The following is a 40,788-nucleotide window of genomic DNA, read 5'->3' as shown; positions in this document are numbered from 1 at the left end:
CGACTGGGTAGAATCCCAGCCGGCTAACAGCCATGCCAGAAAACAACACGTCCAAACAACCCCGGTTGAAAAATCAACCCCGGCTAATCCACCCGCGAGGTTGACAAACTATATAGGAACACCCCCCCGCGCAGATAATAATTATATTCGCAGTTAAACTGCGGTATTGGTAGCTGCCATTCCACTTTGAGTGATATCGACCTCACCGCCCCCTTACGGGGGCTCTAGCAGCCTTGCCCAGGCACATTGGTGGCAACTATCTCACTGCGAAACGCTTACCAAGAGCGCCATGCAACCACCAGCACAACCATTAACACTGTCAATATCGCCAGGTAGACGTGAATCTTCATGGGCAACCACTGGGGCGCGGCAAGAAGGTACCTCAGGACAATCCCGAAGCCATATATTTTCTCGGTCTTTAACAAACTCCAGATAGAAAGCTAACATCCCTAGGTTTCTTGGCGGGGCTCTCTAAGAACGATCACCAGTAGTTTTCGCGGCACGAAGGAGCGCCGCATAAGCGCCGTCGCGGGCCAGCAGCTCAGCGTGGGTGCCGCGCTCGGCCACGCGGCCGGCGTCGAGGACGATGATCTGGTCGGCATCGCGGATAGTGGACAGGCGGTGCGCGATGACCAGGCGGGTGGCGTCCGCACCAAGCACTGCCTCCTGGATGGCGCGCTCCGTCTCGTTGTCGAGGGCGGAGGTGGCCTCATCCAAGATGAGCACCCGTGGTTGGCGCAGCAACGTGCGGGCAAGCGAAAGGCGCTGCTGCTCACCGCCGGAGAAGCGGTAGCCGCGCGAGCCCACCACTGTGTCCAGACCTTCCGGCAGCGCGGCGATGACCTCGTCCACGCGCGCGGCGTTAAGCGCCGCCCACATCTGTTCCTCACTCGCATTCGGCTGCGCGAAGAGGAGGTTCTCCCGCACGGTGCCATGGATGAGGTAGGTCTCCTGGGAAACCACGCCGATGACCTCCGCGCGCTGCGCCGGCGGAATGTCACGCAGGTCTACCCCGCCCAGGTGCACGGTGCCTTCGGTTGGGTCGGCCAAGCGCGCCAGAAGGGCGGCCACCGTAGACTTACCGGAACCGGTATGCCCCACCAAGGCGGTGGTGGTGTGGGCTGGGATGTGCAGGGAGACGTCGGAAAGCGCGTCGGTGTCGGTGCCGGGGTAGCGGTAGGAGACGTGGTGGAGGGTGAGGGAGGCGTCGGCAAGCTGGGCGGGCTGGGTGGCCTCAGTGAGTTCGGGCTCCAGGTCTAGGTACTCGAAGATGCGGCTGAACAGCGCCATGGATGCCACCCACTGCGCGCCCACGTTGAGCAGGCCGGTAATCGGGCGGAAAATCTGGGTCTGCAGGGTGGAAAAGGCGATGAGCGTGCCAATCGTAATCCCCGGGCGCAGGCCGGCAACGAGATAAATCAGGGCCGGCATAACGCCAAAGATGATTTGGGTCAGCGCCATGCGCCAGCGCCCGGCTAATTGGGACTCGAGCTCCAAGCGGATGAGGGAGCGCGAGGTCTTCTCAAACCCGTCATAGACCCGCTCCTGCGCGCCCAGCGTGGCCGCCAGGCGCATGCCGGAGACCGACAGGTTCTCCGAAATGGTCTGCTGCAACGTCGCCTGCGCGCGGCTGTTTTTCTCCATGAGGCTGCGGCGCAGCACGGCGGCGCGGCGGGTCAGCCACACTGCAGGCGGCAGCACCAGCAAGGACAGCAGCGACAGCGTGGGTGAGAGCGCCACCATCGCCACCAGCGTGGCCACCGTCATGGTGAGGTTGCTGGCCACGGACGTCGCGGTGGTGGTCACCATGCCACGCATCGCCGCGATGTCATTGGTCAGGCGCGACTGAATCTCACCGCCGCGGTTGTTGGTAAAGAACTGCAGGGACTGGCGCTGCAGGTTGGCAAAGACCTGCGTGCGCAGCTCGTGCATGATGGTGTGCCCCACCCGCGCGGATAAAAAGGACTGGATTACGCCGATAGCCTGAGAGACCACGGTGACGGCGAGCATGCCGCCGACGAGCCACAGCAACAGCGTGGTGTCGTGTTCGGGAATGGCCTCGTCCACGGTGCGGCGTACCAGGAAAGGCTGCACCACCGTCAGCCCGGAGGTGGGGATGATGAGCGCTACCACCAGCAGCAGCGTGCCGCGGTGCGCGGCAAAAAGGCCGGCGACGCGGCGGAAGGCAACCGGGTGCTGGGCCAGCTGATCGACGTCCGCTGGGTCCTTCACCGCAGTGTGCATCGGCCGCGTCATGGCTTAACCGCAGGTAACGATGGGCTGCGGGTCATAGACCGTGGTGGTGGTCTCCCGGGAGATTTCCTTGCCGGAGAGGTCCTTGATCACGCGGGTATCCGAGGTGGTGAAGCCCGGCGTGCCAGACGACGGCGAGCAGTCCTCGCTCACCGACTTGCGCTGCGGCTCGGTCTTGGCCCAGCGGCCGTTGTTGATGGACTCGACCTCGACTGTCTTCACGCCCTTGAAGCGCACGGTGATCTCGCTGCCGAAGTCAGTCTCGATGCGCACCGGGTGGTTCGAGGTGTTCTTGAACTGCAAGTCAATCGCGCCTTCATAAACGGTGGCCTCACGGCCGGCCGGGTAGCGCGAAATGTAGTAGGAGTGCGGGGTATGCGCGACGTCCTCCATGCCGGCGAAGTACGCGGCGTTGTAGAGCGTGGTGGCGAACTGGGAGATGCCGCCGCCCACGGCGGTACCGGCGTGGCCGTCGATAATGATGCCGGATTCCACGTAGCCCTGCGCCGTGCCGCGCGGACCGGTGTAGCCGTTGAGGGAGAAGGTCTCGCCCGGGTTGACCACGGCACCGTTGACCTGCTGGGCCACCAGCCGGATATTCGTGCCGGAGGCCCCGGAAAAGCCGCCGGTGGAGAACTCGGACACGGTCTCATCGAAGGTGGCCTTCTCCGCCATCTCCGTGGTGAAGTCCGCGGGGTCCGGATTGTAGTCGGCGTCCCACTCGCGGTCATCCTCGCTGGTGACGCGGTCCTCGAATCCCTCGAAGGTCTTCTCCCAGTCGATGATGGAGCCATCCACCGAGGGCGTGATCTGCCTGTCATTGCCGCTGAAGGAAATCTTGGCGTTAGTACCAGGCACCTCGGAGCCTTGCATGCGCTCTTGAAAAAGCTCGCGCGCGCGGTCTTTATCCACCTTGAGGCGCAGCTCGCCGTCTTCGGCGGCGATGGAGACAAATTGGGAAATCTCCGGCTTGCGCAGGGTCCCGGCAGTGTTGTTCTCGCCCTTCAGAGTGAGCGGGTTATCCAGCGCGCGGGCGGCATCCCCGGTGCGCATGGCCTCAATCGCTTCATCATTAATCTGTGGCTCCACCACCATCGGCTCAACCTCAACGCCCTCGGGGTCGAGCCAGTGCTTGACGACGCCCTCGTGCAACTCCCCTTCTTCCACCGCCTGGCCGAGCTTGGGCTTGGTCTCTTTGAGGGAGCCGTCGATAAGCTCTAGGTTTCCATCCTCCGGTTCGACCTTCAGCTCGTTGCCGACGCGCTCGAGCTCCCCGGAAAGCTGGCCCTCATCGACGTCCACGGCGACAGGGATCTCCTGGGTGGGCTTGATGAAGCTGTACAGGCGCGAGAAGGGGTTCAGGGAGGCATCAGGAATGCCATCGACGGCCTTCTGGTAGTTCAGGCTCAGGCCGGAGTCTTGGGGGATAAGCTGCGAGCTTTTCTCCCCGGCGCGAATGTCCACGGGCTGGGCCGCGACATCCCCGAGTTCCTGCTCCAGCTTCTCCACCGCGGCGGTGCGCTCCATGCGGGAGATGTCCACGCCGCCGACCGACGTCGCGCGCGGAACCTTGTGCTGGTTGGCCATCACGTCCCATGCATAGGCGATGCCGGCGATGAGTAGGAGGCCGACGAGCACGCCAAGGGTCACCTGGAGTCCCTTGCGTCGCTGCTGCCTGTGTCCGATTGCCTTTTTCACGTGTACGAGATTAACGTCTGCCAGCTAGTTTTTACTAGTCGCGCTCCTGCTGGGCCACGACTTCGGCGGCCGCGTCGATGACCGCGTTGATGTCCTCGTCGGTGGACCACAGCGGCATATCGGCCCCGGCGGCGAGGGCTGCGGCCACGGCCTCCGGCACGCTGAAGTTCTCCGAGATGGAGGCCATTCCTCCCAGGTCATCGGTGTAAATCGTGCCCTCAAAGCCTAGCTCCTCGCGGGCTAGCTGGTAGGCCCGCGGGTTGAGGGAGGCCGGCTCCTCGCCCAGCCCAGGAACCACGAGGTGGCCCATCATGAGCGCTGCTTCCGGAGCTTGCGGGATTGCCGTGTGGAATGGCACGAACTCGCGGTCATACAGGTCTTCCAGGGGCGGGGTAACGGCCTCACCCAGGTGCGTGTCCCCGGAGGCGCGCCCGTGGCCGGGGAAGTGCTTGAACACGGCCTTCACGCCGGCAGCCTGCAGCCCGCGGGCAAAGGCCGCGCCATACTCGCCGGCGGCCTCCGGGTCGGTGGAGAAGGCGCGGTCGCCGACGACCTCCAGGTCTCCCCCATCCACGTCAAGCACCGGCGCGAAGTCCACCGTCACGCCGTGGGCGCGCAAGCTGTGCCCGATTTCCGTGGCTAGGGCCTCGACCTCTTCTGGGCTATGGCCCTCCGCCATGGCCTGCGGGGAGGGGTAGTCGCCCAAGATTTCGGAAAAGCGCTGCACGCGCCCGCCCTCGAAGTCGATGGAGACCTCGAAGTCGCGGCCCATTTCCTCGCGCAAAGCGTTCACTCCCCGCGGGCCATCGCTGAGCAGCTCGGGGTCGGCCCAGCTCGGGATGAAGAGCCCACCTACACCGGCTTCCAGCTTCGCCCGGGCATCCTCGTAGTTCAGTGCCGGCGGCATGAGCTTGGCGGCGGCGCGGGCGCGAACATCCTCGGGCGCGGCTTCCTGTGGTGTCGAGTCCCCCGACGCGGCGCTAGTGGGCGCGGCGCTGGTTTCGCTGGGCGGGGCGTCGGAAAGCACAGGCTCCTCACTACACGCGCTCAGCGCACAGGCAGCACTCAACAGGAAGGCGGGCATTGCTTTTCTCATGCCCACCAGTGTGCCCGAAGCACCCGCGCGGGCAACACCCGGTTGTTAGGATGGCCACATGAATAACGGAGAGACCATGCTCATTGCCTATGACGGCTCCGATCGCGCCGACCGCGCCCTCGAATACGCCGCGCGGCTTCTACGCCCCACCGACGTCGAAATCCTCACCGCCTGGGAGCCCTCTGCGCGCCAAGCCGCCCGCGCGGTCAGCCGGACTGGGCTGCACCAGTCCACGGTCTCGCCGGACAGCGTAGAAGATGATCCGGCCTATGAGGAGGCCTTGGCTATCTGCCGCCAGGGAATCGCCAAGGCGGAGACCTTGGGTTTGCGGGGCCATGCCCACCTGGTGGAATCCGTGACGACGATTCAGAGCGCGATTGTTGACGCCGCCCACGAACTCGACATCGACGTCATCGTCACCGGAACCCGCGCGCTCACGGGCTTCCGCTCCTTGTGGACGAATTCCACGGCGGAGTACATCGTGCGCAACGCCGGTCTCCCAGTCTTCATCGTGCCGCCGGAGAACGACGATGAGGACGACGCGGAAGAAAGCGACTCCTAAAGGCAGCTTTTAGCTGCTAGAATCTGGCGCCATGGCATTCGACAGCGATTCACTCAACAAGCGCACCCTGGGCCCGGCCCTGGGCAGCGCGGTCGTTGGCGTAGCGCTGGGGGTCGTGACCATCCTGGGCATCGCGCAGTTCTCGCAGGCAGATGCCGTTCCAAACGATAATTCCGTCAAGGCCTCCGACGCCGTGATGGGCGGGCCGGAGTACGGCTCCCGCGAGTAAGCGTGCGCGCACGCATCGGGGGGCTTTTCTTTTTAGCCCTCGTGGTACTTCTGCAGCCGTGGGGGCTGACCGCTGCTGATACCAAGCACGATCTGGTGGCCAACCCGGCACGTTTCTTAGGCGCCGCCCTGCATGCTTATACCGATGCTTTCACGCTGGGCCAGCTGCAAAACCAGGCCTATGGCTACCTCTTCCCCCAGGGCTTGTTTTTCCTGCTGGCGGACCCACTTCCGGATTGGATAGCGCAACGTGCCTGGTGGTTCCTGGTCCTGGCGGTGGGCTTTCTGGGCTTCTTCCGCTTGGTCCGCACAGAGCTTCCCGCCGCGCCGGGCTATGCCGCGCTGATGGGCAGCCTCCTCTATGCGCTCTCCCCGCGCACGCTGACCACGCTGGGTGCGATTTCCTCAGAGACCTGGCCGGTCATGCTGGCACCCTGGGTGCTGCTTCCTTTCCTGCGGCCGGGCCGCCTGTGTTGGCGGGATGCCGCGCCCTCGGTGGTGGCGGTGGCCTGCATGGGGGCGGTCAACGCCACGGCCACGCTGGCGGCTTGCCTACCGGCGGGTGTGATTCTGCTGTGGCGGCGCGCGGGCAAGACTGGCCTGGTGTGGTTGGCCGGATGCGCTGCGGTGTCCGCGTGGTGGATTACCCCGCTGCTCATCCTGGGCCGCTATGCCCCGCCTTTTACGGAATTCATCGAGTCCGCCGGCGTGACCACGCGCTGGCTCAACCTGGCGGAAATTCTGCGCGGCACCACCAGCTGGGCGCCCTTTGTGGATACCGAGCGCGTTGCCGGCAACGAGCTGGCCACCGAGCCGGTCTTCGTGCTTGTCACCGTGGCCGTGGCCGCCCTGGGTCTTATGGGCCTGGCCCGGCTGCCGCGCGAGTGGGCCTTCATGCTGTTGGTGGGGGTGGCCGTGCTCGGCACGCATGCCACCTGGTACCTCGACGCGCTCGATGGCCCTCTGGCCGCGCTGCGCAACGTGCACAAGTTCGACCCGCTGGTGCGCATCCCGCTGGTTCTCGGCGTGGCCGCGATTGCCGCCCGGGTGAGGTTGCCGCGGACGTTGGCACTGGGGCGTCGTGAAGCAGCGGGCCTTCTGGTGTGCCTCGTGGTGATGGGCGCGACCGCCCCGGCGTGGGCGGGCAGGCTACTGCCGAAGGGGGCCTACGAGGAGGTGCCCAGCTATTGGCAGGAGGCCGCTTCTTTCATGAACAGCCTGGATACGCGCGTGCTCATCTACCCACCGGCGTCCTTTGCCCGCCAGGACTGGGGGTGGACGCGCGATGAGCCGGCGCAGCCGCTTCTCGACGTCCCCTGGGCCGTCCGCGACGCCGTTCCCCTCATCCCGCCCGAGGCAATCCGTGGTCTGGACGGTGCGATGGCGCAGATCGAACGCGACCCTGCCACCGCGCCCTTAGTGTTGCAACGCCTAGGCATCGGGGCCGTCGCGGTGCGCCACGACCTCATGTCTGGTTCTTCGGACCACATCCCGGGCGAGGTCCACACCTTCGGGGAGGTCGACGTCGTCGTCTTCGACCGCGACCTCTCCATGAACTTGGCGCCTGCGGATCCGCCGCGCGTGGCGGGCGGTGGGGAGTCGCTCGCGCTCCTCTCCGGCCCTCACGAGCTCGTCTCCTCCGACGCGGACATCGTCACCGATACGCCTGCGCTGCGCGACCGCAACTACGGCACGCTTTCCGGCCCGGTCTCCGCGCCGCTGGCCCCTGATGACCCTTCCACCGTGCGCAATCGACTGCGCGATTACCCTTCCGCCGGCCCGCTGACCCAGGTGGTGGAGCACGATGGTCGCGTCACCGCGTCCTCCTCTGCCGCGGATGCTTCTGCCTTCGGCGGGGCGAACCCGGCGCGTTCTCTTACAGCGGCCGTCGACGACGAGAACTCCACCGCGTGGTGGCCCGCGCCCGGCGATTCCGGTTGGCTGGAGCTGCACTCCGATTCCACGTGGACCTCGCCCACGCTGCGGCTGATGACCACCGGCACGACTGAGGTCACCATCCACAACGGCGACTCCAAGGTGACGGTCACCATGGAGGCCTACCGCGCCCGCGATATCCGCGTGCCCGGCGCGAAAGCCTCCACCATCCGCATCGAGCCGCAGCGCCGCACCGGAATTGCGGAAGCCTCCATCGTGGATCAGCCCACCCCGCGGCGCATCGTCACCGTGCCCGATACCTCGCCCGATGCCGAGCAGTTCCTCTTCCAGCAGGACAACGAGCACATCCTCATCCGCTCCTTTACTACCCCGCGCGACATGACGGTGCGGGTCTCCGGTGAGAAGACAGTGCTTATCGACGGCTCCCCCCACGCCCCCAACTCCACCCTCAACCTGCCCGCCGGTCAGCACCTCCTGCGCACCACCGGCGACTGGGCGGCGCTGACCGATACCGCATCCTCCTTGCCCGATCCCCTCCCCGCCTCCTCGCGTGCAGCTTCCGAGGACAAAACCGGTTCCTCCGCGGACCCGGCCGCCGCCGCTGCCGACCCATCCGACACCGGCTATACCCCGCTCGCTTCCGGCGGCAACCACGACTTTGCTCGGCTCACCTCTGGTGAGCCCATCGAGCCCGCCGACCACGACCGCCTTCTCATCACCGGCCGTGCCTTCAACGAGGGCCTGCGCGGCGAGCTGCGCTCCCCCAGCACAGCCGCGGTCTCGACGTCAGGTTCAGCAAAAGACTCAGCACAAGATTCAGCACCGGCCTCCAGCGCGGAACCACTGCCCCTCGAACCGCGCTCCATCGATGCCGACACGCAAGCCTTCCTCATTCCCGCCGGTGCCGATGGCACCTTCCACATGTCCTTTGCTGCCGACCGCGCTTATCGCGTGGGCTTGGGCCTCGGCGGCGCGCTCGCCGCGCTGACCACCGCGCTGTGCCTGCTCGTCATGACCCGCGGCCCCCGCCCTCACTCCGCTTCCCCCGCCACCTCCGCTGCTTCCCGAACGCTCTCCCCCGCTTGTGTTGCCCACTCGTCCACCTCGGCGCGTGTCCTTCTGGCCCTACTCATCGCGGCAACGATGGCGCTCGTCGCGGGTCTGCCCGGTGTGGCCGCCGCTGCCGCGGCGTGGGCTATTACCCGCTGGACCACGCTGCGCCCCGACTACTTGGCGGGCGCGCTCACCTTAGCCGCGGGCGCGATGCTCGCCCGCGCGCCCTGGCCCGCGGAGGGCTACGCCGGCGATTCCCTGCTCGTGCAACTGCTGTGCGCCGCGGCTATTACCTGCGCCTGCCTCCCACCCCGCCGCGCCTCTTAGGTACCCAGTCTCACCGCATATGGTTCCCCTCAAAAGGCATTAGTCAGAAGGTGTCTTTGGGGTCAAGGAAACCATCTGCGGCGATGTAAAAGGTTTGTTTGGGGGCAAGGAAACCGTTTGACTAATGCCTTCTGGAAAATGCCATGTGTGAAGTGGCGTCTACGACCCCACCGAACCGGCGGAATCAGTCGAGCCAGCGGCGCTGGCGAGGGATCCGGAGCCCACGGTAGCGGAATGGGATCCGGAACTGGCAGAGCTCGCAGAAGCGGAGCCGGCAGGGCTATCTGCCTGGCGCGGTAACGAACGCGGAAGGGCGATCCGGCCGCGAGTAAAGGCGAAGGAGCGGATGAGGTCGCGGCCGGGGACCTCGACAAGCACATAGGTCGCAGCAGACAGCACACAGCTGAACACCACCGTAAAGACCGAAACCACCACGAAATCCCCGGCAGCGCCCGAGAAGGCAGACACACCCAACAGCGGGAAGGCAATGGCCAGCACGGCCACATGCCACATGAACACCCCATAAGACCAGCGGCCCAGCGCCCGCATCCACTCGGAGGCCAGCCAGCTTTCGCGAGGCGCCAGCGCTACCGGCACCACGATGCAGGCCCCGCACACAGCGCCCACCGCGATGCGGCGCGCAAACTCGCCAGGCTCAGGATGCACCAACCCCTGCGGGCCAAACCACTCGCGACTCGCCAGCCACACGCAGCCCGCGGCCACCGCCCAGCAGACCGGACGCACAATCCGCCCGGCGCGCAGGCGTACCTGCGCGGCCTCCGCCTCCGCGGCCAACATTCCCACCGCGAACCACGAGAAATACGCCGGCGGCCAAATCTGAGTATTGACATCCCCGGATTCATAACCGGCTACGAATGGCAGGAAGCCCCAGAACAAACTCAGTACGCCAGCAACCGCAAGAAGCACAACCCTTAAACGCGCAGAAAACCTATCCAACAACCACGCCAACAGTGGCAACACCGCGTAGAAAGCGAACTCCACGCACAACGACCACAATTGCGTTAACCCGGGAACCAGGCCGTCAGCAATATAGAGCTGTGTACCGGTCAGGTTGGTGATGACTTGCGGGAGGGTTAAGGGGGAAGCGTCGGGAAGCAAGGCGAGCACGACCACCACACACACCAGATACAGCGGCGCCAAGCGCGCCACGCGGGAGAGCACGTACTGCCCCGCCGTGTGCGCGTGCCGCCGGCGCCACAGCAAGAAACCGCTGAGGACGAAGAAGACCGCCACCCCATAATCCAGGCGCTCAGCCCAGACCCAGCCGGTGGCCGTCTGGAAGGACACGTGCGTGATCACGACCGCCAACGCTGCCAGCGCACGCACGCCTTCGAGCTCAGGGAGAAAGCGCATGACCCACTACGATACTATTTCTGCAGTGAATCCCTCGACCGATCGGAGCTGACGTGTTCCTTCGCTCCCGCCTAGCGCAGGTGACGATTGCCGCCGCGGTGTTCCTCCTACTCGGGTCCATCCTTCCGCCGCTGTATAACAACCAGTCCCGCCCGCTGCCTAGGGACCTCGACATCACGGTCCACGCGGAACAGGACGGGGTCGAGTTCACCCGCCACACCACGACCGCCTCTGCGGAGAAGGATTCGGTGGCTCGCGCACAATCCACCACCACGCTCACCTTGGATGGCGACACCGTCGCGCACATCACCGAGGAATCCCTGCTCAACCGCGAATCCACCTACCCGGTGGCGGGCCCGAACACGACGCAGAATATCGAGCTTCCCGCCCTTGACCTGCAGGTGGAAGACCAGGTCGAACGCGACGGCATCAGCTATTTCTTCCCCGCCGGGGCGGAACAGCGCTCCTACCCTTTCTTCGACCCGCTCACCCAGGACGCGGAGCCCATCGATTTTCTGCGCGATGAGAAGCTCGACGGCATCCCCACTTACGTCTTCCGCCAGGATGTCGCGCCGGTTTCGCTCGCGGAGGTCTTCGACCTCGATGCTCGCCGCTCCGGTCCAGCGGGCGATTTCTACTCGCCCGAATCCCTGGAACGCTACAACCTCAAGCCGAAATCGCACGTCATCCTCGAGCCCTTCTACGCGGTGAGCCGCACCGTGTGGGTCGAGCCCACGACCGGCACCATCGTCAACGAGGAGGAACACCCGCGCATCTTCTGGGCCACGGATGCAAGCCAGGCCCAGGCCATGGTCGACGCCGATGACACACAAGAACGCGCGCTTCTCGACGTCCCCCTCTCCTGGTCCGATTCCACCCGCACCGAACGCCTCGACTCGGTTCGCGGGGTCATCGACACGGTCAAGGTCTTGAGCCTCATCGGCTGGCTGGGCAAGGCCATCGGCGTGGCATTGTTGGCGGTGGCGGCCGCGATGTTCATGCGCCGTCATGCCGCCCAGAGCGCGTAGGCGCCCGTGACTACGTCCCTTGCGACGCGCGCCGCCCTCGGTGCGTGGGGTATAGCGCTCGTGCTCGCGGTGTGTTGGCCTTTCTTACTACCCGGCGAGTTCCTGTGGCGCGACATGGTGCTGCTTGATACCCCAGCTCTGAGCGCCTCTGCCTTCGGTGCCGGTGACTTGCCCGCGCGCAACGCACCACAAGACGGGGTGCTGGCCCTGTTCGGCGGAGCGTGGCTGGCCCGGGTTTTTATCCTTGCTGCTGCGAGTGCCTCGGCGTGGGTGGCGGGTCGATGGGCGTGCCAGCACACACAGTTCAGCCCATGGGCAGCAGCCGCGGCGATGGCGTGCGCGGTGGCCAATCCTTTCGTCATCGAGCGCCTCCTGCAGGGCCAGTGGTCGCTGGCGGTCGCGGCCTGGTTGGCGCCCGTGATCGCGTGGGGTTGCCTCCATGCGCGCCCGCGCGTGGCGTGGCTGGCGCTGTGGGCCGCGTCCTTGACGCCCACCGGCGGGCTCTTCGGGGGCCTCATCGCGGTTGCCTGTGCGCGCGAAAAGCGGTGGCTCTTCGCTGGCGGCTCAGTCTTGTTGTGGTTGCCGTGGCTGGTTCCAAGCCTCGTGGGCGGTATTCTCACCGCCCCTGCCGCTCCCGGCGACCCCGCCGCCCAGGCCGCGGCCTTCGCCCCGCGTGCGGAGGCCTACGTGGGGGCGGTTGGCTCACTGCTCGGTTTCGGCGGCATCTGGAACGCCGCGGCCGTGCCGGCCTCCCGCGAGCACGGCTTCGCCCTAGCAGGCCTTGCCGTGGCCACCCTCGCCGTCCTGGGGGCTGCCCGCCTGCCGCGCCGCGAACTGCGCCCCCTCGCGATCCTGGCGGTTCTCGGCATGGGCCTGGCCATCCTCGGCGCACTCGCCCCCGGTCTCATCGCCTTCGCCGTGGAGCACATCCCCGGCGCGGGCCTGGTGCGTGATTCCTCCAAGCTCACCTTTCTCGCCCTGCCGCTGGCCGTCGCGGGAATCGGAGCCCTGCACCAGCTTCCCGCAGCGCTCGCCCTGTGCGCCTGCTTGCTCCAGGCACCCGATGCACCGCGGGAACTCGCCGTGTTACGCCCACGCGAAACGGGCATCGACCGCAAGCTCATCGAAGACCTCGACGGCCGCCTCACCTTCTTCGCCGACCGCCCCGCCATGATTACGCTCGACGGCGGCATCGCCCTCGACCCCTACTCCAAAGCCGCCAACAAACTCGACTCCGGCGAGCTCACCGTCGACGGTGTGACAGTGGATGAGCCATCGCCGCGTTACCTCGCAGCCGCCGAGGCCTGGACCAACCGCGACCTCGACCGGCTGGAAGAGCTCGGTGTGGGCGCGGTCGTCGAGGACGGCCGCATCGCCGCCACCACTAACGCGCAACCGGCACCCGCCCCGTGGGGGCTTAGCGCCGCCTGGTGCGCACTTCCGCTTCTAGCAGCTCTTCGAAGCGCGCACCGGTTTTCCCCCACGAAAAAGTAGCCGCCAACTCACGTGCAGCCTCGCCCAAACGGCGGCGGAGGGAGGGGTCGACGACAAGCATGCGCACCGCCTGCGCGAACTCCTCCTCGCGCTGCACCAGCAGGCCGGTCTCGCCGTCGATGACGCTGTCTTGCAGGCCAAACGCATAACCTACCGTGGGCACCCCATGTTGGGCCGCCTCCATGACTGCCAAACCCCAGCCTTCTTTTCGAGACGGCATGAGGTGAACATCAGCGCGAGCGAGCAGCGCATGCTTATAATCCTCCGTCACCTGACCACGGAAGCGCACGCGCTCCTCCACCCCGTGGGTGCGCGCATACTCGCGCAGGTGGGATTCCCACCAGCCGGAACCGATGACGTCGAGAAGCGCGCCCGGAATCCGCGCCACGGTGTCCATCGCGTGCTCAATCTGCTTATGCGGCACCAGGCGTGACAGCGTCACCAGGTGGATGTCAGCCTCGCGCTCCAAGGTGGGCACGTGAGACGGCAGGGGGTCCACGCCGTTCTCAATGATGTGCGCGCCGTGAATCCCCAACTTCTCCAAGTCGCGCTTCGAGGCCTCCGAGACCGTCACCCACGTGTTGCGGCGATACAGCGCGGGCACCACGCGAGATTCCAGGAACCACCCCAGCCGCGCCAGCACGGGCCCGGCCACCGGCCACTGCTCGCGGTGGCAGTGATGCGTCAGGATCACCACGGGCGCGCGGGTGGCCAGGCGCGCGAAGAAGGGAATGCCGTTGTGGGTATCCACCACGACGTCAGCGCCGCGCGCACCAAACAGCATCCACAACAACGCACGCGGATACACGCTGAACTTGGCCCCGGCGCGCGAATAAAGCACGCCGTTGCGGCGCTCGCGCTTGGCGGCGTTCATGTGGCGCGCGCTGCGGAAGACCACCTCGTGGCCCTGAGCAGCGAGGTATTCCCCGACGCGCTCGAGGTAGCGCTCGGAGCCGCCACCTTGCGGGTGGGTGGAATCGCGCCAGCACAAAAGAAGGATTTTCATGACGATGCTTTAGCCTAGTGGGTTATGAAACGCACTCGTGCCTTGGCCACACTGCGCCGCTCCTGGCGGCTGCTGCGCTCCTTCCGCTTTGAGCAGTCAGCGCCCGCGGTCTTTTACGGCGGCTTGGCTGAGGACACCGCTGCGCTTATCGACGCCCTTACCCGCGACCACTCCCTCTCCCTCACCGGCGCGCGCGTACTCGATGTCGGGGGCGGGCCCGGTTATTTCGCTTCCGCCTTTGCCCAGCGCGGGGCCAGCTATGTGGGGCTGGAGCCCGACGTGGGCGAGATGGCCGCCGCTGGCATCGAAGTGGCCCAAGCCGTACGCGGCGATGGCACGCGCCTGCCCTTTGCGGATAGCACCTTCGACATCACGTATTCCTCCAACGTGGCCGAGCACATCTCCAACCCGTGGGACATGGGCGAGGAGATGCTGCGCGTAACCAAGCCCGGCGGGCTGGTCATCCTCAGCTACACGGTGTGGCTGGGGCCTTTCGGCGGGCACGAGACCGGTTTGTGGGAGCACTACGTGGGCGGCGCTTTTGCCCGCGACCGCTATACCCGCCGCCACGGCCACCCGCCGAAGAACGTCTTCGGCACCTCGCTCTTCGCACTCTCCGCACGCGAAGGCCTGGACTGGGCGCGCGGCGTGACGTCGCAAGGCTCGCAGCTCCTCGCGGCCTTTCCTCGCTACCACCCTGCCTGGGCCTGGTGGGTGACCAAGGTGCCGGTGCTGCGGGAGTTTGTGACCTCCAACCTGGTCATCGTCCTGCGCGCCTGATGGCTGAGTCAGCCTTAGTCGAGGCGCCTGCGCAGAGAAGCCAGCCAGAGCGCCACGCCCACGGCCGCGAAGTACACCAGCGCCCCGTCACGGCCCCAAGGCGGGAATAGCGCCACGTCCTGGCCGGTAGCGAAGACGCCGTTGAGGAAGGGCAGCCAGCCGGTGAGGCGCGCGCCGCCGGGGATGAGCCACAGCGCGTTTTCTACCAAGAGCGCCCAGACCGTCAGCGCCGCGATGCTCAACGCCGGGGAGCGCAGCAGCCGGCCCAGCGCCACACCGTAGCCCACCGCCAGCCACGCGTACACCGGGCCGAGAGCCACCATGCGCAGGCCCGCGAAGAAGTTCACCTGCCCATAGAGCACCGGGAAGAACGTGGGCAGGAGCAGCAGGCACAGGCTGACGCTGAGCAGTGTCGCGGCCGCCGCGAGCGCGCCCAGGAAGCACCAGCGGGCCAGCTGATCCAGCCCTGACCACGGCGCCGCCGCACGCAAGACCCGCGATCCGGCGGTGGCCTGCGCCCACGCCCCCAATGCCGCAAACACGATGCTGCCCAGGTAGATGGGCCAATACGCCGCATTAGTAGTGTCCACGGACTGCGCCTGAAGGATGCCTCCCGCGGACTGGACGTGCTCCGCCACCGCTGCCACCCCGAAGGTCACCGCCAGCGGCAGCGCAAACCCCAGCGGCACGGCGACCCGCACCAGCGGGCCGCGCGCCCCGCCCAGGCGCACGGACTCGGCGCGCAGGCTTATCCGCCAGCGTTGCCACGCCTTCATGCCCGTGCCCCTAGCTCCGGGATCAGCGCCGCCACGGCGGATTCGAGGTCGGGGGCGCCGGTGGAGGCGATGACGTCCTCAAGGGAGCCGTGGGCAAGAGCCGTGCCCTGGCTGAGGATGGTTACCGAGGCGTCGGCAACCTCGGTCGTGGCCTCCACCTCGCGCAGGTGATGCGAGGCCACGATCACGCAGCGACCCTCCTCCGCCCACGCGGCAAGCAACTCACGCAGCCACCACACGCCCTGGATATCTAGGCCGTTGAGCGGCTCATCCAGCACAATGTTGCGCGGGTTTCCCGCCAAGACGCTGGCGATCCCCAGGCGCTGGCGCATGCCCAACGAGTAACCTCCGATGGGGCGCCGCGAGGCCTCCTCGAGCCCGACGGCCCGCACCAGCGCCTCCGCCTTTTCCACCGGCGCGCCTGCGAGGGCGCACATCCACTGCAGGTGGCGCAGGCCGGTGTGCTGCGGTGAGAAATCTTCTGCGCTCAAGTAGCTGCCCACGTGGCGCAACGGATAGTCGGTACCGCGCAGCTCCCGCCCGTCCACCAGGACCCTGCCGCCGCGCGGGCGCAAGCTTCCGGAAAGGCAGCCGAGGAGCGTCGACTTTCCGGTGCCGTTAAGCCCCACGACGTAATTGATGCGGCCATCAGCGAAGGTGCAAGAAAGGTCGCGCACAGGCGCGGCTGTGCGGCGCGAGCCATACCAGTGGCTCAGGTTGTCAACGTCAATCACGCCGCCGCCTTAAAACGCGCCCGCGATGGGCAGGCCCACCGCATCGATGCCGTTGCGCAGCGAGTTCGTGGCCAGCTTCCAGCGCCCGTCGAGGTAGCGGAACTCCACCCGCAACGAGATCGTGGGACGCCCGGCCGAGCTCGCGTTGAGCGTGGCACTCGCGGTGTTCCCCTCCACCGTCAGTGGCCCGCTAATCCGCTTCCAGCCCAGCGGCGGACGGAATATCCCCAGGTTGTAAATGGTTCTCGGCACCACCGTCCCCGGCAGCCCAGCCTCGAGGTTGTGTGCCTTGTCCGCATCGGATCCCGGCGTGGCCACGAGCGCGTGCAGGACGCCGTTAAGGTCATCGAGCGTCGGCTCCGGGTTAGTAGCCGCAAAGCTCGCGCTGAAATCCCCACTGGGGTACCAGCCGGTGTTGGGGTCCTCCACCGTCTCATCCACCGCCTGCTCTGGCGCTGGGTCTGCCGCTTGATTCTCCTGCGGTGCCGGTTCCAACGCCACAGCGGGGGCGTCCTGCGCAACGCTTGGCGACGCCGCGGACGCCGCCGTTGTTGGCGCCGTTGTTGGCGCCGTTGTTGGCGCCGTTGTTGGCGCCGTTGTTGGTGCCGTTGTTGGTGCCGTTGTTGCCGCAGCCGCCGGCGCTGCGGAGTCGCTGCTCGCGGGCACGCTCGGTTCGGCTGGCTGCGTCATCGCGGCACCCTGGGCTGCCGCCTGTTCCCACTTGCCTTGGCTGAGCTGCACGCCGAAACCCAAGACCAGCGCAGCGGCGACGCAACTGCTCACCACAGATACGCCAACCGTGGGCCAGCTGATCCCACGTGGGCGGGCCTCCATCACGCCGTCCGGCACGCCGCCGGCAACGTCACCGCTCTCACCGAAACTCATTGAGCAGCCGCGGCCGGCTTGGTCAGCACCACGCCGATGGCCTGCAGGTTGTCGCTGTACTTGTTGAACACCGAACGCATCGCGAAAACGCGGCGGCGGGCGTCGGGCATGCGCAAGACGTTAAAGGCGATACGCGCCACGCCCAGCACACCCTCGTCTTGCAAGTTGCGCTTGGCGCGCAGCAGCGCCATATCTGCATAGTGGCGCTCAGTCACCTCGAAGCCAGCCTCCCGTGCCACGCCGTCCCATTCCTTTGTGGTCAGCGGGCGGGCGTTGACGCGGATGGACGTGGCCAGCGCGCGGCGGATCTCGAGCTTCTGGGCGTCGTCAAGCGTGTCCGGCTCCAGGCACAGCTCATGGATGACATACCTGCCGCCCGGGCGCAGGATACGGAACGCCTCCGCCATGATCGCGGCCTTCCCCTTCTCGCCGTGCATGGTGAGCATGGCTTCGCCAAAGACGACATCCGTGCTGTTATCCGGCAAACCCGTGGCCTTGGCGTCATTGACCACCACGGTAGCCGAGGAAGCGCCGGCGAGGCTGGCCTTCGTGCGCGCCACGGCATCAGGATCCTCGTCCACGCCGGTGTAGCTGCGCGGGCCTTCCGCCACGATCTGGCGGGCAGTGAGCCCGAGTCCAGGGGCCAGCTCCACCACGTCCTTGTCTTTCAGCTCGGCGGCGTCGATTAGCGTGGTGGTCATCTCCAGCCCGCCGGGGCGCAACACCTTCTTTCCCAGGCGGGCGAGGAGCCAGTGTCCACCAACCTCGGAGTCGGGACGATCGTGCATGGGCAAAGAAGAAGTTGTCATACACCCAGAATATGCGAGACTTTCTCCATTTAAAAGGTTACCCTAACCTTATTGTGGCCAACCTAACATGCCAGAACGCGGCGACGCCCCACCACCGCTGGGTGGAGGGGCGTCGGAAAGCAGCGGCGCGGAAAGCGGCGTTAGGAGGCAGCCTCAACGCGCTCCTTGAGCGCCTTGAACTGGTCCCACACCTCAGACGGCACGCGGGAGCCCAAGAAGTGCAGGTATTCCTTGTTGTCTTCCATGTCGCCAGCCCAATCGGCCGGGTTCACGGCAAGGGCCTCGCGGACGTCCTCGATGTCGAAGTCTAGGCCGGTGAGGTCGATATCCTCCGGGCGGGCGGTGTGGCCCACGACGGTCTCGACGGCGTCGACGTTGCCCTCGATGCGGTCCACAATCCACTTGAGAACGCGGGAGTTCTCGCCGAAGCCCGGCCACAGGAAGCGGCGGTCCTCGCCGCGGCGGAACCAGTTCACCAGGAAGATGGCCGGCATACGGTCGCCGCCCTTTTCGCCCATGTCAATCCAGTGCTGCAGGTAGTCACCGGCGTTGTAGCCCATGAACGGCAGCATGGCCATCGGGTCATGGCGCAGAGCACCGACCTTGCCCTCAGCGGCAGCGGTCTGGCCAGAGGAGAGCAGGGCGCCGATCATGGTGCCGTGGTTCCAGTCGAAGGCCTGGGTCACCAGCGGGACGGTGTCCGCGCGGCGGCCGCCGAAGAGGATGGCATCAATCTTGACGCCCTTCCAGTCATCAAACTCCGGAGCGGCAGACGGGCACTGGGTAATCGGCACGCAGTAGCGGGAGTTCGGGTGTGCAGCCTTGGTGGTCGACGCCGGAGTCCAGTCATTGCCATGCCAGTCGATGAGGTGCTCCGGGGCCTCGCCCATTTCCTCCCACCAGACATCGCCGTCGTCGGTCAGCGCGACGTTGGTGAACAGGGTGTTGCCCGGCTCCATCGTCTTCATGGCAATCGGGTTGGAGTCGTAGTTGGTGCCCGGCGCAACGCCGAAGAAGCCGTTCTCCGGGTTGACGGCGTACAGGCCGTCCTCGCGCAGCTTCAGCCAGGCGATGTCATCGCCCACAACCTCAGCCTTCCAGCCCGGGATGGTCGGGGTGATCATGGCCAGGTTGGTCTTGCCGCAAGCAGACGGGAAGGCGGCCGCAATGTGGTACTTCTTGCCCTCCGGGTTGGTGAGCTTCAGGATGAGCATGTGCTCCGCCATCCAGCCCTCTTCCTTCGCCATAACGGAAGCGATACGCAGCGCGTAGCACTTCTTGGCCAGGATGGCGTTTCCGCCGTAGCCGGAGCCGTAGGACCAAATCTCCTTGGTTGCCGGGAACTGCGTGATGTATTTCTTCTCGTTGCACGGCCACGCGACGTCCTCCTGGCCCGGCTCCAGCGGAGCACCGACGGAGTGCAGAGCGTGGACAAAATCGCCGTTCTCACCAATCTTGTCCAGAGCCTGCTGGCCCATGCGGGTCATGATGCGCATAGACAGGACAACATAAGCCGAGTCAGTCAGCTGAACGCCGAGCTTGGGGTCCGGGTCGCTGATGGGGCCCATGCAGAAAGGCACCACGTACATGGTGCGGCCCTTCATGGAACCGCGGAAGGCCTCGGTCATCTCTTCCTTCATGGCTGCCGGCGGGGCCCAGTTATTGGTCGGGCCTGCGTCCTCCTCAGTCTCAGTGCAGATGAAGGTGCGGGACTCCACGCGCGCGACATCCGACGGGTTCGAGCGCGCCAGGTAGGAGTTCGGGCGCTTCTCCTCGTTGAGCTTAATCAGGGTGCCCTTCTCCACGAGCTCAGCGGCGAGGCGGTCCGCCTCCTCCTGGGAGCCGTCTACGAAGACAACCTCTTCCGGCTGGAAGAGCTCGACACTCTCACTGATCCACGAAATGAGCTTCTCATTCTTCGTGGGCAAGTCACCTACAAGGCCTGGAATAGTTGCGGTCATTTCATATTCTCCTGTGTTCGGTGGGCCAGGGCACTTCTTAGCGTCGGTGGGGATCTTCTCCACCATCGACGTCTCGCCTTCCAGAGTACGGACGCTGGTGATACCAAGATGTGTAATAAGGGCCACCCTGGTTATATCCACCCAGCTCACGCCGACTATCCCAAGGGTATAGGACTGTGAAATACAGCACGGCAGGGAGAAACCCACCCCTGCACGGGGGTGAAAAATCCTCTCTCGACACGTACCGTACGGCCGTACTCCTACCCCCGACTCGCCCGATCGGGCATCACCCGGGCGTCCCGCACGGCGCGGCACGTTGCCCTTCACCCCTGCTTAAGGGAACAATGTCAACTGATGAATAGTGCAGACTCCTCCCAGAATCCCGCCGCGCAGATGCCTCATGGCCGCGGCCTCCAGACGGATTTCAACGCCGAGTTCAACAATGATTTGGACTACCCACGCCTCGGCAACGTGACCTTCCGTCGCGGCACCCTCACCGACAACCAGAACGCCCTCTTCGAGGAGCACTGGCCTCAGTTGGGACGCCTGCTTGCCGACGAACCCCTCGACATCCCCGCCTGGTTCAACCGCGAGGGGGCTAAGACCATCGTGGAAATCGGCTCCGGCACCGGAACCTCCACTGCTGCGATGGCCCCGTTGGAAACGGACACCAACATTGTTGCCGTCGAGCTCTACAAGCCGGGCCTAGCCAAGCTGCTAGGCTCCATCGTCCGCAACGATATTGAGAACATCCGCATGGTCCGCGGCGATGGCATCGAAGTTCTCATGCGTATGTTCGCGCCCGAGTCCCTCGACGGCATCCGCATCTTCTTCCCGGATCCGTGGCCCAAGGCCCGCCACCACAAGCGGCGCATCATCCAATCCGGCACGCTCAACCTCTTTGCCTCCCGCCTAAAACCCGGCGGTGTGCTCCACGTGGCCACCGACCACGCCGGCTACGCCGAGTGGATTAACGAGCTCGTCGAGGTCGAGCCCTCCCTCGACTACAAGGGCTGGCCCTGGCCGGAGTGCCCCATTCTCACCGACCGCCAGGTCATCACCAAGTTTGAGGGCAAAGGCCTGGATAAGGAACACGTCATCACCGAGTACCTCTGGGAGAAGAAGTAATGGCCGGCACCTACCTTCTGGTGTGGGATGCGCCCAACATGGATATGGGGCTCGGCGCCATCCTCGGCGGGCGCCCCACCGCCGCCTACCGCCCACGCTTCGACGCCATCGGCCGCTGGCTGGTGGAGCTGGCCTTCGACAACGACGCCACTCCCGAGGCCGCCGTCTTCACCAACGTCACGCCCGGCGGCGCCGACGTCATCCGCCCGTGGGTCGAGGCCATCCGCAACGTCGGCTTCGCCGTCTTTGCCAAGCCGAAGCTGCACGAGGACGATGACGTCGACCCCGACATGGTCGAATACATCAAAGCCAACCGCGAGGATCTCTCCGGTGTCATCGTGGCCTCTGCCGATGGCCAAAACTTCCAGCACCTGCTGGAACAGCTCTCAGCTTCCGGTCTGCCCACCTGCGTGCTCGGTTTCCACGAGCACGCGTCGTGGGCGCTGACCCACCCCGATATCGAGTTCGTCGACCTCGAAGACATCGAGGGCGTTTTCCGCGAGCCGCTGCCGCGCGTTAACCTGGATAATCTGCCTCCAGGCGGCGCCTGGCTGCAGCCTTTCCGCCCGCTGTCCGCGCTGCTTCCGGACCGCGCGCCCGAGCACAGTTAGGAGCCGCATGTTTTATTCTTGGGGCCGTTTCTCCTACGCCCACCGCAAGGTCATTCCGCTCCTCATCGTCGGGCTCATTCTGGGCCTCTTCTTTGGCTTCGGCACGCGCCTTGAGGAGCGCATGAGCCAGGAGGGCTGGGAGGACCCGGGGGCGGCGTCGACAAGCGCGGCGCAGATCGAGTTGGAGACCTTCGGCCGCGACAATTCCGGCGACGTCATCCTGCTTTTCGATGACCCCGATGCCCACGCCGCCGAGGCCAAATCCTTTCTGGATGACCTCAAGTCTCAGCATCCGGAGCAGATTGACTCTGTCACCAGCTACTTCGATAAGCGCAACCCGAACCTCATCACGCAGGACCACTCCACGGCCTTCGCCGCCATCGGGCTGAAAGGTGACGGCGAGCAGACCCTCAAGGACTTCCGCACCATTGAGGATTCCCTGCACTCCAGTGGGCTGCCCGTGCAGGTCGCGGGTGCCACCGCCGTGGCCGATGCACTGGATGAGGGCATGGCCGAGGACATCTCCCGCGCGGAGAAGGCCGCTCTGCCGCTCGTCGGGCTGCTGCTGTTGATTGTCTTCGGCTCCGTCGTTGCGGCCTTCATGCCGCTCGTGGTGGGCGGGCTGTCCATCCTAGGTTCCTTGGGTATCCTTTCCATCCTGGCCGGCTTCCTGCAGGTCAACGTGTTTGCGCAGGCCGTCGTGACGCTGCTGGGCCTGGGCCTGGCCATCGACTATGGCCTGTTCATGGTTTCGCGCTTCCGCGAGGAGCTGGACAAGGGCCGCGATACCAAGGAGGCCGTGGCGATCACCACCGCCACCGCCGGCCAGACTGTGGTCTTCTCCGCCGCCATGGTGGCCGTGTCCCTCTCCGGGCTTTTCCTCTTCCCACAGGCCTTCCTCAAATCCGTGGCCTACGGCTCCATCTCCGCCGTCGGCCTCGCTGCTCTGCTCTCGGTGATGGTGCTGCCCTCGCTGTTTGGCATGCTGGGTCACAACATCGATAAGTGGACCGTGCGCAAGACCTCCCGGCGCGGGCGCCGCATCGAGGACACCTGGTGGTACCGGATGCCGCGCTGGGCCATGGGCCGCGCAGGTCTGATGACCACCGCCATCTGCGCCCTGCTCATCGCGCTGACCCTGCCGGTGCTGGGCGTGAAGTTCGGCGGTATCAACGAGACCTACCTGCCGCCCAACCAGGACGCGCGCGTGGCACAGGACCAGTTCAACGAGCAGTTCCCTTCCTTCCGCACCGAGCCGGTCAAGCTGGTGGTGAAGAACGCGACGAACGAGCAACTTGTTGACGTCGTCATGCAAGCCCGCTCCATCCAGGGTCTGACCGAACCGATGGGCCCGAAGACCGCGACTGTTGACGGCACCACCGTCCTCGGCGCCGGCATCCAAGACCGCGATGACTACGCGCGGATCGTCCACGAGCTCGAGAACATTGAGGCACCGGAAGGCGTGGAGCTTTATGTCGGCGGCACCCCAGCCATGGAGGTCGAATCCCTCGACGCGCTCTTCGACACGCTGCCCTGGATGGCGCTCTACGTGGTGCTGGCCACCTTCATCCTCATGGCGCTGGTCTTCGGCAGCTTCATCCTGCCGCTGAAGGCCATCATCATGACGCTGCTTTCCCTGGGTGCGACGCTGGGCATCTTGACGCTCATGTTCGTCGACGGCCTCGGCTCCGGTCTGCTCAACTTCACCGCCGGTCCGCTGATGAGCCCGATTCTGGTGCTCATCATCGCCATCGTCTTTGGCCTGTCCACGGACTATGAGGTCTTCCTGGTCTCGCGCATGGTGGAGGCCCGCCGCCGCGGTGCGTCCACGGACGAGGCCATCGCGGCGGGTACCGCGCACACCGGTGGCATCATCACGGCGGCCGCGCTCATCATGATCGTGGTCGCAGGTGCCTTCGGTTTCTCCGACATCGTGATGATGAAGTACATCGCCTTCGGCATGATTTTCGCCCTGCTTATCGACGCCACCATCGTCCGCATGCTCCTCGTCCCCGCCGTCATGCACCTGCTGCGCGAGGACAACTGGTGGGCCCCGCGCTTCCTCACCCGCCTGACCCATCGCCTCGGCGGCGACAACGCTCCCGCTGCCGAGCCGGCAGAGCCGCACCCCTCCCCCGTGATTCCGGCTGAACAGGTTGAGGAGGCGTCGGCAAGCAAGGCTCCCGAAGCCGCCGTACGTGGTGACCGCAGCGCCGACACGGACGAAGAACTCATCCCCTTCACCGAGCTGGTACGCCGACTGAAATCCACGGATGATCGATGAATAAGAAGTGGCTCACCTGGATAATTTCCCTGATTATCCTGGCCGCGCTGGCGTGGTTCTTCCGCGACCAGCTGGACTTCATCTCCGAGGGATTGCGCCGCTTGCGCCACGCCGAGCCGCTGCCGGTGGTGCTGGTGGTGTTCTTCGCGCTGCTGTCCATTGCGGGCATGGCGGAGGTGATGAAGCGGCTCATCGGAGCGGGCGGCGTCAAGGTGCCGCTGCGCGAAACCTACGCCATCACGCTGGCCTCCAATGCGTGGTCCACGACTCTGCCGGCGGGCCCTGCCTTTTCGGCCTTGCTCACCTTCCAGGTGCAGCGCCGCTGGGGCGCATCGGTGGCGCTGTGCAGCTACTTCCTCTTCTTATCCTCGATTATTAGCTCGATGTTCCTCGCACTCATTGGCCTGGGCGGGGTGTTTTTCCTCAACGCGGATATGGCTCTGGGATCGCTGATCACCACGGTTGTCCTCATGCTCGCGGCACTCGGCGGCATCTTCTGGCTGACCTCGCACCCGGTGACCCTTGAGCGCTGGCTGCGCAAGCTGCGGCCCGGCCCGAAGCGGGACCGCGCGATTCAGGAGGTCCGCAACCTCGGCGAGGTCCACCTTTCGCGTGGCCCCTTTGCTGTGGTTGCCGGGGCGTCGCTAGTTCACCGCCTGGGGGATATGGCTGCACTGTGGGCATCCGTGTGGGCGGTGACCGGGGAGATTCCGTGGCTGCGCGCCGGCGCTGACGACACCACACTAGCCGGTGTGGCCCTGGCCTTCCTGGCCGCGAAGCTGGCTGGCTCCGCGCAGGTCACCCCGGGTGGCGTGGGCACGGTGGAGGCCGCCCTTATCGCTCCACTAGTGGCCACGGGCCTGACCGTGGTGCACGCCACCTCCGCGGCCATCATCTACCGGCTTATTTCCTTTGCGCTCATCACTATCATTGGATGGGTCATCTACTTCGCCCACTACGCCCGCGATGGCTTTTCTTACGCGGCGTTGAACCGGAAGGAATCCTAAATGCGCGTTGCCCCGCTTATCGACGTCCTCGCTCTCGCCCTCTTCGCCATCCTCGCCCGCCTGGCGCATGGTGGTCTGAGCTTTAGCTCCTGGGTTGATGCCTTCTGGCCGTGGACCGTGGGCGCGCTGGTGGGTTGGGTCATCATCATGGCCACGAAGCTAAGCGGCCTGTGGAAGGAGGGCGTCGTCGTGTGGCTGAGCGCCGTCATCGGCGGCATGGCTTTGTGGATGCTGGTCAACGGGCGCCTGCCGCACTGGTCCTTCCTCATCGTGGCCACCGTAATGTCGGCGCTGTTCTTCTTTGGCTGGCGAGCCATCGCGGCCTTTGCAGCCCGGCGTTCCTAATCGCTCACGGTAATCCGCAACCTACCCATTGCTCGGTCCAGAATATCCTCCGGATCTTCTCCGCCGCACGCGTGCGCTACGAGGCAACCAAGCCGCTCTGTTGAGGAGCTCGCAGTCTCCACCCTTACACCAGGTTCCGCTGTGCAATAGCCGGCAAGGATTCCTGGCTCCGATAGCGCTTCATCGACCCCACTAACGGCTGTGATAGTTCCAGGAGGGACTTGGATATAGCGGACAGCGCTACTGTGACCATCGCGCCGTTGAGGAAAGACAAATCCATCGTTAAGAGCGTTTTTTCTACCGTGCTGGCGCACAGCATCTGCAATGAGAGGATCAAAAATGTTTGCACCATGTACAGAACTGACAAGTAGGTGAATGAAGTCGCCGCCTGGGCGCACATGCCCTTCACCTAAGACCACCCCCTGGCCGTCCACCCACCAGCCCTCGACATGAAAGAGCCCCGCGCTCAGTCCCCATGCGTTTAGGGCAGAAATGACAGATGCGGCTATCTCTTCTTCATGATCGGAGAGAAGGACGCTAGGGTAACGGTGGCCGATTTCCACCACGCCCTCAAGCCTCTTATCAGTGATACCAACGACGACAGGTTCGGAAGCATAGAAGTACCCCTCCGCTGAAAACTCAGTGCCTTGGACGAATGTTTCGACGAAGCCGTCCGACAGTGTTCGGAGCGCCTCCCTCGCACTCTCGAGATCAGTGTGAACACTCACTCCAGCACTACCTGATCCGCTGCGGGGCTTCACGACCCAAGGACCTGGTATATCTCGCGGTTCCTCTGCCGTCGCCGGTTGTTCGAAACCAGCATCGCGCAAGCATTGACGAGCCTCATCCTTCCGCTTCAATCTAGCTACGTACTCTGGAGCGTTACCAGAATCGTCGAGAAGAGCGGTCTGATATGTGTAGTCTTCGCGGAAGCATACGTAGCCTTCACAGTCACTGTATCCAGTTGATTCTTTCCGAGCGAGCGCTTCGTCGAGGTTCTTCCCGTCTAATTCGATGAGCTCTACGCCTTGGCGAGCAGCGGCATCTCGAAGCATGCCTAGCTGATGATGACCGTGCGGCATCCGAGGGAATGCGCCGACCAAGCCTATTCGTTGCTTATTCAACGACGACCTCCACTTCCCGAAGTCTCGATTCAAAAGCTTCAATCTCTCTCCGGGACGCCGCGACTACTACAACTTCCGCAAGGATTGAACTCAATGTGTCGGCAGGGGGTTGCGTAATCACATCGCCGACATGCACGTGTTGTTGGGATTCTACGACGATAGGAGCAGTAGGAAGCTGACCCATAGATTTAAGTACTCCCTCTTGATCAGTATGTAGCTTGAATGTTGCCGCCACATAGCCATCACGGGGCACCGCAAATGAAGGTTTTTGCCCCGTTGCAATGCGTACCAAATCACGAGCGAAGGATACACCGGTTACCTGCGGTACCAAGTGGGAGGCAATGTAGTCTCCACCTGGTCGAGCAGCAATCTCGACCAACTTAACTGTTGATGTTCTAGCATCAAAGAAGAATTCCATATGGAACGCACAATTATTGATTCCGAGGGCTTTGATTGTCGCTTGTAGAAGCGGCTTCACCGCATCCTGAATGCCCTCTACGGCCGATGGAAAAACCTGCCCAATTTCCAATCGAAACTTAGCTGTAGTCGTTTTATCTGTCACGCCTATGAGATGAACGTCCCCCTCGTACACATATCCCTCAGCGCTGTGTTCGCTTCCGGTCAGTAACTCCTCCACTACCATCGGGCCACCCCATCGGGACACCGCAGCCGAGACTTCCTCCGCCGTATGGCACAACGAAAACCCTCGAGACCCAGACGCATCCACTGGCTTGACCACACACGGGACCGTGATTCCTGCACTCTCCATTACCGATTGCGCATTATCCCCCGGCTCAATAAACGAAAACGAAGGAACCATCTGCGGTGCGATACTTTGCACGGCCTTTCGCATCTCAAATTTGTTCCGTGCCTTCAGAGCAGCGGCCTGCGATGGTGCAGGAAGGCCGAGTTTATCGGCAAGCAAGGACACCGTCTCTACATCACGGTCGCTGAAAGTGACAACTCCACGGATGTCGTAGCGGGATGACAATTCATCCACTGCTGCAGTGACAGCATCTTGGTCATTGGTATCGAGCTGCACTGTCTCTACGATGCCGGCAGGTCGAACTTCCTTGTCAGTGAGAAGCACCGCACCATCAGATGCTTCGAACGCTGGTGTCCATTCCGCGGCAGTCCTCCGGTGGTTGAGATAGAGAACTACATCGTTGGCCATCTTGAAACGAACCTGCGATGCGCGGCGAACTGCTTCCGCATGCGTATCAGCTTCCACGAAACCTACTCTGTCCCACGAACATGCTAGTTCGGAGACCCAGGTATTCGGTTCAACTGTGATAACGCAATGTCCCGTTGGATCTTCAATGCTCCGTACCAAACCCCGCGGCGCATGAATGAAGCGAATAGCTGCTGAAGAACTAGGTTGTTGTGGCACTGAAACCGCATATTGGCACATAGCACGTGCCCACTGCTCATAGAGATTTACTCCCCACGCCCGATCAATGAGAAGCATGATTCGGTCGCCTGGTGGGCGGCCTGCGCATTCGATGGGTGTGGTGCCCTTGAATTCGGCATGCAGTAGAGCGGTCTGCACCCCCAACTTCGACACCAAGTCCCGCATGGCCTCCTCCACCCCAGGATTGTGCTGTCCTACTTCGTGTCCTAATTCCACGGCACCGCTAGTCTCTTTGCTCGTAATGTTCAGAAACACCACATCACCATCGACTACGAGGCATTCGGCCGACGTCTCATCTCCCTCTATCAAGCTCTCGCAAATGTAGCGAGTATCCCATGGTCGGCCCGCTTCCTGGCGAGGTTCGCGTGCGGTCGACGTATGAGTCCACGCCTTCGAAACCTCTTCAGATGAACGAATGATTGAGACACCAAGTGAGGCCTGACGGTTCGCCGGCTTAATCACACAGGGCGGCTCGAAGATGTCGCTTTCGCTCTTAACCTCAGTCCATTGAACTCCGCCCACACAACGGCGGAACGCAATTTTATCTCGCAAGGGAGCATCTTCCCCTGCATGCGGCAGGCCGACGGCGCGAGCTGCAGCATTGGCAGCACCTACGGCATACTCCAAGCCCGGCACGATGCCATCAACATGCGTACCCTTTAGAATCTCACGGATACACTCGACGGCTGCAGGAGAATTGTTCTGGTATTCGCACCACTCCCACCGCGAAAGAACAGATCGAATTCGAGGGTCAGCAGATCGCTTTTCAAGTCCCTTCTTTTCATACAGTGAACGCTCCTCCACCACGATGACGCAGAATTCTGTGTCTGCCTCGGCAAGAGCGCAAAGGGCCTCGTGATTATAGCCAAACATCACTAGCGTCAGCGTTCGAGGAGAACTGCCGGAACCATCTGCAGAGCGGTCGTTCAATTTCATATTCATCGCCTTTTCATTGATCTGTTTGTTGGTTTGTCAGTTTCAGTGTCAATAGCCGCGCTCTCAATGCTTAGCCGAGGATGGAACCTTGTCGCATTGTTTAGCGTCATGTTCTCCACTCATTAAGCGCACAACAAAGCAGCAGACAATAAGCACGGCAGCAGACAACGCGATCCATTGAGGAGCAACGATGACACCAAGCCCAAGACCGATTCCTTCCCCAGTGGCAACCACTAACTGTCGCGCCTGAACCGCTTCTAAAGAACCAGTCATTGGTAACGAAAGAAGCGCTGCGTCCACCAGCGGAATAAAAAGAGTCTCCGCGAAGGAAAAAATGATTATCCCAAGAAACGGGTTAATCTTCACCGCGACCAGGGCAATTACAAAAACTAAAGGAGAAACCAGCACCAACGTCTGATTCGATAGTCCGCTATCTCGTGCTTTCTTAATCAATCGCGTACCCAGAGGCTGAAGCAGTACCACCGAAAGGGCATTTACGGCAAATACCGTTCCTCGGATGACCGGCGACGTGTAATGCGCACTGACTGCTACCGCTATGGAAGAAAAGAGCTGACTATAAAGCATGTAGCCAACCACCACGCCGAGAACAACCCATCGCACAGTTGCCTTGCCTAGGGGCTGAATTACCCTACGAGCAAAGGAACCCCGGACATCAGCTTTCCGAGGTCTTAGCTTGTATGACAACGTCAACGCCGGTACAACTGCAGCGGCCAAGTAGCACGCAGCGGTATAAAAAAAGATCACATTCGACGTCGCTGAGAACAGGACATTGCCGATGACTGGCCCGACCGCTGCTGAGACGTTCACCGCAATATTGATCGATCCAAAAATCTCTAACTTAGTCGTCTCAGATGCTTCGGATTCAACAAGGTAGTGCCGAATACTCGATCCATTCATGTTTATCCCTGCTCCGGCCAAGAGCAAGGCAACGACCAGCAGTGGCGCATTAGGTTGGAGACCGATGACAAAGAAAGAAACCGACGCCGCAACTAGGCCGATCTGCATGGCCGCAGCGAAGGGAAGCAACCGTAGGAGTCTCCCCATCACCAAGGTTGATGCTCTTACCGAAATACCAAAGGCAGCCATCGCACAACCAGCGATGAACGGAGAAACCTTATCAGGAAGCCAGAGCGCCAGAATCGGCATCACAGCGAAGTAGCCGAGATGCGACAGAAAATAGTCAAACACAAAACTGTATCGAGCCAGCCGCGTCACACGTGCGTCAACAACCATTTGCTATCCGATCACCCAAGGATTCAGGTAAACGACTACTTTCAGCCGAAAACTCAGTCACAGATGATTGCTCCAACAGTGTACTGAGGTATTCCCCCATTCGGCGCGAAGCCGTGACACAATTCATGAGGTCCTCATCGGTATAGCGCTCTCCGGATTGGCGCATTGCTCTAATATCACCGAAACCAAGAAGCTGTTCTCCTCCATGGCTCAGAGAATAGGGGGCTCGAATCGCATGCCTTACGGAGTACCGAATGTGTCCAGTATGGTGAAAGTCCAGGTTAGACGAAATATCTGGCAGAGTAGCTGGGTGATACCTCATCGGACGCATTTCCGCCGGCGAAGTGTTTCCCCAAGGCTGAAGATGCCACGAGTTGTATCGCATTCGAGACGAAATTGCGTGTAGCTCGTCCTCAGTATGCCGATCCCCGCCTAGTACCCAACAGTAATGTGAGTACATGTCAAAGTCGGAAAGCTCTTCAATCGCCCCTTCTTCTAAAGCTTTCCTTAGAGCTCCAATCTCCCTAAATCCCCTGGTCATAACAACATCACTTCGCGTTTGGCACTTTATCCGTTCAATGGTTTCAGAGGCCAGCTCGACAAAACCCGCGAGCGTGAATTCGCCGTCATCACAGAGCTTCGAGGGATTCGTACCACCCTCGGGGGAGCTAGTAGCTTCCACTACCGATACAATCTTGCGACGGGTAACCCCCTCGATCCGTCGACACTGCTCATTTTCTAAATCTTGTTGAGGCCGAAGCTTCGTTATGCTCCCAAGGTCTTGGCCGTTGAGAGTTTCGAGCGAATTCGGACCGCCAGCTTTCAAGAGCTCACAGGCCCAGAAGAAATATAAGACTCGTACAGTAACCGGGCCGAGAACCTCCTCTTCCGTAAAGTCTAAGGTGTGAGCTGAGCAGTCTTGCTGACTTGGTAGAGACCTAGGCTCCCTGAAATTCTGAACAGCTTCGCCATTCCAATAGCAACAAACCGGCGGGATTTCCCGGAGCGCTTGATTCACACTTCGAACCCTTACGGCAAGTTCTCCTCGTTGATGATATTCCTCGATCGCAAGAGATGCGCGACGACTCAAGGAAATCGAACTGCTCTGACAGTTCTCCAATTCACGTTCAACCGCTTGGGGTAGATCAGGGCAAAATACAGTTCGACATCCAATTTCGTCCTCGCGGAGGTAATCTGCTTTCTCCTCAGTTGGGGAAATCTCTAGCTTGACCTTTCCGTGTACTAGCAGGGAGACTCGTAGCATGACCTGATTACTGTTTTCACCGCAAGGGTTCCAATCAGAATCGCGAAACAATCGTCGTAAGACCTTCTCACGCGGGGAAAGACTGATCAACGCCTCACTTCTGGTCAAACGCCCGTCAAATGAAAGCAGTTTGTCCACCCAGCGAGAGACCTCAATTCCCTCACCCACCTGACGTTCCATTGCAATCCAGAGTGAATGAAAGCTCGACTCAACGTCCAAACAGTTCGGTCTTGAGCCCCCTGCTTCCACACCTTTTCGACTTGGAAGCCGGCTAAAATGCTTCTTCACGTTGCTCTACCTTTTTCCAAAGCCCTTCAGGGGTACCGTTACGCTGTCCCTCCAAATCCTCATATATGCAATCCATTGGGCATGCTTTCACACACTGCGGACAACCTGAGCAGAGTTCGGGGATGATTACAGGTCCGTGATCTAGAACCACGATTGCTGCAAAAGCAGCTGGGCAACGCCTAACACATTCTTGACAATTTATACACTCGCCCCCCGCAATAAAACGCGGAGGGCGTTTCCAGCGCGGTTCAGGTTTTCGCTGCTGAATACGAGCTGTCAAGTCTAACGCCATGAGGCATTCTCCTCGTCTCTCTCACAATATTTTTGATAGTGAGGTACATTACAGCGCGTTGTAGCTAGTGTCCACCATTACACGCGATTTGTTTTATTTATCTTAAGCGAAACCACGGATTGAGCTTCTCCAAAGGGCAAAATGGCGCCTAGCAACCTCCGATTTGTCCGGAGTTCGCCCAGCATAAGCCTAGTGCCGTCGTGTTCACCAGAAACGCCAACCAATCGAACATAAAACGAAACCCCTCTGCACGGCCTGAAGGGTCCGTGCAGAGGGGTGCTGTTCGCGTAGAGCTTACTTCGAGCTCAGGGAAGAACCGGAGACGGTAACACCGGCGCGGTTGAGCAGCATGATGACGAGGTTGATGATGTCGCCACTGAGGTCAATAACGCTAGACAGCATGAGAGTTCTCCTTTATTCGATGACCTAGACTTAATGTCTATCGTGCGAGTATGCCTCTGACGTTACGCCTTACGCGAAAAATCCGGCAGGTTTTTGGGGAATGGCCCTAACCGGCCACAGCTCCTACCCAGCACCGCGGCAAGCTACAAGGTTGACCGCCCCAGTAGAGAATTCGGCAGGGCAACCATCCCGCCGGCGCTGGCGATGCGCTAGAGCGGGGAGATGGTGTGCTTCTTGGGCAGGTCCTTCTCCTGCTTATCAGCCAATTGGCGCAGCGCGCGGCGCAGGGCTAGACGCGACTCGGAGGGCTTAATCATGCCATCGAGGTAGCCACGCTCCGCGGCGACATAGGGCGCGGTCATGGTCTCGTCGTAGAAGTCCATGAACATCTTCTTCGTCATGGCGCGCTGCTCCGGGGTTTCGGCGGCCTCGAGCTGCTTGCCCGCAATCATGACCACCGCGGCGGCCGAGCCCATCACAGCAATCTGGGCCGTCGGCCACGCCAAGTTGATGTCACCGGTCAGGTTCTTCGAGCCCATCACGGCGTACGCGCCGCCATAAGCCTTGCGCACAATCAACGAGACCTTCGGCACGGTGGCCTCCACCACCGCAAACGCAAACTTGGCGCCGCGGTGAATCAAGCCCGCCTTCTCCTGATCCACGCCCGGCAGGTAACCCGGCGTATCAACCACAAAGACCAGTGGGATGTTGTAGGCATCGCAGATACGGATAAAGCGCGCGCCCTTATCGGCGGCATCCGCATCAATACAGCCCGCCGAATGCATCGGGTTATTCGCCACAAAGCCCACGGCCTTGCCATCAATGCGACCAAAAGCGGTGATGACGTTGGGGGCGTAGTTCTCCTGGATTTCGATGAGATCGTCGTCGTCGCCAAGCTGCGTGAGCAAATCCATCATGTCATAGCCAGCGTTCGTGTCATCCGGCATGAAAGAATCCAGCTCAGTATCCTCAGCTACTTCCTCATCAGTAGGCGCGTCAAAGACCGGGGACTCGTCGAAGCAGGTCAGCGGCAGGTGATCCAGCAAGTCACGAACCAGGTCAAAGGCCTCATCTTCCGAGGGCACCACGACGGAGACGTTGCCGTTGAGCTCCTGCTGGCGCGCGGAGCCCAAGTCGTGGGAGGAAATTTCCTCGCCCGTGACCTCCTTGATCACGTTCGGGCCCGTCACGTACATCTCCGCCTCACCATCGACGGCGATGATGAAGTCCGTGGTCACCGGCGCATACACCGCACCACCAGCGGACTTACCCATCATGATGGAAATCTGCGGGCTACGGCCACTAAGCGGCAGCTGGCGGCGGGCAATCTCGGAGTACATGGCCAGAGACGTCACCGCGTCCTGGATGCGCGCACCGCCGGAATCCTGGATACCGATGACCGGGCAGCCAATCTTGATGGCCAAATCCATGATGTCGGTGACCTTCTTACCAAAGGTCACACCCACGGAACCGCCATACACGGTCTTATCGTGCGCGTAGATACACACCGGGCGGCCATTGATGCGGCCGTGGCCGGTGACCACGCCGTCGGAGTAAATCGCATCCGGGTCACCGGGGGTCTTGCCCAGGGCGCCGGTTTCGACGAAGGAGCCTTCGTCGAGAAGCGCGGCGATACGTTGGCGCGGCGTGGAACGTCCGGCCTCGTCGCGGCGCGCCCGGGAGCGCTCGCTGCCGGGGTCCTGGGCACGCTCGAGGCGCTCGCGCAGGTCCGCTAGCTTGTCAGCGGTGCTAGTCACTTCCGAATCTTCTCCTCGATCCAATCCTCCATGTGCTTGCCCACGATACCGATTGCCGGCTCGTCGGGAACCGCCAGGTGGTCCCCCGGCAGCTGCACAATCTCCAGATCCTTCACGATAACGCCCCAGCCACCGTCCGGGTTAACTTCGGCATAGGCCGGCTCGAGCTCGATGGCGCCGTCGTGCATGCGCTCGGAGCGGAAGAGGATGACGGGCGCGCTTACCGACGCCCACCGTCCCATATCCAGCGAACCCAGAATCTGGTTGTCCACGAAGGATGCGCGCTGATGCTCCAGCACGCCGGCGGACAGGCCGTGCTCGGAGGCGTCGGTGGAGCTGAGGAATTCCGCGAGCATGGCCATGAGCGCATCCTCGCCCACGGTTTCCAGCATCTCGTAGGGCGGCTCGAAGTCGAGGCCATAGGTCTTCTTGGCGAAGGCGGCATAGCGGCCCCAACGAGCCTTGGTTTCCTCCAGCGTCTTCGGGGCCGGATGCGCCGGCTGGGTGGTATCCAGCAGAGCGATGAAGGCAACCTCAGCAGTATCCTCGCCGCGGGCGGCGCGCTCCTGCAGCTGGTAGGCCACCTCATAGGCCAACGCACCGCCGAAGGACCAGCCGCCAAGCACGACCTTGCGCCCGCGCGCGTAGTGCAGGATGTCCTCGATATAGGCGGCGGCGCGATCCTCCAGGCTGCCCTCGATGCGCTCCACGCCGTAGACGGCGACGTCGGCAGGCAAGCGGCGGGTCAGCGGCTGGTAGACCACGGTGGTGCCGCCGGCCGGGTGGAACATGAAGACGGCCGGACCATCGGCCTCGCGCAGGACGCGGATATTGCCTTCTACCTCGGTCTCCAGGCCCTCGCGGACCAGGTCTGCCAAGTTCTCCAGGGCTTCGGCTTCCTGGACCTGCTGTGCGGTGACCTCGATGCCGGCGCGCTCGGTGAGGCGCTCGGCAATCTTTGCGGCGACCTCATCGCTGACCTGCGGCAGCGCAGAGGTCACGCCAGCCGCGGCCTTGCCCGTAAAGGTGGCCCAGGTGCCGAAGACCATGCGCTCCGAAGCATCGCGCGGTGCGACGCCGACGCCTTCGCCGCTCTTCGCGCTCACGGTGGTGTCGTTCGCGCCGGTGTGGTCGGCCTCGGTGAGCGCGGAAGGTGTATCAGCGACCGCGTCGGCCGGCGCCTGCGCGGAGGCATCGGGCTGCTCGGACACGGCCTCTTCGACCATCGTGATGACGTCGGCGAGGGAGGCGTCGCGAAGCGCCTGCACCTGCAGCGGTGGAATCTGGAAGTCATTCTCCACGCGGTTCTTGATGCGCATGCCCATGAGCGAATCCAGACCCAGGTCAATAAGCGGCAGCTCGCGCGGGAGATCGGAGACGTCGTAGCCCATGGACTCCGACACGATGAGCGCCAAGCGCTCCTCCACGCTCTCCTTCTCCGGGTCCCAGCGCACGGCATCGGCGCCCACATCGGGGTCAGCGAACTGCGGCGCGGTCACCGCCTGCGGCAGGCTCGGCTCTGGGGCCGCAGCGGGTTCGGCAAGGTTGAGCGTCGACGCAAAACCTTCCGCGATGAGCTTGGTCGTCGCACCATCCACGTAGTGCACCGCCAACGACAGCCCGCCCAGCGTGCGGCGAACAATCGTGGTGACCTCGCCCTTCGCGGGCAGGTCGAGGTGCTCCTCGCTCGCCGCGATGTGGGCGCCCGGGGTCACGGCCTCGGCGGCAGCCTCCAGGATGGCCAGCGCGCTCGGCGCCTGGTCAGCGTTCGTGGAGAACGCCACCGCGCCCTCCGGCAGCGTCACGCGCGCTCCCGGCAGGCCGGATACGCCAGAAGAAGGACGAGCGTTCGTCCAGAAACGCTGGCGGCGGAAGCGGGTATGCGGGGCGGCGACAAGCGCACCGGAGCCGAAGACCTTGGTGTAGTCCACCGGAGTACCCGTGACGTAGAGCTTGCCCAACAGGTCCAGCAGCGACTCGGTGGGATCCATCTTGCGCTTCAGGCTGTAAAGCAGCTGCGCATCCGCCTTGCCCGCGGCAAAGGCGGTGGACATCAGGCCCATGAGCGCAATCGGGTTCGGGGAAATCTCCACGATCTGCGTGTGCCCGGCCGCAAACGCCGCCTCCGTCGCATCCTGCAGGTAGACGGGCTTGCGGGTCATGCGGATCCAGTAATCCTCATCGTGCAGCACCGCACCCGGGCGGTAGACCTTGCCGCGGTCGACGGAGGAGAAGAGCGTCGTGTGCAGCGGAGCGGCTTCCATGCCGGCGATTTCCGCATAGAGCTCACCCAGCAGTGGATCCACAGCGGAGGTGTGGCCCGCGCCCTTAACGTTGAGCGCGCGGGCGAACTTGCCCTCGCCGTCGAGCTTCTCCACCAGCGCGAGGACCTCCTCGCGCGGGCCGCCCACGGTGGTCATGCCGGGGCCGGTGTACACGGCGGGCTCGATGGAGCCTGGCAGGGCGTCGATCTCCTCGGCGGAGAGCTCGACGACGGCCATGGCGCCCTGCTGGTCGTCGGGAAGCGAGGCCTCGCCCTCCCCCATGAGGCGCGCGCGGTGGCAGGCGATGCGCATGGCCTCCTCGGCCTTAATGCCGCCCGCAGCGTAGGCCGCGCCGATCTCGCCCATGGACATGCCGATCACACCCGCCGGGCGCACGCCGAAGGTGGCCAGCAGGTCCGTCAGCGCGATCTGGATGGCGGTGATGGCTACCTGCGCGGTTTCGGTGTTGTAGGTCTGCTCGTCATCATGAACCAGCTCCAGGATGGACCAGCCGGATTCGCGCTGGACTACGACGTCGAGCTCCTCCAAGCGCGCGAGGAACTGCGGCGAGAGGGCAATCATGTCCTTGGCCATCTTGCGGTGCTGGGAGCCGAAACCGGAGTACATGAACACCGGACCGTGCACCGTCGGGGAATCCGCCGCGGCGATGCCGACGGAGACGGTTCCCTCGGACACCTGACGCAGGCGCTTGATAGCTTCCTCGCTTGACGACGCCACCACTACCGCCCGCGAGCGCCCATGGTTGCGGCGCGCGAGGGTGCGGGCCAGGGAGAGCAGGTTCGGGTTCTCGGCTTCGATGTAGTCCGCTAAGTCGGCTGCGGCTGCGGCGCGGCGCGAGGGCAGCAGGCCGGAAACGGGCAGGGCCACCGGGTGGCCTTCGCCGATGGCGACCTGCGGGGCGTCCTGGTGGGTCAGCCCGCGGTAGTCGGTCAGTACCACGTGGGCGTTGGTGCCGCCAAAGCCGAAGCCGGAGACACCAGCGATTTTCTGGCCGGAGTACTCGGGCCACTCGCGCGGGTCTTCGACCACTTCGAGGTGCTCGGCGTCGAAGTCGATATAGCGGTTCGGGCCCGCGTAGTTGATATTTGGCGGGATAACGCCGTGGCGCATGCCCTCGATGACCTTGATGAGGCCCACCACGCCGGCCGCGGACTCGGAGTGGCCGATGTTGGTCTTGGCGGAGCCCAGCAGGGTCGGGTTATACGGTTGGCGGCCCGGGCCCAGCACGCGGCCGAGCGCGGTGGCCTCGATGGGGTCACCGAGGATGGTGCCGGTGCCGTGGGCCTCGACGTAGTCGACGTCCTGCGGGCGGATGCCGGCATCAGCGTAGGCGCGCTCGAGGACGTCGACCTGCGCGTCTGGGTTGGGGGCAGTCAGGCCGTTGGAATGGCCGTCGGAGTTGACCGCGGAGCCCTTGATGACGGCGTGGATGGTGTCGCCGTCGCGCTCAGCGTCCTCGAGGCGCTTGAGCACGAGCACGCCGGCGGCGTCCGCGCGGACGATGCCGTCGGCGTCGTCGGAGAAGGCATGGATGGCACTGGTGGGCGAGGTGACGCCGAGCTCGCTAAAGCCGATGGAGGCGTGCGGCGAGGCGAGGATATTCACGCCGCCGGCGAGAGCCGTATCGGCTGCGCCCACGCGCAGGTCCTTGACCGCCTGGTTGACCGCTACGAGGGAGGCCGAGCAGGCGGTGTCCACGTTGAGGGAAGGGCCGCGGAGGTCGAAGGCGTAGGAGAGGCGGTTAGCCACGATCGCCGAGGAGGTACCCGTCATGGCATAAGGGTGCATCTCCGCCGGATCGGCGGTAATCAGCATGCCGTAGTCATTGTTGGTGGAGCCCATGTAGACACCGGTGGCGGTGCCGCGCAGCTGGTTGGCGGGCAGGCCGGCGTCTTCGAGAGCTTCCCACGCCACCTCCAGGAGAATGCGCTGCTGCGGGTCCATGTTGGCCGCCTCCAGCGGGGAGAGGCCGAAGAACTCGGCGTCGAAGGAAGCGATGTCCTCGATGTAGCCGCCGTCGGTGTTCTGCTGCTCCATCTTCTCGCTGGTAATCGGGTCAGAGGAATACTCCGACCAGCGGCCGACGGGCAGCGGGCCGGTGCCCGCGCGGCCTTCGACGAGCATGTTCCAGAACTCGTTGACATTCTTGGCGCCTGGGAAGCGGCCGGCGTAGCCGATGACGGCGATGTCCCCGCCCGCGATGGCGGTCGAGCGTGGTGCCCCCGCTCCCGGCGCGCTTTCTGCCGGGGCGCCGGCTGCGCCGTTGACAAGGCGCTCTGCCAGCTGCGCAATGGTGGGGTACTCGTAGGCCACGGTGGGCTCGAGCTTAATCCCGAGGAGGTTTTCTAATTCGCCGGAGAGGACGACTGCGTCACGCGAGGACAGCCCGAAATTCTCCAGTGGCTTGGTGTCCGTGATTTCCTCTGCCGACAGGCCGGTGGTCTGCGCAACCCAGGTGCGCAGCCAGCCACGAAGCTCTTCAACGGTCATAAATCTCTAGCTTTCTTACGCGGACTAAAATTTTCTATCTATGCGGTCGATTTTGCGCAGCACAAAAGCGCGCACATCGATGCGTCTATAGGGGTTATCGGACGATTATCTCACTTTGTTAACTTAGGTCTCATAACCGACATACCCACAGGCAGCGGCAACCCCCGCCCCCACGGCTCACGCGGGGAACGGGGGTTGGAGGGTGCGGCGCCTTTAAGAGGCGAGGTAGCTCTTCTTGGCCACGCGGCGGGCAATCTTGCCCGAGGAGGTGCGCTTGATTTCGTTAGCGTTGAACCACTGGATGACGGCCGGGGTCACGCCGTGGTGCGCGGAGACTGCGGAGCGGATGACCTCGGATGCGGCGGCGTCATCGGCCGGGTTGGCGTCGTCGGCGCGCTCGATGAGCAGCACGAGCTCCTCGGTGCTGCCACCTTCTACGGAGAAGGCCGCGATGGAGTCGGCGCGCACGTGGTCCGAGGCCTCCTGCACGGTGCCTTCGATGTCCTGCGGGTAGTGGTTGCGGCCAGCCACCACGATGAGGTCCTTGAGGCGACCGGTGATGTACACCTGGTTATCCACAATCGCAGCCAGGTCCCCCGTGGCCAGCCAGTTGTTGTCCTCCGGCGCGTTCGGCACGCGGGTGCCCTCCGCCAGGCGCTCCCCCAGCGTGTTGTGGAAGGTAGAGGCAGTTTCTTCCGCGCGGTCCAAGTAGCCGGCGGCACGGTTCTCTCCATGCAGCCAGATTTCACCCACGCGGCCATCCGGCAACTCGACCTTGGTCTCCGGATCCACGATAGTCAGGTGCTGGGCCACGACGCTCTGACCACAGGAGGCGTAGGCCACGGAGTCCGCAGACTTTTCGACGATGACCGCTTCGCCCTCGGCCAGACGCTCGCGATCGAAGTGGGAAATGATCGGGCGCTCCAGAGTCTGCGGGGTGGTGACGATCAGCGAGGCCTCCGCCATGCCGTAGGACGGGCGCAGGGTCTCACGGCGCAGGCCATACTCCTCCTTGCCAAAGACCTCCCAGAAGGAGTTCACCGCAGATTCCGTGACCGGCTCCGAGCCGATCACGATGCCATCGACGTTGCTGAAGTCCACCTCTTCGCCAGCCGCCGGGGCTCCGTAGCGCGCGGCAAGCTCGAGGGCGAAGTTGGGAACCACGGCGTAGGTTCCCTGCAGCTGCTCATCGATGGGCTGACGCTTGAGCTGGTCAATCCAGCGCTTAGGCTGCTGGACGAAGTCACGCGGCGTCATGATCTCCAGGTTGACGCCCAGGATGGTCACGAAAACCGCCAGGATGATGCCCATGTCGTGGTGCATCGGCAGCCAGGAAACCACGCGGGCCGGCAGCTTAATCTGTACCGCGGTGAAGATCTGCAGCACGTTGGTCATGATGTTGCGGTTGGTCAGCAGCACGCCGGCCGGGGTGCGGGTGGAACCGGAGGTGTACTGCAGGAAGGCCGGCTGATCCAGCGGCGCGGTCTGTAGCGCGGCAAGCGCGGCCTTGCCTTCCTCCGTCTCCAGCGGGTTGACCCAGCTCTGTGCCAGCGAATCCGGCAGGGAGTCGATGGAGATGATGCGCGGGCGCTCGGCTGCTGGGCGGTCCGAGAAGTACGCGCGGTTGGCGGCAGCGGACGTGTTGTTGGTCAGCACGATCGACGGGTTGGCATCGCCGAAGACCGCCCGCAGGTGATCGGTGTGGCCGGGCTCGTTCGGATCATAGAGCGGGATCGGGGTCATACCGGCGTACATCGCGCCCAGGAAGCCGAAGATGTACTCGGGGGAGTTGCCCGCCAGGATGGCCACGCGATCCCCCATTGTGCCCACCTGCTGCAGGCGCGCTGCTACCGCCTTGATGCGGGTATTGACCTGGGAGCGGGTGATATCGCGCGGGGTGCCCTCCGGATTATCGGTATAGACCCACTGGCGCATGACCGGGCGATCCGG

Annotated in this window: 28 protein-coding genes (1 of these 28 running past the window's edge); 11 read left to right on the top strand and 17 right to left on the bottom strand. The window is 63.5% G+C overall.

Annotated features, from left to right (window positions below):
- Window positions 1-471: 471 nt before the first annotated feature.
- Genes FME68_RS10590 through FME68_RS10580 form a run of 3 tightly spaced genes read right to left on the bottom strand, consistent with a single transcriptional unit; the run spans window position 472 to window position 5,047 of the window.
- Window positions 472-2,256 carry an ABC transporter ATP-binding protein gene (locus FME68_RS10590; RefSeq protein ID WP_158397522.1) on the bottom strand — a complete coding sequence of 595 codons (1,785 nt, stop codon included), beginning with the start codon at window positions 2,254-2,256 and terminating at the stop codon, window positions 472-474.
- A gap of 3 nt (window positions 2,257-2,259) precedes the next feature.
- On the bottom strand, window positions 2,260-3,951 hold the full coding sequence (locus FME68_RS10585) for a VanW family protein (RefSeq protein WP_328287818.1): 1,692 nt from the start codon (window positions 3,949-3,951) through the stop codon (window positions 2,260-2,262).
- A 34-nt stretch (window positions 3,952-3,985) separates the two neighbouring features.
- Window positions 3,986-5,047, bottom strand: coding sequence for a glycoside hydrolase family 3 N-terminal domain-containing protein (locus tag FME68_RS10580; RefSeq protein WP_158397520.1), 1,062 nt, complete (start codon window positions 5,045-5,047; stop codon window positions 3,986-3,988).
- A 58-nt stretch (window positions 5,048-5,105) separates the two neighbouring features.
- Between FME68_RS10580 and FME68_RS10575 the strand changes: the two genes are divergently transcribed.
- From FME68_RS10575 to FME68_RS10565, 3 genes are read left to right on the top strand one after another with little or no spacing between them, the layout of a single operon-like run.
- A complete protein-coding gene (locus tag FME68_RS10575; protein ID WP_158397519.1) occupies window positions 5,106-5,609 on the top strand; it encodes a universal stress protein in 504 nt (167 codons plus the stop codon).
- A gap of 31 nt (window positions 5,610-5,640) precedes the next feature.
- Window positions 5,641-5,838 carry a DUF2613 domain-containing protein gene (locus tag FME68_RS10570; protein ID WP_010188604.1) on the top strand — a complete coding sequence of 66 codons (198 nt, stop codon included), beginning with the start codon at window positions 5,641-5,643 and terminating at the stop codon, window positions 5,836-5,838.
- A 2-nt stretch (window positions 5,839-5,840) separates the two neighbouring features.
- The gene (locus FME68_RS10565; RefSeq protein WP_328287817.1) at window positions 5,841-9,113 is read left to right on the top strand and encodes an alpha-(1->3)-arabinofuranosyltransferase domain-containing protein; all 3,273 of its coding nucleotides are present in this window, start codon (window positions 5,841-5,843) and stop codon (window positions 9,111-9,113) included.
- Window positions 9,114-9,272: 159 nt separating this feature from the next.
- Here the strand turns inward: FME68_RS10565 and FME68_RS10560 are convergent, their stop codons facing one another.
- The gene (locus FME68_RS10560) at window positions 9,273-10,487 is read right to left on the bottom strand and encodes an acyltransferase family protein (protein ID WP_158397518.1); all 1,215 of its coding nucleotides are present in this window, start codon (window positions 10,485-10,487) and stop codon (window positions 9,273-9,275) included.
- 53 nt (window positions 10,488-10,540) lie between these two features.
- Between FME68_RS10560 and FME68_RS10555 the strand changes: the two genes are divergently transcribed.
- Window positions 10,541-11,515, top strand: coding sequence for a PorA family protein (locus tag FME68_RS10555; protein ID WP_328287816.1), 975 nt, complete (start codon window positions 10,541-10,543; stop codon window positions 11,513-11,515).
- Window positions 11,516-11,521: 6 nt separating this feature from the next.
- The gene (locus FME68_RS10550) at window positions 11,522-13,009 is read left to right on the top strand and encodes an MmpA family trehalose lipid delivery protein (RefSeq protein ID WP_230308977.1); all 1,488 of its coding nucleotides are present in this window, start codon (window positions 11,522-11,524) and stop codon (window positions 13,007-13,009) included.
- On the opposite strand, the gene FME68_RS10545 is transcribed toward FME68_RS10550, so the two are convergent.
- Window positions 12,933-14,015 carry a glycosyltransferase family 4 protein gene (locus tag FME68_RS10545; protein ID WP_158397517.1) on the bottom strand — a complete coding sequence of 361 codons (1,083 nt, stop codon included), beginning with the start codon at window positions 14,013-14,015 and terminating at the stop codon, window positions 12,933-12,935. The genes FME68_RS10550 and FME68_RS10545 overlap by 77 nt on opposite strands.
- 24 nt (window positions 14,016-14,039) lie before the next feature.
- On the opposite strand from FME68_RS10545, the gene FME68_RS10540 reads away from it, so the two are divergent.
- Window positions 14,040-14,795 carry a class I SAM-dependent methyltransferase gene (locus FME68_RS10540; RefSeq protein WP_158397516.1) on the top strand — a complete coding sequence of 252 codons (756 nt, stop codon included), beginning with the start codon at window positions 14,040-14,042 and terminating at the stop codon, window positions 14,793-14,795.
- Window positions 14,796-14,809: 14 nt separating this feature from the next.
- On the opposite strand, the gene FME68_RS10535 is transcribed toward FME68_RS10540, so the two are convergent.
- The 5 genes from FME68_RS10535 to FME68_RS10515 all read right to left on the bottom strand — a co-directional run bounded on the left by FME68_RS10535 (window position 14,810) and on the right by FME68_RS10515 (window position 19,960).
- Window positions 14,810-15,571: a hypothetical protein gene (locus tag FME68_RS10535; protein WP_102233461.1), complete on the bottom strand. Its 762-nt coding sequence runs from the start codon at window positions 15,569-15,571 to the stop codon at window positions 14,810-14,812.
- Window positions 15,568-16,305, bottom strand: a complete 738-nt coding sequence (locus FME68_RS10530; protein WP_049156956.1) for an ABC transporter ATP-binding protein — start codon at window positions 16,303-16,305, stop codon at window positions 15,568-15,570. The genes FME68_RS10535 and FME68_RS10530 overlap by 4 nt, the downstream gene beginning before the upstream one ends.
- A 9-nt stretch (window positions 16,306-16,314) precedes the next feature.
- On the bottom strand, window positions 16,315-17,190 hold the full coding sequence (locus tag FME68_RS10525) for an MTB12 C-terminal domain-containing protein (RefSeq protein WP_158397515.1): 876 nt from the start codon (window positions 17,188-17,190) through the stop codon (window positions 16,315-16,317).
- Entirely contained in the window at window positions 17,187-17,999 is an 813-nt protein-coding gene (locus FME68_RS10520) for a class I SAM-dependent methyltransferase (protein WP_158381444.1), read from the bottom strand. The genes FME68_RS10525 and FME68_RS10520 overlap by 4 nt, the downstream gene beginning before the upstream one ends.
- A 140-nt stretch (window positions 18,000-18,139) precedes the next feature.
- Window positions 18,140-19,960 carry a phosphoenolpyruvate carboxykinase (GTP) gene (locus tag FME68_RS10515; protein WP_158381443.1) on the bottom strand — a complete coding sequence of 607 codons (1,821 nt, stop codon included), beginning with the start codon at window positions 19,958-19,960 and terminating at the stop codon, window positions 18,140-18,142.
- Window positions 19,961-20,314: 354 nt separating this feature from the next.
- Between FME68_RS10515 and trmB the strand changes: the two genes are divergently transcribed.
- Genes trmB through FME68_RS10490 form a run of 5 tightly spaced genes read left to right on the top strand, consistent with a single transcriptional unit; the run spans window position 20,315 to window position 25,335 of the window.
- Entirely contained in the window at window positions 20,315-21,088 is a 774-nt protein-coding gene (gene trmB / locus FME68_RS10510) for a tRNA (guanosine(46)-N7)-methyltransferase TrmB (protein ID WP_158397514.1), read from the top strand.
- Window positions 21,088-21,699: an NYN domain-containing protein gene (locus tag FME68_RS10505; protein ID WP_071407143.1), complete on the top strand. Its 612-nt coding sequence runs from the start codon at window positions 21,088-21,090 to the stop codon at window positions 21,697-21,699. The genes trmB and FME68_RS10505 overlap by 1 nt, the downstream gene beginning before the upstream one ends.
- Window positions 21,700-21,706: 7 nt before the next feature.
- Window positions 21,707-23,983 (top strand): MMPL family transporter, encoded by a 2,277-nt coding sequence (locus FME68_RS10500; RefSeq protein WP_158397513.1) that lies wholly within the window; start codon window positions 21,707-21,709, stop codon window positions 23,981-23,983.
- Window positions 23,980-24,990, top strand: a complete 1,011-nt coding sequence (locus FME68_RS10495) for a lysylphosphatidylglycerol synthase transmembrane domain-containing protein (protein ID WP_158397512.1) — start codon at window positions 23,980-23,982, stop codon at window positions 24,988-24,990. The genes FME68_RS10500 and FME68_RS10495 overlap by 4 nt, the downstream gene beginning before the upstream one ends.
- Window positions 24,991-25,335, top strand: coding sequence for a DUF3054 domain-containing protein (locus FME68_RS10490; RefSeq protein ID WP_158397511.1), 345 nt, complete (start codon window positions 24,991-24,993; stop codon window positions 25,333-25,335).
- Here FME68_RS10490 and FME68_RS10485 read toward each other — a convergent pair.
- The 7 genes from FME68_RS10485 to FME68_RS10455 all read right to left on the bottom strand — a co-directional run.
- A complete protein-coding gene (locus FME68_RS10485) occupies window positions 25,332-26,390 on the bottom strand; it encodes an ATP-grasp domain-containing protein (RefSeq protein ID WP_195914107.1) in 1,059 nt (352 codons plus the stop codon). The genes FME68_RS10490 and FME68_RS10485 overlap by 4 nt on opposite strands.
- Before the next feature lie 61 nt (window positions 26,391-26,451).
- Window positions 26,452-28,806 carry an ATP-grasp domain-containing protein gene (locus FME68_RS10480; protein ID WP_195914106.1) on the bottom strand — a complete coding sequence of 785 codons (2,355 nt, stop codon included), beginning with the start codon at window positions 28,804-28,806 and terminating at the stop codon, window positions 26,452-26,454.
- Window positions 28,807-28,869: 63 nt separating this feature from the next.
- Window positions 28,870-30,060, bottom strand: a complete 1,191-nt coding sequence (locus tag FME68_RS10475; RefSeq protein WP_049156938.1) for an MFS transporter — start codon at window positions 30,058-30,060, stop codon at window positions 28,870-28,872.
- Between the two features lie 1,535 nt (window positions 30,061-31,595).
- On the bottom strand, window positions 31,596-31,904 hold the full coding sequence (locus FME68_RS13465; RefSeq protein ID WP_158397508.1) for a DUF362 domain-containing protein: 309 nt from the start codon (window positions 31,902-31,904) through the stop codon (window positions 31,596-31,598).
- A gap of 611 nt (window positions 31,905-32,515) precedes the next feature.
- Window positions 32,516-34,063 (bottom strand): acyl-CoA carboxylase subunit beta, encoded by a 1,548-nt coding sequence (locus FME68_RS10465; RefSeq protein WP_328287815.1) that lies wholly within the window; start codon window positions 34,061-34,063, stop codon window positions 32,516-32,518.
- Window positions 34,060-38,838, bottom strand: coding sequence for a type I polyketide synthase (locus FME68_RS10460; RefSeq protein ID WP_158397507.1), 4,779 nt, complete (start codon window positions 38,836-38,838; stop codon window positions 34,060-34,062). Before FME68_RS10460 ends, FME68_RS10465 begins: the two co-directional genes overlap by 4 nt.
- A 213-nt stretch (window positions 38,839-39,051) precedes the next feature.
- On the bottom strand, window positions 39,052-40,788 hold the 3' portion of the coding sequence (locus FME68_RS10455) for a FadD32-like long-chain-fatty-acid--AMP ligase (protein ID WP_158397506.1). It continues 123 nt past the right edge of the window; 1,737 of the gene's 1,860 nt are visible here — the last part of the coding sequence; its start codon lies beyond the right edge, outside the window — the gene reads right to left on this strand; its stop codon occupies window positions 39,052-39,054.

The sequence above is a fragment of the Corynebacterium hiratae genome, assembly GCF_009708045.1.
Lineage (GTDB): Bacteria > Actinomycetota > Actinomycetes > Mycobacteriales > Mycobacteriaceae > Corynebacterium > Corynebacterium hiratae.
This window is presented reverse-complemented; position numbering and strand designations above follow the sequence as displayed.

What these genes read in the sequence shown, in the direction of transcription:
- FME68_RS10590 (WP_158397522.1), bottom strand. Translation starts at nt 2,256, where the DNA reads ATGACGCGGCCGATGCACACTGCGGTGAAGGACCCAGCGGACGTCGAT.
- FME68_RS10580 (WP_158397520.1), bottom strand. Translation starts at nt 5,047, where the DNA reads ATGAGAAAAGCAATGCCCGCCTTCCTGTTGAGTGCTGCCTGTGCGCTG.
- FME68_RS10575 (WP_158397519.1), top strand. Translation starts at nt 5,106, where the DNA reads ATGAATAACGGAGAGACCATGCTCATTGCCTATGACGGCTCCGATCGC.
- FME68_RS10570 (WP_010188604.1), top strand. Translation starts at nt 5,641, where the DNA reads ATGGCATTCGACAGCGATTCACTCAACAAGCGCACCCTGGGCCCGGCC.
- FME68_RS10560 (WP_158397518.1), bottom strand. Translation starts at nt 10,487, where the DNA reads ATGCGCTTTCTCCCTGAGCTCGAAGGCGTGCGTGCGCTGGCAGCGTTG.
- FME68_RS10545 (WP_158397517.1), bottom strand. Translation starts at nt 14,015, where the DNA reads ATGAAAATCCTTCTTTTGTGCTGGCGCGATTCCACCCACCCGCAAGGT.
- FME68_RS10540 (WP_158397516.1), top strand. Translation starts at nt 14,040, where the DNA reads ATGAAACGCACTCGTGCCTTGGCCACACTGCGCCGCTCCTGGCGGCTG.
- FME68_RS10535 (WP_102233461.1), bottom strand. Translation starts at nt 15,571, where the DNA reads ATGAAGGCGTGGCAACGCTGGCGGATAAGCCTGCGCGCCGAGTCCGTG.
- FME68_RS10525 (WP_158397515.1), bottom strand. Translation starts at nt 17,190, where the DNA reads ATGAGTTTCGGTGAGAGCGGTGACGTTGCCGGCGGCGTGCCGGACGGC.
- FME68_RS10520 (WP_158381444.1), bottom strand. Translation starts at nt 17,999, where the DNA reads ATGACAACTTCTTCTTTGCCCATGCACGATCGTCCCGACTCCGAGGTT.
- FME68_RS10515 (WP_158381443.1), bottom strand. Translation starts at nt 19,960, where the DNA reads ATGACCGCAACTATTCCAGGCCTTGTAGGTGACTTGCCCACGAAGAAT.
- trmB (WP_158397514.1), top strand. Translation starts at nt 20,315, where the DNA reads ATGAATAGTGCAGACTCCTCCCAGAATCCCGCCGCGCAGATGCCTCAT.
- FME68_RS10505 (WP_071407143.1), top strand. Translation starts at nt 21,088, where the DNA reads ATGGCCGGCACCTACCTTCTGGTGTGGGATGCGCCCAACATGGATATG.
- FME68_RS10500 (WP_158397513.1), top strand. Translation starts at nt 21,707, where the DNA reads ATGTTTTATTCTTGGGGCCGTTTCTCCTACGCCCACCGCAAGGTCATT.
- FME68_RS10495 (WP_158397512.1), top strand. Translation starts at nt 23,980, where the DNA reads ATGAATAAGAAGTGGCTCACCTGGATAATTTCCCTGATTATCCTGGCC.
- FME68_RS10490 (WP_158397511.1), top strand. Translation starts at nt 24,991, where the DNA reads ATGCGCGTTGCCCCGCTTATCGACGTCCTCGCTCTCGCCCTCTTCGCC.
- FME68_RS10485 (WP_195914107.1), bottom strand. Translation starts at nt 26,390, where the DNA reads ATGCTTCGAGATGCCGCTGCTCGCCAAGGCGTAGAGCTCATCGAATTA.
- FME68_RS10480 (WP_195914106.1), bottom strand. Translation starts at nt 28,806, where the DNA reads ATGAAATTGAACGACCGCTCTGCAGATGGTTCCGGCAGTTCTCCTCGA.
- FME68_RS10475 (WP_049156938.1), bottom strand. Translation starts at nt 30,060, where the DNA reads ATGGTTGTTGACGCACGTGTGACGCGGCTGGCTCGATACAGTTTTGTG.
- FME68_RS13465 (WP_158397508.1), bottom strand. Translation starts at nt 31,904, where the DNA reads ATGGCGTTAGACTTGACAGCTCGTATTCAGCAGCGAAAACCTGAACCG.
- FME68_RS10460 (WP_158397507.1), bottom strand. Translation starts at nt 38,838, where the DNA reads ATGACCGTTGAAGAGCTTCGTGGCTGGCTGCGCACCTGGGTTGCGCAG.